This is a genomic window from Cellulomonas sp. HZM, from assembly GCF_000708885.1.
Lineage (GTDB): Bacteria > Actinomycetota > Actinomycetes > Actinomycetales > Cellulomonadaceae > Cellulomonas.
Genome location: NZ_JEOE01000003.1, coordinates 115,343 through 173,013 on the forward strand (window position 1 = coordinate 115,343; position 57,671 = coordinate 173,013).

Here is a 57,671-nt window from a genome sequence, read left to right on the forward strand (position 1 = left end):
GACCGCCTCGACCGCGACCGCCGCGGCCGGGTCGGTCGAGCCGGCGGCGGCGAGCACGACGGCGTCGTCGTCGGCCAGACCGACCTGGTGCAACCGGTCGACCAGGATCTCGACGAGCCGCTGGTCCGGTCCGAGGGGCGCCGCGGCGGTCGCACCGTCCCGGTCCACCGCCGCCGCGACGTCGACCCGGACGTGGAAGCCCACCGACAGGAGCAGCGGCACGACGACCGCCTGGGATCCCTCCTCGAGCACGCCGGTGACGACGTCGGCGACCTCGGGACCCTGCACGTCCACGAACGCCTCGCGGACGTCGAGGTCGGGGCGGGCTGCCCGGACGTCGTCGAGGATGGTGCGGATCGCGGCGCGTCCGACGAGGTCGTCGGTGCCGTGGGACGTGCCGACGAGGGCGACGGTCATGTGATCTCCCGATGAGGTGGCGATGCCGTGCGGTTCCGAGGGGCGCAGGTCCGAGGGGTGCCATTGTGGCGGGCGGACGGCGCCCGCACACGGGACGCCCACGGCGGCGGCACCCGGCGTACCGTCGGCGCATGGCCGTCGTCATCGCCCTCCTGCGCGCCGTCAACGTGTCCGGCCGGAAGGTCACCGCGGCGGGGATGCGGGCGGTCGCCGAGGGGCTCGGTTACGAGCAGGTCGCGAGTTACGTCAACAGCGGCAACCTGGTGCTCGTCACCGACGACGACGCACGAACGGTGGAGCGCCGGCTCTCGAGCGCGCTGAGCGCCGACGTGGGGTTCGACGTGCCCGTCGTCGCTCGGACGCTGGCCGAGTGGGAGTCGATCGTCGAGCGGCTGCCTTTCCCCCGGCACGCGGACTCCGACCCCGCGCACGTCGTGCTGCATGCCTGGGACGGACCCGTCGGCGGGACCGAGCTCGACACCACGCGCTACGGCCGCGAGGAGCTCGTCTGGGACGGGCACGAGACCTACGGCTGGTACCCCGACGGCATCGGGACGTCGAAGCTCACGGCCGCCGTGCTCACCCGCGCCAGCGGGCGCAGCGGCACCGCACGCAACTGGCGCACCGTCCTCGCGCTCGCCGAGCTCGCCCGGGAACGCGCCTGAGCGAGCGCCGTCGGTGCCCTTCGGCGGGCCGCTGCGAGGAATGGACGCGACCGTGTCGGACCCCTTTGGTTGAATCGTCGGGTGCCCACACTCGAGATCGACTCCCTCGACAAGTCGTACGGCCCCACCCGAGCGCTGCGTGGCATGTCGTTCGACGTGCGTGCCGGCGAGATCTTCGGGTTCGTGGGCTCCAACGGCGCCGGCAAGTCGACGACCATGCGCATCGTGCTCGGCGTCCTCGAGGCCGACGGCGGCGAGGTCCGCTGGGACGGCTCCCCGATCGACGCGGACACCCGCCGCCGCATCGGCTACATGCCCGAGGAGCGAGGCCTCTACCCGCGGATGAAGGTCGCGGACCAGCTCGTCTACCTCGCCCGCCTGCACGGCCTGTCGGCGTCCGACGCGCGCGCCTCGATGGAGCGCTGGACGCACACGCTGGGGATCGCCGAGCGCCGCGGTGACGAGGTGCTCAAGCTGTCGCTCGGCAACCAGCAGCGCGTGCAGCTCGCGGCGGCCCTGGTGCACGAGCCCGACATCCTGGTGCTCGACGAGCCGTTCTCCGGGCTCGACCCGGTGGCGGTCGACGTCATGAGCGGGGTGCTGCGCGAGGCTGCCGACGCCGGGCGCCCCGTGGTCTTCTCGTCGCACCAGCTCGAGCTCGTGGAACGCATCAGCGACCGCGTGGGGATCGTCAAGGCGGGCAGCATGGTCGCGGTCGGTGGCATCGACCTGCGCCGCACCGAGCACCGGCGGTGGTCGGTGGTCGGTCCGCCCGACGACGCGTGGGTGGGCGCCGTGCCCGGTGTGCGGGTCGCGACGCCTGTGTCCACGGCTACGTCCGCTCCGACGTCCACCCCGACGTCCATCCCGACGTCCACGGCCAGCGGGAGGCCCGCGCCCGTCGTGGTCGACGAGCTGCCGGGAGCCGCGCCCGACGTCGACCAGGCCCTGCTGCGCGCCGCCCTCGCCACCGGCCCCGTGCACGAGTTCTCGCTCGTCCGGCCCTCGCTCGCCGAGCTGTACCGCGACGTCGTCGCGTCGGACGACCCCGTGCAGGTCGACGACGCCGTGCAGGCAGACAAGGAGGCCCACGCATGAGCGCGCGCGCACTTCCCGCCGGGCAGGCCATCCGGCTCGTCGCCGGACGTGAGATCAGCACGCGGGTGAGGTCCAAGGGGTTCCTGTGGGTCACCGCGGCGTTCGTGGCGGTCATCGTGCTGGGCGGGCTCGTGCTCAAGCTCACGAGCTCGACGAGCAGCCCGTCGACGGTCGGCCTCACCGGCTCGGCCGCGGGCAGCGGTGCCCAGGTCGTCGCGGCCGCGAAGGCCGTCGGCGTCGACGTCACCACCAAGGACGTCGCCGACGAGGCGACCGGACGCGAGCAGCTCGAGCACGGCGACCTGGACGCGCTCGTGACCTCGACCGACCCCAGGCTCACGGTCGTCGTCCACTCCAAGGTCGACGACGACGTCAGCGCGGTCTTCGGCTCGCTCGCGCAGCAGCTCGAGCTGTCGAGAGCGATCACCGAGCTCGGCGGCGACCCCTCCGCGGTCGCGCAGCAGGTCGCCACGGCGAGCCCGGACATCGTGGTGATCTCGCCCGAGCCGAAGCGCGACGGCGGCCAGATCGTCGCCGGCATCGCGGTCGGGATCCTGCTGTTCATCTCGCTCATGAACGCCGGCCAGCTCGTGGCGCAGGGAGTCGTCGAGGAGAAGACCAGCCGTGTCGTCGAGCTCCTCCTCGCGACGCTGCGACCGTGGCAGCTCATGGCGGGCAAGGTGCTCGGGATCGGTGCGGTCGGGCTGCTGCAGCTCGTCGTCGTGGTCGGCGCAGCCGCGATCACCGCGCTGAGCATCGGTGTGCTCGACACGTCGTCCCTCGACATCGGTGCCGTCGCCGTGTGGGCGCTGGTGTGGTTCGTGCTCGGGTTCCTGACGTTCTCCCTGCTGCTCGCGGGCCTCGCCTCGCTGGTGTCCCGGCAGGAGGACATCGGCTCGGTGACCGGGCCTGTCATCACGGCGATGGTGGTGCCCTACGTCGTCGGGATCAGCATCGCGCCGTACGCGCCCGACAACCCCGTCGTGCGCGTGCTGTCGATCGTGCCGTTCGCGTCCCCGTTCGTCATGCCGATCCGGCAGGCCCTCGGCGCGGCCGAGCCGTGGGAGGTGGCGCTCTCGCTCGGCCTCGCGGTCGCGGTCATCCCGCTCCTCGTGTGGCTCGCGGGCCGGATCTACTCGAACGCCGTCATGCGCGTCGGAGGGCGCGTCAAGCTCTCGGACGCGCTGTCGCGGTCCTGACCACCACCGATCTCGCCGCTCGGCGGGGCGGGAACCCGCCTCGGACGGCGTCGCCGGGGACCAGGCTGCGGCCCGTCCGTCGCGGTCTAGGTTGAGTCCATGACGACCCTGTTCACGCGCATCATCGACGGCGAGATCCCCGGACGGTTCGTCTGGGCCGACGACACCGCCGTGGCGTTCACGACGATCGCGCCGATCACCTCCGGGCACACGCTCGTCGTGCCGCGCGCGGAGATCGACCAGCTGACCGATGCGCCCGACGACGTGCTCACGCACGTCACCCTCGTGGCCCGCACGATCGGACGCGCGCTCAAGTCCGCCTGGGACGCCCCGCGCGCCGCCCTTCTCGTCGCCGGCTTCGAGATCCCGCACCTGCACCTGCACGTCCTCGCGGCATGGGACGAGGCGAGCCTGACGTTCGCGAACGCGCGCACCGACGTCCCCGGCGCCGAGCTCGACGCCGCCGCCGAGAGGTTGCGCACGGAGCTCCGCGCCGCGGGGCACGGCGCGCACGTCCCGCGGGAGCTGACGTCGCCGGACCTGTGAGGGAGATGCGATGACGGCTCGACGCGTGCGCGCCGCGGCCGCGGGACTGGTCGCGGGCCTCGTCACGGTCGGCGTGGGCTCGGTCGTCGCGCTGTTCACCGGGGCGGGGTCCTCGCCGCTCGTCGCGGTCGGCGGGGCGTTCGTCGACGCGACCCCGGCGTGGCTCAAGGAGTTCGCCACCTCGACCTTCGGGACCGACGACAAGCTGGTGCTGCAGCTCGGCGAGGTCGCCGTCCTCGCGGGGCTCGCGGCACTCGCGGGGTTGCTCGCCGCGTGGCGCTGGGGTGCGGGGGCGACCCTCGTCGTCGCGCTCGCCGCCGTCGGGGGCCTCGCGGCCATGTCGCGACCCGACGCCGGGACGCTCGCGGCGGTTCCCAGCGTCGCCGGCGGTGTCGCCGGGCTGGTCGCGCTCCGGCTCCTCGTCGACCGGCTCCCGGGCGCGTCCCACGGTCCCGACGCGCGCGGCCCGGCGCTCGAGCGGCGCCGCTTCCTGCAGGCTGCGACCGTGGCCGCGGCGGCCGGCCTCGTGCTGCTCGTCGTCGGCCGGACCGTCGGCGCGGGAGCCCGCGCCGTGCGCACGGCACGCGACGCGCTGCGCCTCCCGCAGCCCTCCACGTCCGCGGCACCGGTCCCGGCCGGTGTGCAGGTGCAGGCGGCGGGCATGGAGCCGTGGGCGACGCCGCCCGCCGACTTCTACCGCATCGACACGGCGCTCGTCGTCCCGCAGGTGGACCCGGCGACGTGGTCGCTGCGTGTCCACGGCCTGGTCGACCACGAGGTCACCCTGACCTGGGACCAGCTGCTCGCCGAGGACCTCGTCGAGGCGTGGGTGACGCTCGCGTGCGTGTCCAACCCGGTAGGCGGCGACCTCGTGGGCAACCAGCGGTGGCTCGGCCTCCCGATCCGGACGTTGCTCGAGCGCGCCGGCCCGCACCGGGACGCCGACATGGTCCTGTCGCGCAGCGCCGACGGCTTCACGGCGTCCACCCCGCTGGACGTGCTGTCCGACGGCCGCGACGCGCTCCTCGCGATCGGCATGGACGGCGCACCGCTCCCGCTCGAGCACGGGTTCCCGGTGCGGATGGTCGTGCCCGGCCTGTACGGGTACGTCTCGGCGACCAAGTGGGTCGTCGACCTCGAGGTGACCCGGTTCGCCGACGCGAGCGCGTACTGGACCGACCGGGGCTGGTCGCCCCGAGGGCCGGTGAAGACCCAGTCGCGGATCTCCGTGCCGCGCGGCGGGGCCGACGTCCCCGCCGGCGACGTCGTCGTGGCCGGCACGGCGTGGGCGCAGCACCGCGGCGTGACGCGCGTGCAGGTGCGCGTCGACGACGGCGCGTGGGCCGACGCCACGCTCGCCGACTCCGGAGGGATCGACTCGTGGCGCCAGTGGAGGTGGACCTGGCCGGCCGCGAGCGCGGGCAAGCACCAGCTGTTCGTGCGGGCGTTCGACCCCGACGGGCCGCAGTCCGGCGCGCGGGTGGACGTGATCCCCGACGGCGCCGAGGGCTACGACACGGTCGACGTCCACGTGCACTGAGGCGTGCAGGCGACCGTTCAGTCCGAGCGACGGACCCGTGCGTCCTGCGGTCTCAGGCGGAGTCGCACCCGGTCGCCGACGAGCGGGCGAAGCACGGCCGCGCGCCCGGCGTCGAGATCGACGAGCACGTCCCCCGACGTCCGCAGCCGCGCGCCGCCCACGCCCGCCTCGACGTCCACGACATGGGCGAGCCAGGTGTGGTCGACGTCGTCGAGCGGCACGACCTCGACCGCCGCGGGCGGGAAGGTGAGCCGCACCCGGGCACCGGTCTCGACGTCCGCGGTGAGCGGGATCCGGGGCCCGTCGTCGACGACGAGCGTCCCGCCCGAGCCGGGTGGTCGCTCGAACGTCCCCACGACGAGGTTGGTGCCGGCGAGGGCCGCCGTGAACGCGTGCCGGGGGTCGGTGAGCACGTCGCGCGGCACCCCCTGCTCGACGACGGCACCGTCGTGCAGCACGACGACCCGGTCCCCCATGGTCAGGACGTCGACGACGTCGTGCGTCACGACGACCGCCGCCGTCCCGGTGGCGAGCACCTGCGCCCGCACGAGCTCGCGCACGGCCGAAGCGGTCCGGACGTCGACCTGGGCGAACGGCTCGTCGAGCAGCAGCACGTCCGGTTCCGCCGCGAGCGCGCGCGCGAGCGCGACCCGCTGCCGCTGCCCGCCGGACAGCTCGTGCGGACGGCGGCTCCCGAACCCGGTGAGCCCGACGCGTGCCAGCCACTCGTCGGCCGCGGCACGTGCCCGCGCGGCGTGCACCCCTGCAGCTCGAGGACCGAACGCCACGTTCTCCCTGACGTCGAGGTGCGGGAACACGAGCGGGTCCTGGCCGAGGAACCCGATGCGCCGCTGCGCGGGCGGGACCAGGACCCGGTCGCCGGTGAGGACCCGGTCGCCCACGCGCACGGTGCCCTCGTCCGGGCGCACGAGTCCCGCGACGGCGTGCAGCAGGGTCGACTTGCCCGCGCCGTTGGCGCCGACGACGACCACGATCTCCCCCGGGACGGCGCGTACCGTCGCGTCGAGCGTGAACCCGGCGCGTCGCACGACGACGCGGGCGTCGAGCGTCCGCCGCGCCACCTCGTCCGTGAGGTCCGGTCCCCGCCCGGACGGCGGTCCCTGCACCGCCCGTCCGCCGGGAGTCACGCGGCACGCCCCGGGCGCCAGGCGCGTGCGACGAGCAGCACGGCCGCCGCGGTCGCCACCAGGAGGAGCGACAGCGCGACGGCGGATCCCTGCGTGACGCCGGCGCCGTTGAAGGCCGAGTAGATCGCGAGCGGCATCGTCTGCGTGACGCCCGGGGTGTTGCCCGCGAACAGCGCGGTCGCGCCGAACTCTCCGAGCGCCCGGGCGAAGCACAGCACCGTGGCCGCGGTCAGCCCGGGGGCGACGATGGGCAGCGTGATGCGGCGCAGGACCGTCCACCGCCCGGCACCGAGGGTCGCGGCCACGGTCTCGTAGCGGTGCCCCGAGGTGCGCAGCGCACCCTCGACGCCGAGCACGAGGAACGGCATCGCGACGAACACCTGGGCGATCACGACCGCGGCGGTCGTGAACGGCAGCCGGATCCCGAACCAGGCGTCGAGAGACGCACCGACGAGCCCGCGGCGACCCAGCAGGTACAGCAGCGCGATGCCGCCGACGGTGGGAGGCAGCACGAGCGGCAGCGTGACCAGCGCGCGCAGCACGTCGGCGCCTCGCCCGCGGGCCCGCGCGAGCAGCACGGCGAGCGGCACGCCCAGCACCAGGCAGATCGCGGTCGCGGACAGGGACGTCGTCAACGAGAGCGTGAGCGCGCGGATCGCCGCGGGCGAGCTCACGTCCTGCGGGAGCGATGACCAGTCGGCGCGCACGACGAGCGCGACGACCGGCAGCACGAGCAGCCCGACCGCCAGCGCCGCAGGCAGCACGAGCAGCCGGGGCGCGCCCACGCCCCGGCTCGCTCCTGGGTCCGCGGTCATCCGCGTGGGGTCGTCACGGGGTGGTGAAGCCCTTGTCCGTGAGCACCTTCTGCCCCTCGTCGGACAGGACGAGGTCGACGAAAGCCTGCGCGGCCGCCTGCTCGTGCCCGTCGGCGCGCGCCTCGTCGGACAGGACGGCGATCGGGTACTTGTTGACGACGGTGGCCGCCTCGGCGAAGTCCACGCCCTCGACGTCGTCACCCGCGCGCAGCACGTCGGTGCGGTAGACGAGGCCCGCATCGGCCTCGCCCGCGGTGACCTTGGTCAGCACCGCTGTGACGTTCTGCTCCTCGCTCGCGGGGGTGAGGTCCACGTCCGCGGCGGCGAGCACCTGCTGGGAGGCGGACCCGCACGGGACCTCGGGAGCGCAGAGCACGACGATGCCGCCGTCGTCGGCCACCTTCGCCAGGTCGGCGAGCGACGTGATGTGCTTCGGGTTCCCCGGTGCGACGACGATCTGCAGGGTGTTCGTCGTGAAGATCGTCGGGGCGGCCGCCGTGAGGCCGGCGTCGACGACGGGCTTCATGTTCTTCTCGTCGGCCGAGGCGAACACGTCCGCGTTGCCGCCCTGGACGATCTGGGTCGCCAACGTCGACGACCCGTCGTAGGTGACGGGGTTGACGTGGACGCCCGGGTTGTCGGCGGCGAAGGTGGTGACGAGCTCGTCGAACGCCGGCTGCAACGACGCCGCCGCGAAGACCGTGAGGTCGCCGGTGAGCGCGTCGCCGGTGGCCGTGGGCGCCTGCGACGGCCCGGTCGACGCGTCGTCGGACGACGAGCAGGCGGCCAGTGCGAGCACCGCCGCGAGCGCGAGGGCTGCGGACGCGCGCGTCCTGGTCGTTCGGGTCATCGGGATCCTCCTGTTGTCTCGACGACGACGGTCGTCGCCTTCACCACGGCCACGGCACGCGACCCCACCTCCAGGCCCAGCTCGCGCACGGCCTCGCTCGACATGAGCGAGACCACGCGGAACGGGCCGCACTGCAGCTCGACCTGCGCCATCACCGTGTCGGTCGTGATGGCGGTGACGAGGCCGACGAACCGGTTGCGGGCGGACGTGCGGCCCGCGTCGGGGTCGTCGGGTGTGCGGGCTCGTTCGACCGCCAGCGCTGCCAGGTCCGGTCCGTCGACGACCGTGCGGCCGCCCTCGTCCGCGGTGCGCGCGGCGAGCGTGCCCGCGTCGATCCAGCGCCGCACGGTGTCGTCGCTCACGCCGAGCAGCGTGGCCGCCTCGTTGATCCGGAAGTGCGTCACGATCGGGAGCCTAGTACCGCAGATGCGGCGTGAAGGTTTCGCTCACTGCGCTTCTGCGTTTCTGTCCGCGCACGGGGACGGGGTCGACGCCGTGCGATCTCTCGCCCTGCGCGCTGCCGTCCGAGGCGGTCGCCAGCGCCCGCCGGGCACGTCGATGGCTCGCCAGGAGTAGGTTCCCCGTCATGGCGAAGAAGTCGCGCGGCAAGCACGGCAAGATCCCCAACGACGTCTACGAGGCGGAGCTCTTCCGGCTGCAGACCGAGCTGGTCAAGCTCCAGGAGTGGACCAAGGCCACCGGTGCGCGGATCGTCGTGATCTTCGAAGGTCGGGACGCGGCGGGCAAGGGCGGCACCATCAAGCGGCTCACCGAGTACCTGAGCCCCCGCACAGCACGGATCACGGCGCTGCCTGCGCCGACCGAGCGCGAGCGCTCCCAGTGGTACTACCAGCGCTACGTCGCGCACCTGCCGGCGGCAGGCGAGATCGTCATCTTCGACCGCTCCTGGTACAACCGCGCCGGGGTCGAGCGCGTCATGGGCTTCTGCACGCCGCAGGAGTACAGCCAGTTCATGCGGCAGACGCCGATCTTCGAGCAGATGCTCGTCGAGGACGGCATCCTGCTGCGCAAGTACTGGTTCTCGGTGTCGGACTCCGAACAGCTCAAGCGGTTCCGCTCGCGCCTCAGGGACCCGCTGCGGCAGTGGAAGCTGTCATCGATGGACCTCGAGTCGATCTCGCGCTGGGAGGACTACTCACGCGCCAAGGACGAGATGCTGGTGCACACGGACGTGCCCGCCGCGCCCTGGTACCTCGTCGAGTCCGACGTCAAGAAGCACGCCCGCCTGAACATGCTCGCGCACCTGCTCTCGACGATCCCGTACGAGGACGTGCCGCACGAGAAGATCGAGCTGCCCGAACGTCCGGCCGCGTCGAGCGGGTACGAGCGGCCGCCACGCGAGCTGTCGACCTGGGTCCCGGACCACGTCGCCGCCCTGCGGGGCGACCCGGAGAAGGACCTGTAGCGCACGTTGCACGCCGGGGCGCCACCTGCGACGTTGGACCACATGGCGATGCCCGGACCCCCGCTGCGCGTGCGGGTGCCCGTCGTGTCCCCCTCGGTGCGCGACTTCCTCGCGACCGAGGCCGGCTCGGCCGTCGTGCTGCTCGCCGCCACCGTCGTCGCGCTCGTGTGGGCGAACTCGCCGTGGTCGGACGCCTACGCGACGTTCTGGTCGACCGACGCGGGTGCGCACGTGGGCCGCTGGGCGCTCGAGCTCGACCTGCGGGACTGGGTCAACGACGCCGCGATGGCCGTGTTCTTCGCGGTCGTCGGCCTCGAGATCGCACGCGAGGTCAGCCACGGGGAGCTCCGCGAGCGCCGCACCGTCGCCGTGCCCGCGCTCGGCGCCCTCGGCGGCCTCCTCGTCCCGGTGCTCATCTACCTCGCGTTCACGCTCGGAACCGGCGACGAGCACGGGTGGGGCACCGTGATGTCGACCGACACCGCGTTCCTCGTCGGGATCCTCGCGCTGTTCGGGCCCGCATGCCCGGACCGCCTGCGGCTGTTCCTGCTCACGCTCGCGATCGTCGACGACATCGGCGCGATCACCGTCATGGCGGTCGTCTACTCGGACCACGTCTCCGCACCCGCGCTCGCCGTCGCGGCGGCACTCGTGCTCGCGATGCTCGTGCTGCGCTGGCTGCGCGTGTGGCAGGTGACGCCGTACGTCGTGTGCGGCGTCCTGCTGTGGCTGGCCGTGCACGCCTCGGGCGTGCACGCGACGCTCGCCGGCGTCCTCGTCGGGCTGCTCGTGCCCGCGAGCCTGCCGCGGCGCGAGCACGTCGAGGCCGTACCCGGGTACGCGGGCGACCTCGTGGACGACACGACCGCCGAGCGCGAGCACCTCGCCGAGCTCGCCGCGCGCGCCGCCGTCCCGACCGGCGACCGGCTCCAGCGCATGCTGCACCCGTGGAGCGCGTACGTCGTCGTGCCGCTGTTCGGTCTCGCGAACGCCGGGGTCGGGCTCTCGGGCGACGCGCTCACGGATGCCTTCGGCTCCCGCCTCACGATCGGCGTCGCGGTCGCGCTCGTCGTGGGCAACGCGGTGGGCATCACGGGGGCCGCGACGCTCGCGATCCGGCTCGGCCTCGGAGACCTGCCCGGCCGGGTGCGCTACGGCCACCTGCTCGGCGGGGCGGTGCTCGCCGGCATCGGGTTCACGATCTCGCTCTTCGTCGCGCAGCTGGCGTTCGACGACCCGGAACAGCTCGGCCGCGCGAAGATCGGCATCCTCACGGGCTCGCTCGTCGCCGCCGTGCTCGGGTCCGTGCTGCTGCGCTGGCTCGGCGACCGCCTGCCGCTGTGCTCGCCGGCGAGCGACGGCCCCCCGCCGGGCCTGCCGCCCCTCCCGTGGAGGGCGCCCGCGTAGCCGGGTCCGCGCACGGACCGACGGCCGGCACTCACCGGATCATCGGGTCGTCGTCTCCGTAGCCGACGACCCGCAGCCTCCTCGCGTCGCGGGACCGGATGACCTCCGCCGCCACGGTGAGCGACTCGACCGTGTCCGACCCGACGCGCACGAAGCGACCCGCGAGCGCGTCGAGCCGCCCCTCGCCGATCGCGACGACCATCGCGGCGACGTCCTCGACCGCGGTCCACGTCTCGCGGGCCGCGTGCATGGGCATGGCTCCCGTCATGTCCGTGGCGACGACACCCGGGGCGACGTCGATCGCCACGAGTCCCCGAGCGCCGTACTGCGCGTCGAGCGCGGTCGTCAGCCGTGCGAGAGCGCCCTTGCTGATGCCGTAGCCCGTGTACGTGGCCGACGCGGAGTACCCCGCACCCGAGTTGATCTGCACGATGCGGCCTCCCCCGTGCGCGAGCATCCCGGGGAGCACCGCACGGGACACGAGCAGCGGGCCGCGCACGTTCGTCTCGATCACGCGCCACACGTCCTCGACGTCTTCGGCGACGAGGTCCGTCTCGGCGTGCTCGATCACCCCCGCGTTGTTGACGACGAGCCCGAGCCCCCCGAGCTCGTCCTGCGCGCGCGAGACCGCATCGGCCACGGCCGCGGCGTCCACGAGGTCCGCCGGCACGACCACGACCCGCCCGCCGCTGCCGCGCACGACGTCGGCGACCTCCTCGAGGTGCCGGCGAGTGCGGCCGACGAGCGCCACTCCGAACCCCGCCTCGGCGAGCCCGAGCGCGATCCCCCGGCCGATGCCGCGCCCGGCGCCCGTGACGAGCGCGGTGCGTGGGACGTCGCGCGGCGTCATCGCGTCCCGTCCCCGGCGCTGCGAGCCGCGAGCGCCGCGTCGACCGCAGCCCGGAGCCGCACCGCGTCCGGCGGCCCGGAGAACCGCTCCCCGTCGACGAAGAGCGTCGGCGTCCCGTGCACGCCCGCCGCGACACCGGCGAGGTAGTCCGCCTCGACGGCCGGGGCGAACCGCTGCGCCGCGTCACCGGCGGCCGACGCGGGATCGACGCCCAGCTCGCGCGCGTACGCGCGCAGGTCCGGCTCCGTGAGGCGGTCCTGATGGGCGAGCAGCACGTCGTGCATCTGCCAGAACGACCCGCGCTCGGCCGCGGCCTCCGAGGCGAGGGCCGCCACGAGCGCGTGCGGGTGCACCTCGAACAGCGGGAAGTGCCGCCACACGAGCCGCACGCGACCGTCCGAGGTGTCGACGAGCTCACGCAGCACGGGTGCCGCCGCGCGGCAGTGCGGGCACTCCAGGTCACCGTGCTCGACGATCGTGACCGGCGCGGACGGTTCGCCGTACACGTGACGGTCGGGACGCACGTCGACGGCGCCGCCCTGCGCTTCGTCGCTGCGCGTCGGCCCGCTCGTCGGCCCGCTCATCGAGCTGCCTCGTCGAGCGCGTCGCCGGAGGGCGCCGCACCAGGCAGCGTCCCGAGCAGCGTCCCGAAGAGCGCCCCGCCCTGCTCGTGGTCGAGCAGCCACCGCTTGTTCTCGAGCCCGCCTGCGTATCCGGTGAGGCTCCCGTCGGCGCCGATCACCCGGTGACAGGGGACGACCACCGCGATCGGGTTGCTCCCGTTGGCGGCACCGACCGCACGCGACGACGTGCGGGGGTCGAGGCCGGCGTCCAGAGCGACCTCGCCGTACGTGCGGGTCTGCCCGTACGGGATCCGTGCGAGCGCCGCCCACACCCTCTGCTGGAACGCGGTGCCGCCGGGGTCGAGCACCAGGTCGAACTCGGTGCGCTCTCCGGCGAAATACTCACCGAGCTGGTCGGCGGCGGACCGCAGGGAGCGGTCGTCGCGCGGGATCCCCGCGGCGGCCTGACCCGGCGTGCCGGGGGCCGGACGCGTCGTCGGCAGGTGCAGCGCGGTGAGGACGTCGCCGTAGCCGATCAGCGTGACCGGCCCGACGGGCGAGCCCACGACGGTGTGCACGAGCTCACGCGAGGCCGGACCTGTCCGCAGGGGCGTCATGGCGCCAGCGTAGGCGTCGGCACCGACACGGGGCTGTCGTCGCGCCGGGCGTCGGTGCTCCGTGGTCCACTCGTCACGTGCACGTCCCGTTGGAGCCCACGCCCGCGATCCGATCGCTCGTCGCGCACGCCGTGCCCGGTGTCGAGGAGGTCACGGTGACGGAGACCGACGCGGCAGGGTCCCCGCTCGCCGCGACCGCCCGGCGCCTCGTGGCGGCCACCCCGGCACCGCACGACGCACGCGACGTGAGCACGACGGACGCACCGGTGCTCGTCGAGGTGGAGATCGCACGCGACCGCGTCGTCGTGCTGCCCGAGACCAGCAGCTCGACCGGCAGCTCGACCGGCAGCGCACCCGGTGTCCCGCGGGGACGGCAGGACCGCGTGCTCGACGACGTGGTCCGCCGCTGGTTCGGCCTCGACGACGACCTCGACGCCGTCGTCGCCCACCTGCGGCGCGACCCGCTCCTCGCGCCGCTCGTCGCACGCCGGCCGCACCTGCGGGTCCTCGGCCACCCGGACGGCTTCGAGGCCGCGGTGCAGACCGTGCTCGGGCAGCAGGTCTCGCTCGCGGCGGCGCGCACCCTCACGGGCCGCGTGGCGCAGGCCTACGCGAGCGTGCGCGTCGGCGGCCTCGCACTGTTCCCCGACCCGCCGACCCTCGCCGCGGTCGACCCCGCCGAGCTGCGCGACGTCACGCGCGCGACCAACGCCCGCGCCCGCACGGTGGTCGCGCTCGCCCAGGCGTGCGCCGACGGCCTGGTCCTGGCCCCCGGTGTCGACCGCGGCGACGCACGTCGGCGGCTGCTCGCGGTGCCCGGCATCGGCCCCTGGACCGCCGACTACCTCGCTCTGCGCGCACTCGGGGACCGCGACGCCTTCCCGGCGGGCGACCTCGTGCTGCGCCGCGCTCTCGGTGTCGAGCACGAGCGGGACGTCGCGGCCGCCGCCCCGCTCTGGTCACCGTGGCGCGCGTACGCCGCGCAGCACCTGTGGACGGCTCGGCTGTTCGACGCGTGAGGGGTCCGGGACCGGCGGGACCGGGCCCCTGACGTGCGAGGGAGCCCCGAGGTTGACGCGGTCCCGGTACCGAAGCGGTGACGGCACGGTCACCGTTGCACGACGATCCACAGGGGCGCCTGCCGCGGCACCACCGCTCCCCCTACGTTCGGCGCATGACCACGATGCGACGCACCCCCGGGCGGACCCGCCGCCGTGTCCTGCTGGCAGCGTGCGCGGCCCTGGTCGCCGCCGTCGCGCTCGCGGGCTGCTCGAGCTCCGACGACGCCTCGATGTCGTCGGCAGGCGACGGCGCCCCGGTCGCGGCGCCGGAGGCCGGCGGTGCGGCCGACGGCGGGACGGGGGCCGACACGGACACGGCCGCAGCGGGTGACGCCGCCCAGCGGCAGGTCGTGCAGACCGGCAAGGTCAACCTCCAGACGAAGGACGCGCTCGTCGCGACCGAGAAGATCGTGACGCTGGTCGAGCAGTCGGGCGGGCGGGTCGACGACCGCGCCGAGCAGGCGTCGACCTCCGACCGGTCCGCGAGCGCCGACCTCACGCTGCGCGTCCCCGCGACGAAGGTCAGCTCGACGATCGACGCGCTGCGCGGGCTCGGCACGGTGCAGTCCGTCGACCTCAGCGCGACCGACGTCACGGGCGCGGCGCAGGACCTCGACGCGCGGATCGACGCGCTGCGGATGTCGATCGCGCGCATGGAGAAGCTGCTCGCCGGGGCGACGTCGAACAAGGACCTCATCGCCGCCGAGGACGCGCTGACCGAGCGGCAGGGAGACCTGGAGAAGCTCGTCTCGGAGCGCGCTCGGCTCGCGGACCAGGTGTCGCTCTCGACGATCTCGGTCCACGTCTACGGGCCCGACGTCTCGCCGGTCGCCGACCCCGGGCCGCGCAGCTTCCTCGACGGGCTCGCGGTCGGATGGGACGCGTTCGTCTCGATGGTCAAGGGCCTCATGGTGGTCACCGGGGTGCTGCTGCCCTGGCTGCTGTTCGGCGGCGCGGTCGTCGCGCTCGCGGTCGCCGCGCAGCGCGCGTACCGCCGTCGTCGGCCGCGCAAGCCGGCGCCCCAGCACCCTGTCTACTACCCGCACCTGGCACCCGCGGGCGCGACCGCCGGCGGCCCGACCGGCGGCCGGCCGCCCGCGACGAACCCCGGGGCGGCCACAGCACCGACCTCAGCACCCACCTCAGCACCGACCGACGGGCCGACGAGCGCGCCCGGCGACGGCACCCCGCCTCAGCCGAACGTGAACGAGTAGGCCTGCACCCCGGCACCGGCCGACAGCTCGACCGTGCCGCCCACGGTGGACCCGCCCGCGACCGCCCCCGCGTCGACCAGCGGGTACGCCCGCGGCGCACCGTGCACGTCGACGGTCCGGCGCCGCACCTCGGAACCTGCGGCGTCGCGCACGACGACCTCGACCCGTCCGCTGCCCCCGAGCACCGCCTGCACGACCGACGCGTGGTACCGCAGGCGCAACCGTGCGTCGTCGCCGGCCGTGGCGCCCTGGAAGTCGGTGGTCCAGGTGCCGGCGAACGCGACGGTGTCGGCTGCCTGGTCGGTGGGGAGCGTCGCGGTGAACGTGCCCTCGCGGTACTCGCCGGCCACGTTCCGGTGCTTGCCGACCGAGAGGAACGTCTCGGGCGTCGTGGCCTCGCGCGGCGTGCCGTCGTCGACCTGCGTGCGCGCGGGTAGACGCACCGACGGGTCGGCGCGGACGAGGAGCTCGCGGATCAACGTCTCGGTCTGCGCGTACCCGCCCTCGCCCTGAGCGACCTGGCGCACGTCCCCGGCGGCGTCGACGAGGTAGTGCGCGGGCCAGTACCGGTTCCGGTAGGCGGTCCACGTCGCGTACGAGTTGTCCTGCGCGACCGGGTAGGTGATGCCCAGGCGGCGGACGCCGTCCTCGACGTTGCGCGTCTCCCTCTCGAACGCGTACTCGGGCGTGTGCACGCCGATGACCACCAGCCCGTCGTCGGCGTAGGCCTTCTGCCAGGCCTCGACGTGCGGCACGGAGCGCTGGCAGTTGATGCAGCTGTACGCCCAGAAGTCGACGAGCACCACCTTGCCGCGGAGCGAGGCGAGGTCCACGGCGCTGCCGCCGGGGGTGTTCAGCCAGTGGTCGATGCCGCGCAGGGCCGGAGCCGGGCCGCAGTCCTGCAGCGTCGCGGAGGCGTTGGTGCACCGCGACAGCCCCTCGTTCTCGGACGTCGTGAGCCCGCCGAGGTCGAGCCGGCGCTGCACGGCGTCGTCGGCCGCGATCTTCGACTGCAGCGCATCGGTGTACCCGGGCAGCGCGCGCTGCACGGCGTCCGTGAGGTTGAGCGCGAGGGCGAGGGCGAGCGCGATCATCAGCGCTCCCCCGACCTTGCGGACCGCACCCTGGTGCGCGCGGAACGCCGCGACGCGTTCGGCCACCCTGCGCCCCGCGAGCGCGAGCACCAGGAGCGGGATCGCCGCCCCGAGCGCGAACGCCACGGTGAGCACCACGGTGCCGACGCCCACGGACCCGGTCGCCCCGGCGACCGTGATCGCGGCGAGCACCGGTCCGGCGCACGGGACGTAGACGGCGCCGAGCCCGAGCCCGAGCACGAACCCGCCGCGACCGGCACCGGGAGCCCGCCGCGGTGCGAGACGTCGGAACGGTCGCTCGATCAGCGCCTCGAACCGCGGCACGAGCAAGCCGGTGCCGAGCACCACGAGGACGACGATCCCCGCCCAGCGCAGCAGGTCCTGCGGCAGCCCCAGCGTCGACAGCACGAGGCTCCCGACGAGCGTGACCACCGTGAAGCTCGTGACGAGGCCGGCGATCACGAGGTACGGGCGCGCCGAACCGCGGCGTGGTCCGGGTCGGCCTCCCAGCTCGTCTCCCGCGCCGGCACCCGGACCGCTCGGCGCGGGTGGGGCGAGGGTCGCGGCGCCGCCACCGTGGTCCGTCCCGCGCGCCAGGAACGCGGGCTGCGCCATCGCACCCACCCGCGCGGCGGCGCCCGAGCCCGAGCCAGGTGTGCGTGCGACGCGCGTGGGGCGCGCGTTCTCGACACCCCCGGCGAAGAACACCACGGGCAGCACGGGCAGGATGCACGGCGAGATGCCCGTCACGAGTCCGCCGACGAGGCCGATGAGCAGGAGCGGCACGAGGTCCATGCCACGAGTTCGGTGCGCACGACGGCACGGATGGGCCGCGCGACGTCGGGACGGCGCTGGAGCGGGAGCAGGGCGGGTGCAGCAGCCGCGTCGAAGAAAAGTCGTCCGGGACTCATCCGAACGCGCCGCGGCCGCGAACCACTCCCGACAGCGGTGCCGGGCACGTCCGGCACCCGCCCGAACGAGGGAGACACGACCATGCGCATCACTGCTCGTACCCGCATCGCCACCGTCCTGCTCACCGGCGTGACGGGGCTCGCGCTCACGGCGTGCAGCTCGGACAGCGACAGCACCGGCTCGTCGGACCCGACGTCGGGCGCGATGTCCACCCCGTCGGACGCGATGACCCCCGACGACACCGCCTCGGGGATGTCGGACGTCACGGCCGACCTCGTCGGCCCGGGCTGTGCCGCCTACGCCGAGGCGGTCCCGACGGGAGCCGGCTCGGTCCAGGGGATGTCGACCGACCCGGTCGCCGTCGCCGCGTCGAACAACCCGATGCTCACGACGCTCACGGCGGCCGTCTCGGGCAAGCTCAACCCGGACGTGAACCTCGTCGACACGCTCGACGGCGACCAGTTCACGGTGTTCGCCCCGGTCGACGACGCGTTCAAGAAGATCGACTCGTCGACGATCGACGGTCTCAAGACCGACTCCGCGACGCTCAAGAAGATCCTCACGTACCACGTCGTGGCCGGTCAGATCTCGCCGACCGACCTGCCGGGCGACCACAAGACCGTCGAGGGCGGCACGGTGAAGGTCACGGGGTCGGGCGACGACCTCATGGTCGACGGGGCGAAGGTGATCTGCGGGGGCGTGCACACCGCCAACGCGACCGTGTACCTCATCGACTCGGTGCTGATGCCGAAGTGACGGGCCGCACGCGTCGCAGCCCCGGCGCGTGCACTGCTCGCGAGAACGGACGGCCCCGTCACCCTCGGGTGGCGGGGCTGTCCGGCGTTCGACGAGGGGCTCAGGCCTTGAGGACGACGACCGGGTCGCTCGTCGGCTGCTCCGAACCCCCGCGAGGCTCGACCGTGACGGCGAGCGCGTCGCCGGCGACGTACCCCTGCGCGAGGGACCGGACCGCGCCGGCGTCGTCGTCCATGACACCGGCCGACGACGCCTGGCCGTCCCGCACCACCCACAGCTGGTAGACCTTGCCCTCGCTCAGCGCGGGCAGCCCCGTCGCGCTGAACAGCGCGTCGTCGGCCGTGAGCACCGCGGTCGCGTTCCCGCCGCCCGCGACCTCGCCGTGCACGAGCACCGCGGTCGGGTCCCGCAGGATGTCGGCGATCGCCTGCTGCTGCGCTGCGACCTGGTCCGCATGCTGGTGCTGCTGCACGAGCAGCGTCGTCGGCACCGCGGCGCCGACGACCACCGCGGCCGCGAGCGACCACCACCGAGCACTCGCCCGGTGGCGCGGCGTCGGCACGAGCTCGGGCGTCGGGACGGGTGCGGCGGCGGACGACGAGCCCGCCCCGCCGGCCCGCGCACGCTCGGCCGCGACCGCCGCCAGCACGGAGGCCCGCAGCGTCGCGGGCGGATCGGCCCGGACCGCCGTGCCGAGGCGGGCCGCGACGTCGCGCAGCTGCGCGAGCTCACGTGCCGCATCGGCATCGGCCGCGACGAGACGCTCGACGGCGAGGCGCTCGTCGGCGTCGACCGCGTCGAGCGCGTACGCGCCGAGCAGGGCGCGCACGTCCTCGGGTCCGGAACCGGTGCCCGGGAGCTCGTCGCTCATGCCGTCACCCCCAGGCAGTCCCGCAGGCGGATGAGGCCGTCACGGATCCGCGACTTCACGGTCGGCAGGGCCGCACCGAGCTGCTCCGCGACCTCCCGATAGGTGCGTCCACCGTAGTAGGCCAGCACCACGGCGCTGTGCTGCGTCTCGGTCAGCGTCCCCAGGCAGTCGCGCACCCTGACCTGCTCGAGCAGGTGCTCGACCTCGTCGGCGACGACGTCGAAGGGCCGCTCCGCGGACTCGTCGAGCACGCGCTGGTCGCGGTCACGCTGCGCCTGCACGGAGCGGACCCGGTCGACGGCCCGGCGGTGCGCGAGCGTCACGACCCACGTCCTGGCGGAGCCGCGCGCCGGGTCGAACCGGTCCGCCGTGCGCCAGGCCTCGACCCACACCTCCTGCGCGACCTCGGCCGCGTGGTCCGGGTCGCGCAGGACACCGAGGCACGTGCCCAGCACCGGGCGCTCGAGCACGTCGTAGAGGCGAGCGAACGCGTCGTCGTCGCCGGCGGCGACCGCGACCAGCAGCGCGCCGGTGGGGTCGGCGTCGGCCGTCCGGTCGGGGGCGTCCACCACGCGGGCAAGTGTGCCCCACGGATCGCCCGGGCGCGCGAGGGTGGCGGTCGGCACGTCGCGCTCCTTCCTGTGCTGCGGGCCACGACGCGGACCCGCGGGGGCACGCTCAGGGGAGGTTCGGAGTCGCGGAGCCGGCGGATGGTCCCGCGGGCGCGTGATCCGCGCCACCGCAGGCGCGGATCAGGCCGACGACCGCGCGCGAGCCCACCGCCCGCGACGTACCGTGCACGGATGGCTGACGCGTCGTCCTGCTCCGCCGGTCTCATCGGCTCGATCCGTGCTCGACCGGTCGCTCGCTCAGTCGTCCGGTCGCTCGGCCGCCACGGTCCTGCGCTCTCCCTCGCCGCGCTGCTCGCGACGAGCGGCGTGGTCCACCTGGTGCGCCCGCGGGTGTTCACGGGGCTCATCCCTCGCGCGCTGGGCGCTCCGGGCCCGTGGGTGCTGGGCAGCGGGGTCGCCGAGCTCGGGTGCGCAGCCGCGCTCGTCGTGCCGAGCACCCGGCGTGCCGGTGGGCTCGCGTCGGCCGCGCTGCTCGTGGGCGTCTTCCCGGGCAACGTGACGATGGCCGTGCGGTCGCACCCGGGCGCGCGGCACTGGGCGCGCCGACCGGCGGTCGCGTGGGCGCGTCTGCCGCTTCAGGTCCCGCTCGTCGCATGGGCGGTGCTCGTGGCCCGGCGCGCGGGCGGCCCGACCCTCTAGCCGGACGAGCTCGCCGACCGCGCCGCCCCCTGGTGGGCTGCGCCGCCACCGATGCGTGCCGCCACGGCGGCCTCGACCTCGGGGCGAAGGGTGCGCGCGAACGTGCTGGTCAGGTGCCCCCGGTCGAAGTACACGATCACCCCGCCGACCACGTCGTGGCACCGGGTCGCGTCGCACAGCAGGTCGTTGACGTCCAGCACGTCGACGAGGCCCGAGCGGTCGGCGTGCGCGGCGTCGGCGAGAGGGTCCGGCTCGATCGCGTCCTCGGCGGGCGTGGTGCACGACGCCCACCCGCCGCGCTCACGTGCGACGCAGTCGGGGGCGCTCTCGGACGGCGCGGGCGTGTCGCGCAGGACGAGCACCGGGATCCCGGCATCCGTGAACCGCTCGAGCACGCGTGCGTACGCCGCGCGTGCGGTCGCGACCTTGTCCTCGTCGTCGACGCCGACGAGCGGGCGGTACGTGCGCTCGGACATCACGACGAGGTCCGGCCGCTCGCCGACCACGGTGTCGACGACCCAGGAGTTCCACCCCGCGCAGCCCGTGATCGCGCGCGGGATCGTGACGTCCACGGGCACGTCGACCGTGTAGCACTCGGACACGAGGTACGTGGACAGCTGCCAGCCCTCGCGGTCCAGCTGGTCCTGCATCGCGGGCAGCCAGTGCCCGGCGTGCGAGTTCCCGACGAGCGCGATCCTGCGCGAGGGCGCGTCGGACCCGTAGGTGCACACGCGTCGACTCGTGAACGGCGTGTTGTTCCAGCACCCGTCGGCGTACACGTCGGGCTTGTCCTGGGCCGCGACGGTCGGGCTCAGGTACAGCGTGCGGCTCGTCGTGCACCGCTGCTCGCGTGCGGCCTGCGCGCCGAAGCAGTCGGGTGCCGACGCGCGGACGGCCGCGGAGGTCGCCTCCTCGCGGTCGAGCTCGCGCTGGCCCCAGGCGTGCGCACCGGTCGCGAGGGCCGCCGACAACGCCATGCACAGCGCACCCACGGCGAACGTCCTGGGCAGCGACGACGTCACCCGTCGGTCGGTGCGGAACCGGTCCTCGACCCACCGCTTGGTCGCGACCGCGAGGAGCACCGACGCCCCCGCGACGCCGAGCCGGGTGGACCACGTCAGGGGGTCGCCGATCAGGAACGGGACGAGCACCACGAGCGGCCAGTGCCACAGGTAGACCGAGTAGGACACGTCGCCGAGCCCGACGACCGCCCGCCCGCCGAGGACGACCGTGGGCGACGCACGCTCGTCGTCGGCGTCGGCCCACACGACGGCGGCCGCGCCGAGCGTCGGGACGAGCGCGGCCCATCCGGGGAACGGCGTGGCCGCGGAGAACCGCACGACGGCGAAGGCCACCGCCACGAGCCCCGCCCACGCGACGACCGACCGCCACACGCCGCGCGGCACCAGCCGCGTCCCCACCACCGCGACGAGGCCCCCGAGCGCGAGCTCCCAGACGCGGGTCGTGGTCACGAAGTACGCGCGTGGCGCGTCGTTCGTCGTGACGTGCACCCCGTACGTCAGGCCGACGACGACGACGGACGCGATCCCGGCGCCCACGACCCACCGCCCCCGCCGGACGCGCGATCCGAGCAGCACGAGCACACCGACGAGCACCGGCCAGCCGAGGTAGAACTGCTCCTCGACGCCGAGCGACCAGAAGTGCTGCACGGGCGTCGCCGCGCCGTCCGCCGCGAGGTAGTCGGTGGCCTGCCGCGCGAGCGACCAGTTCTCGACGTAGAAGGTCGACGCGAGCGCCTCGTGCGCCGCGCTCATGAGCAGCCCGCTCGGCAGCAGGAGCACGCTCGCGACCGTCGTCGCGGCCAGGACGAGCGTCGCGGCCGGCAGCAGCCTGCGCACGCGCCGCGCCCAGAACGCGCCGAGCTCCCGCGGGCTCGTCGGGGGTCGCCGCAGGAGGTGGGACGTGATGAGGAACCCCGAGATGACGAAGAACACGTCGACCCCGACGTAGCCGCCCGTGAGCCCGTGCGGCCACAGGTGGTACGCGACGACCACGGCGACCGCCACGGCGCGCAGGACCTGGATGTCGCGGCGGGCGCCCGAGCGGCGCGGCACGGCGCGCACGGCGGGCGCGAGCTCCGCCGGGATCGTCGTCATGGTCTCGTCAGTCCGTCGTGGTCGGGTCCGGTGGCTGCAGGGATGCTAGCCGCGGCACCTGGGCACAGCACCTGGGCACAGCACCTGGGCACGGCAGGCGGACGGCACGAGCACGACGACGGCGGTGCGGGGGGCCGTCCCCCGCACCGCCGCCGTCGCGTGGCTGCGCCAGATCAGACCGTCATCGTGCCCGGGTCTTGATCGTGACCTTCTTGGAGGTCGTGGTCGTGATCACCGACGACTTCTTCGGCACGAACTTCGCCTGCACCTTCACGGACTTGCCGTACTTCTTGGCCAGCTTCACCGTCACCGACGACTTCGACGAGGACAGCTTCACCGAGGTGACCTTCTTGCCGTTCACGAACACCTGCACCGTGCCCGCAGCCCGCTTGCCGTTGTCCAGCTTGCCGACGCTGACCTTCACCACCGGACGGGTGCCCTTCACGAACGACTTGCCCGACACCTTCACCGACGTCACCTTCGCCTTGGCCACCTTCACCGTGACCCACGCCGACGTCGACGACGCGTGCGTCCCCGAACCCGCGAACACCGCACGCACCTTGTGCGTACCGACCTTCAGCTTCGAGCTCGAGACCCGCACCACACCACCAGACAGCTTCACCTTGCCGCCCAGCTTCTTGGCACCGTCGTAGAACTGCACCGAACCCGCCGGCACACCAGCAGCCTTCGCAGCCGAGACCGTCACCTTGACCGTGACCTTCTTGCCGTACGGCACCTTCACCGCCGACACCTTCACGACCGACCGCGTCGAGGCCTTGGCGACCACCAGCGACCGCGAGACCGTCACCTTCGAGACAGCCCCACGAGCCGAGACCGACTGCGAACCCACAGCCTTCGCCGTCAACGACGCCGAGACCGCACCCGAGGACGACGCCGTCACCGTCACGCTCGACGAACCCAACGCGACCGCGACCTTCTCACCCTTGGCGAACCCGGCACCCGACACCTTCACCACCGAACCGAACTGCACCGAACCCGGCACCACCAACGACGGGTGATACACCACCGGGTCAGTCCCAGGGTCAGTGCCCGGGTCCGTACCCGGGTCGGTCCCAGGGTCCGTACCCGGGTCCGTGCCCGGGTCAGTGCCCGGAACCGTGCTCGGGTCGGTGACCGGGTCGTCCGCCTGCTGCTGCGGCGCGGTGCCCTGCTCGTCGGTGCCCGGGATCGGGTACTCGGCGATGAACGACGGCACCGTGTCGGACGAGAACTGCTTGTCGCCCAGGCCGTTGATGACGTGGTCGAAGATGCCCTGGCCACCCAGCGACACGGTCGCCATGTGATGCATCTTCACGCCCGGCGTGATCGGGACCTCGAAGCCGTTGCTCACGGCGATCTCGTCCTGGCCGTTCTCGTCGTCCGAGGTGAAGTTCGAGTAGGTGCCCAGACCCCAGGCCTCGTGCTTCGTCACGGAGTTCGCGACCTTGTAGGCGACCCAGCCCTTGGTGTCGCCGTTCTGCCACGCGGCCTGGCTCGGCACGTCGTACGGGAGCTCGTTCTGGTAGAAGATCGTGCGCCCGTTCTCGCCCTTCCAGAAGGTGTTGTACTTCTGGTAGTGCTCGACGAACAGCCCGTAGGCGGAGACGTCGTCACCGTTCACGACGAAGCCGTAGTCGGACGTGTTCTGCGTCCAGCCCACACCCTCGCCGTGGTCGGCACGCCACGACCACACGTGGTCGACGATCGTGTCGTCCGCGTTGATGACCATCGCGGTCTTCACCTTGCCGGCGACGGCGCCGCCGACGCGCATGAACACGTCGTTGAGGACAACCGGGTCGGCCGAGTGGTCGACGTGCACGCCCTTGTCGCCGACGACGAACAGCGCCGGCGACTCCGTCACCGCGGCGTCGAACAACAGGCCCGCGACGCGGATGCCCGAGGCGTCCGCGACGTGCATGCCGATGCCGCCACCCGTGGGGATCATCGTCGCGAGGCCGAGGCCCAGCACGACCGTGTCGGGGTTGGAGACCTGGATCGTCTTGTTCATCCGGTACACGCCCGGCGTGAGCAGCAGGTTCTTGCCCGCGGCGAGCTGCGTGTTGATCTCGTCTGCCGTGACGCCCGGCTTCGCGACGAAGAAGTCGGTCAGCGGGACGGCGTGGCCCGGCGTGTGGCCGTCGGCCCACGTGGTGCCCGTCGTGCCGTTGCGCAGCGACGGCACGAAGACCGACCACGACGCGGCGTCGTTCACGTCACCCGACGCGTTCGACATGTACAGGTACGGCTTCTCCGCGATCGCGCCGGTCGTCTCGACCGACGTCATCGGGACGGCCGGGTACTCCCCCGGGGTCGCCGGCAGCGTCGAGACCGGCAGGCTGTCCGAGGCGAACAGGTTGCCCTGGACGCCCGAGAACACCATGTTCCACAGGCTGCCGTCCCAGCGGCCGACCGAGCTGTCGCGGGTGTACCACTGCTGCTGCGTCCACGAGACGACGTGGCCGGTGATGTTCGAGTCGGCGATGTAGCCGCCCGACGCCCAGCCCCACGCGGACGAGTTGAGGTGCAGGTCGCCGTTCACCTGGATGCGGCGGAACGGAGCGGCCTGCGCGACGGCCCAGCGGGCACCGTCCGCGGCGTTCGTCGGCGTGATCGACAGGTTCTCCGCCGAGCGCCAGAAGTTCTGCGTCGCGTTGCCGCCGAACCACTTCGCGTCGACCCAGTCGCCGCCCGTGATCTGCACGTCCGTCGGGTCCTGGCCCGCACCCGAGAGCGAGGTGTAGAAGCCGACCTTGGCGTCGACCTTGTACTGACCGGGGCGGAAGAGGAGCTGGAAGCGGTCCTCGCCGAACTGGTTGGTCTCCTGCTGGTCGTAGACCGCGTCGATCTTCTCCTGGATCTTCGCGTCCGGCATCGACGGGTCGAAGACGAGGACGTTCTGCCCGAACAGCGTGGTGGTCGGGTTGATCCCCGGGACCGCGTCGGCCAGGCCCATCGCGCGCAGCTCGTAGAAGCTGTAGCCCCACTGCGTGCCGCGGTGGATGCCGACCCACTTGATGTAGCGAGCCTCGTAGACCTTGCCGAACCCGTCGTTCGCCGTGCCGGCCTTGGCACGGTCACGCACCTGCGCGGCGGTCGTCCAGGTCTGGGCGTCGTTCGAGACGAGGATGTCGTAGTCCTTGCCGAACGCGCCCTCCCACAGGATCTGCACGCCGCACAGCGCCTTCGACGACTTCAGGTCCACCTGGAACCACTCGTCGTCGTAGCCGTTCCACGGGTCCGTGGTGGCCTGCTTGCTGCCCCAGCGGGTCGACGTGTTGCCGTCGACCGAGGCGCCCGGGTTGGCCCCCGAGGAAGCGGTCGCCGTCACTCCCGTGCCGGTCACGTCCTGCGTGCACTCCTTGCCCGCGGGGATGTCCGTGCCGGTCGGGGCACCCACGCCGGGGTCGGTACCCGGGTCGGTCCCGGGGTCAGTACCCGGGTCGGTCCCGGGGTCAGTACCCGGGTCGGTCCCGGGGTCGGTACCCGGGTCGGTGCCCGGGTCCGTGCCCTGCCCGTCCTGGCCGTAGACCTCGAGCTCCCACAGCGAGTAGCCGTAGCCGATCGCGCGCTGGGTGCCGTCCATGCGCACGTAGCGCGCGTCGAGGGCCGACGGCAGGTCGATGACGCGGCGCGCGTGCGTGCCGCCCTCGGAGCTCGTGACCGGGTCGGCCTCGGTGGTCGCGTACACCTGGGTCCAGTGGTCGTCGTCGGTCGAGACCGAGACGGTGTACGCCTTCGCGCGAGCGGCCTCCCAGTCGAGCACGACCCGGCTGACCTGCTGCGTGGAGCCGAGGTCGACCTCGAACCACTGCGGGTCGACGTCGTGGATGCTCTCCCAGCGCGTGCCGAGGTTGCCGTCGACGGCCTCCTTCGCGAGGTACGCGTCGGGCGCGACCGTGCTGGACGCGCTGGCGGTCGCGCCCTGCGAGAGCAGGACGTACGTCGGCTCGGCGCTGGCACCGCTCGCGCCGACGACCAGGCCTGCGGCCGCGATCGACATCGCTCCGACGGCGGCTGTCACCGTGCGCCAGCGTGACGCGTCACGCCGAGCGGTTGTGGGTGTGGGGGACATCGAACCTCCTCATGGCCCGGTCGTCCTCGACCGGGGTCACTCGTCATTGAGCTGGGGTACGCAGAGATCTGTCAGAGAGCGCTCTCTCTGCCGCGAGTATGCGGATCGTGAAAGTGCTTGCGCAAGAGAGCGCTCTACGTCGATGCAGAACCGACACCTTGCGATCGGACATGACCGGCAAATCGTGCGTCCTTGCAGTTCAGCACGGTGTCGGGTGCTTGCAGGTGCACGTCCGGCGTGGACGAGGCACCCGGCCGGCGGCGCGGAGCCGGAGCCCCGCGCCGCCGCTGGTGTCATCCCGCCCGGGTCATCGTGCCCGGGTCTTGATCGTGACCTTCTTGGAGGTCGTGGTCGTGATCACCGACGACTTCTTCGGCACGAACTTCGCCTGCACCTTCACGGACTTGCCGTACTTCTTGGCCAGCTTCACCGTCACCGACGACTTCGACGAGGACAGCTTCACCGAGGTGACCTTCTTGCCGTTCACGAACACCTGCACCGTGCCCGCAGCCCGCTTGCCGTTGTCCAGCTTGCCGACGCTGACCTTCACCACCGGACGGGTGCCCTTCACGAACGACTTGCCCGACACCTTCACCGACGTCACCTTCGCCTTGGCCACCTTCACCGTGACCCACGCCGACGTCGACGACGCGTGCGTCCCCGAACCCGCGAACACCGCACGCACCTTGTGCGTACCGACCTTCAGCTTCGAGCTCGAGACCCGCACCACACCACCAGACAGCTTCACCTTGCCGCCCAGCTTCTTGGCACCGTCGTAGAACTGCACCGAACCCGCCGGCACACCAGCAGCCTTCGCAGCCGAGACCGTCACCTTGACCGTGACCTTCTTGCCGTACGGCACCTTCACCGCCGACACCTTCACGACCGACCGCGTCGAGGCCTTGGCGACCACCAGCGACCGCGAGACCGTCACCTTCGAGACAGCCCCACGAGCCGAGACCGACTGCGAACCCACAGCCTTCGCCGTCAACGACGCCGAGACCGCACCCGAGGACGACGCCGTCACCGTCACGCTCGACGAACCCAACGCGACCGCGACCTTCTCACCCTTGGCGAACCCGGCACCCGACACCTTCACCACCGAACCGAACTGCACCGAACCCGGCACCACCAACGACGGGTGATACACCACCGGGTCAGTCCCAGGGTCAGTGCCCGGGTCCGTACCCGGGTCCGTCCCAGGATCCGTACCCGGGTCGGTCCCAGGGTCCGTACCCGGGTCCGTGCCCGGGTCCGTGCCCGGGTCAGTCCCAGGGTCAGTGCCCGGGCCGGTCGAACCCGTCGCCAGGACGCGCATCTCGAAGATCGACCACCCGTACGCGGTGCCGCGGGCGATCCCCTTCATCCGCACGAACTTCCCGGTGACGGGCGCGAACGAGTGCGTCACGGTCGCGGGGAACTGCGACAGCACCTGGTCACGCACCTGTGTGGCCGTCGTCCAGTGCTCGCCGTCGGACGACACCTCGATGTCGTACGACTTGCCGTACGCGCCCTCCCACTGGATGGTCACCGCGCACACCTGCTGCTCGTGCGTCAGCTCGACCTGCAGCCACTCGTCGTCCTTGCCCGCGTAGGCGTGCGAGGCGTCGAGCGCCGAGCCCCAGCGCGGGGTGTTCTCGTCCTGCGCGTACACGCCGTCCACGGCGAACAGTGCCTGACGGTCGTGGTTGACCGTGTCCTGCTCGCTCGACGCCGTCGCGGTCGCGCCGGCCGTGACGTCGGTCGAGCAGCCCTCGGGCAGGGTCGTCGGCTGGTCGCCGTCGCCCGTCTCGAAGACCTGCAGCTCGTAGAGCGAGTACCCCCACTGCGTACCGCGGGCGATGCCCTGCAGCTTGACGTAGCGCGCGTCCACGGGCGCGAACGTGTGCTGCACCCACGCCGGGAAGGACGTCAGGGTCTGCGCCCGGACCTGCGACGCCGTGGTCCAGTGCTCACCGTCCGTCGAGACGAGGATGTCGTACGACTTGCCGTACGCGCCCTCCCACGCGAGCTTCACGCGGTCGATCGAGTACGTCTGGCCGAGGTCGACCTGGAGCCACTCGTCGTCACGGCCGGCCCAGTTGTTGGCGGCGTCGACGAACGAGCCCCACTTGGTGCCCATGTTGCCGTCGACCGCGTTGGAGGCCGCGAACTGCGCGTTCGCCGACGACGTCGCAGTCTTGTGCAGCGCGAGGTTGGTCGACGAGTCGGCGACGAGCACGGAGCGCGTCTCGATGCCGACGTTGCCGTGGCCGTCGCGAGCCTCGACGTAGACCTTCCACACGCCCGGCGTCTGGGGCGCGGTGACCTTGAAGGTTCCCGGACCCGTCGCGGTGGCGTTCGCGGCCGACAGCGCCGAGACGCCGTTCGCGTAGTTGCCCGACAGCTCGACGGAGTACGTGATGGGATCGCCGTCGGGGTCCGTCGCGGCCGACGAGACCGTGAACGTCCCGCCGGGCTCGACGTTGCCGCTCGGCACCGTCATCGAGGAGATCACCGGCGGCTGGTTGGCCGTGGCCGCAGGACCGCCGTACGCCTTCGCGATCGCGTAGTACCCGAGCCGCTTCTCGCCGCCCGTCAGGACGTTGAGCCAGACGCCGCCCATGTCCTTCTCGATGCCGAAGTGGAACAGCGTCGCGCCGAGCGCCTGTCCCGGGTGCGCCGTGACCTGGGCCCACGCGTGCGTGTAGCCGTCGGCCTTCTCGACGTCGGTCGGCTCGGTGGGGATGCCGTTGGCGTCGTCGGGGACCTCCCACTCGCCGTCGGGCCCGCCCTCGGTCACGACGTACGGCTTGCCGTAGTCGCCCGCGACCCAGGCGTCGTGCACGCCACCGATCGCACCGTAGGAGTTGACCGCCAGCAGGTCGAGCGAGGGCGTGCTCGCCTTGTAGTACTTCCACGCGCCGACGTACGCGTCGGTCGAGGTGACCGGGTGCGTCGTGTCGACCGACTTGGCCGCCTGGACGGCCTTCTCGATGAACGACGCGTACGCGTACCGCTCGGCCTCGAGCTTGGTCTCCGAGCCGCCGGCCACGCCCGGGCCGTAGCAGCTGTTCAGGCCGTTGATGGACTCGTTGCCGATGTCCCACATGAGCACGCCCGCGTTGTCCTTGTACTTCCCGACGTACTTCTTGACGTCGCTGATCACGGCGTCGAGGTACGTCTGGTCGGACGCGCTCGGCGTCACGAAGTCGGGGCACCCGCCGCTGCCGGGGCCACCACCGGGCTGCACCCAGAAGCCTGCGATGACCTTGATGCCCTTGATCGCGGCGTGCGTGAGCAGCTTCTCGGAGGAGTCGTCGGTGCCCCACGTGCGGATCGTGTTGACGCCCGCGGCGAGCAGCGTGTCGAGGTAGGAGTCGAGCTGCGCGTCGCTGATCGACGACGACGGTCCCCACGTGAGGCCCTTGACGAGGTACGGCGCCCCGCCGACCTGCAGCTGCCACGTGTCGTCGCCCGTCTTCACGACCGCGACCGGCTGCGCGTCGGGCACGTCGGCACCACGACCGTAGACCTCGACCTCGTAGAGCGAGTAGTTCCACGCGGTCGCGCGCGACGTCGCGGTCATCCGCACGTAGCGGGCCGCGGTCGTGTCGATGTCGATCGTGCGTCGGTAGTGGCCGGAGCTGGTCTGCTCGTCGGCCGCGGTCGAGGTGTAGACGTTCGTCCACGCCGTGCCGTCCGTCGAGAGCTCGACCACGTAGTCCTTGGCGCGCGCTGTCTCCCAGTCGAGCACGACGCGACTCACCTGCTGCACCGAGCCGAGGTCGACCGAGAGCCACTGCGGGTCGCCCGTGCTGCTCTGCCAGCGCGACGACAGGTTGCCGTCGACCGCCTCGCGTGCGAGGTAGGAGTTCTCGCCCGCTGTGCTCGACGCGGTCGCGCTCGCGCCCTGCGAGAGCAGGACGTACGACGGCGCGGCGCTCGCCGCGCTGCCGGTGGCGACGAGGCCTGCGGCGACGAGCGGGAGCGCCGCGATCGCGGCCGCGGCCCTGCGCCATCGTGGAGCCGTACGACCCCGGACGTGCGGGACGGTGGACATGGGTGCCTCCTTCGTCCGGTCGTCGTCGACCGGCGCAGTACTCGTCGTCGAGCTGTGACGGAGCGGTCTCCGTCGACCCAGAGAGCGCTCTCTGGCTGCCGGGAGTATGCCGACGGCCGCCTGGCCGGGGCAAGCACCGCGCCCGACCGTCCTCCGATCGGGTGCACGCAGATGCGGACGACCCGGGCAAACCTGCGCGCCGGGCCCCGCGGCGAGCCACCACGGCGATACCGTGCGCGGATGCAGGACCAGCCCCCCGCACCCCGCGTGAGCACGCTCGAGGACGTCGCGCTCGTCGCAGGGGTCTCGCGTGCCTCCGTGAGCCGCGTCGTCAACGGCAAGCCGGGCGTCGCCGAGCACATCGTCGACGCCGTCAATGCGGCCATCGCCCGCACCGGGTACGTGCCCAACCGCGCCGCACGCGCCCTCGTGACCCGACGGTCCGGGACCGTGCTCGTCGTCGTGTCCGGCACCGACACGTCGCGATCCGGGCCGTGGGGACCGGGCGAGGTGCTCGCGGACCCGTTCTTCGGACGCCTCGCGGGCGGGCTCATGAGCTCGCTCGCACCACGCGACGTGCACCCGGTGCTCATGCTCGCCGTGACCGACGACGACCACGCGCGCGTGGTGTCGTACGTGCGCGAGGGCTCGGCCGACGGCGTGCTGCTCGTCTCCGCACAGGCCGGCGACCCGCTGCCCCAGCTCCTGACGGACGCGGCGCTCCCGGTCGTGCTGTTCTCGCGCCCGGACCACCCGCTGGCGCTGTCGTACGTGGACGTGAACAACCGGGCGGGCGGCGCGATGGCGGCGCGGCGGCTCGTGGAGCGCGGGTGCCGCTCGGTCGGGATCATCACCGGCCCGCTCGACATCCCCGGCGCCGAGGACCGGCTCGTGGGGTTCCGCGAGGCCATGGCGGACCACGGGGTCGCGTTCGTCCCGACCGCCGCCGGCACCTTCTCGGTCGAGAGCGGGAGCGCGGCGATGGGCGAGCTCCTCGACCAGGGCGTCGACGGCGTGTTCGCCTCGAACGACAACATGGCCGTGGGCGCGATCCTCGCGGCGCAGGACCGCGGGCTGACGGTGCCCGACGACGTCGCTGTGGTCGGTTTCGACGACAGCACCTCGGCGCTCATGTGCCGGCCCGCGCTGACGACCGTGCGCCAGCCGATCGAGACCATGGCCGCCGAGATGGCCGGGCTGCTGCTCGAACGGCTCGAGGACCCCGACATGCGGCCCAGGGCTGCCATCTTCGACCCGACGCTGGTCGAGCGCGGGTCGGCCTGACGTCCGGGGCGGACCTGCCGTGCGGATCGCTTATTGCGAACTGCTATCGTTATCGCCATGCGAACGCGCCTCCTTGCCCCCGTCCTCGTCGTGACCGCCGTCCTCGCGGCCGGAGCGTGCTCGTCCTCCGGCTCGCCGGCCTCGTCCGGCTCGTCGGGAGCCACGGGGAGCGACCGCCTGCGGGTCGTCGCCTCGACCAACGTGTACGGCGACGTCGTCGAGCAGGTCGGCAAGGACCTCGTGGACGTGACGTCGATCGTCGACGACCCGTCGGCCGACCCGCACTCGTACGAGGCGAGCGCGCGCACGCAGCTCGCGTTGTCGAAGGCGGACCTCGTCGTGGAGAACGGCGGCGGCTACGACGACTTCGTCGACACCATGCTCTCGGCCCTCGACGACCGGCCGCCGGTCGTGAACGCGGTGGACGTCTCTGGCAAGCAGGCCGCTGCCGGCGAGGAGCTCAACGAGCACGTCTGGTACGACGTCCCGACGGTGCGCAAGGTCGCGGCACGGATCGGTGACGAGCTGGCCGAGCTGGTCCCCGAGCACGCCGACGAGGTGCGGGCGAACGTCACCGCGTTCGACCAGCGGCTGCAGGGCGTCGAGGACGCGACGGCGGACCTGAAGGCCGCGCACGAGGGCGCCCCCGTCGCGATCACCGAGCCCGTGCCGCTGTACCTGCTCGCGAACGCCGGGCTCGTCGACCGCACGCCCGAGGAGTTCTCCGAGGCCATCGAGGAGGAGACCGACGTGCCGCCGGCCGTGCTGCGCGAGACGCTCGCACTGTTCTCCTCGCGCCAGGTCGACGCGCTCGTCTACAACGAGCAGACGACCGGCGCGCAGACCGAGGCGGTGCTCGCGGCGGCGAAGGCCGCGCACGTGCCGGTGGTCCCTGTCACCGAGACGCTGCCGAAGGGCACAGACTACGTGTCGTGGATGACCGCGAACGTGGAGGCGCTCAGCACGGCGCTGAGCACGGCGCCGACCCGGTGAGTGCCGCACCCGAGAGCGCCCCGCTCGACCTGCGCAGCGCCACGCTGTCCTACGGCGAGCGCACCGTCTGGTCCGGACTCGACCTGCGGCTCGCACGCGGCGAGTTCCTCACGGTGCTCGGGCCCAACGGCTCCGGCAAGACGAGCCTGCTGCGCACGATCCTGGGCCTGCAGCCGCTGACGTCGGGCGCGCTGTCGATCATGGGGCGGCCCGCCCGGCGCGGCAGCCGGGACGTCGGCTACATCCCGCAGCAGCGACTCATCGACCCCGCGACGCCCGTGCGTGCGCGCGACCTGGTGCGCATGGGCATCGACGGTGACCGCTGGGGACCCGGGCGCAGGTCGCACCGAGCCCGGGTCGACGAGCTGCTCGCGTCGGTCGGCGCGTCGGCGTACGCGGACGCACCCCTCGGGCTGCTGTCCGGCGGCGAGCAGCAGCGCGTGCGCATCGCGCAGGCGCTCGCGACGCAGCCCGCCATCCTGCTGTGCGACGAGCCCCTGCTCTCGCTCGACCTGCGTCACCAGCACGAGGTCACCGCGCTGATCGACCAGACGCGCCGCGCGACCGGCACCGCGGTGGTGTTCGTGACGCACGAGATCAACCCCGTGCTCCCTTACACCGACCGCGTGCTGTACCTGGCCCCGGCAGGCCACGCCGTGGGCTCCCCCGACGACGTGCTGACCTCGACGCACCTGTCCACGCTGTACGGCACGCCCGTCGAGGTCCTGCGGTCGCAGGGCCGCGTCATCATCGTCGGCGGCGACGACGACCATCACCACCACCCCGACGAGGCCGACTCATGAGCACCGCGCTGACCCTCGTGGCGGCCACCACCGGGACGTCGACCGGCGACGACTGGTGGCACCGCCTGTTCTCCTTCGAGGACTACGGCGAGCTGCTCGGGCTCGTGCACAACTCGCTGGTGGCCGGCGCCGTGCTCGGCCTGGTCGGCGGGCTCGTGGGCGTGTTCGTCATGCAGCGCGACCTCGCGTTCGCGGTGCACGGGATCAGCGAGCTCTCGTTCGCGGGCGCGGCCGCCGCGCTGCTGTTCTCGGTCGACGTCGTCCTCGGCTCGGTGCTGGGATCGGTGCTCGCCGCGGTGGTGATCGGGCTGCTGGGAACTCGCGCGCGCGACCGGAACTCGATCATCGGCGTGCTCATGCCGTTCGGCCTGGGCCTCGGCGTGCTGTGCCTGTCGCTGTACCCGGGACGCGCTGCGAACAAGTTCGGGCTGCTCACGGGCCAGATCGTCGCGGTCGACGACACCCGGCTCGGGCTGCTGGTCGCGATCTCCGCGGTCGTCGTCGCCGGGCTGCTGGTGATCTGGCGTCCCCTGACGTTCGCGAGCGTCGACCCCGACGTCGCGGCGGCCCGCGGGGTACCGACGCGAGCGCTGTCGTTCGCGTTCATGCTCCTGCTCGGGCTCGCGGTCGCGCTCGCCGTGCAGGTCGTCGGTGCGTTGCTCGTGCTCTCGCTGCTCATCACCCCGGCGGCGGCCGCGACGCGGATCAGCGCGTCGCCCGTGTGGGTCCCGGTGCTGAGCGTGGTGTTCGCGGTGGGCAGCGCGGTCGGCGGCATCCTGCTCGCGCTGGGCGGCAACGTCCCGATCAGCCCGTACGTCACCACGATCTCGTTCGCGATCTACGTGGTGTGCCGGCTCGTCGGGAACCGCCGCACACGGCGCGGCTGGTCGCGGCGGACGGTCACCGCGGCCTGAGCGCCCGCTGCCGCGCGTGCCAGTCAGACGCGACCATCTCGTCGAGGTCGTGCCGCATCTGCCAGCCCAGGTCGCGCGCCGCCGCCGCGCCGGACGCGACGATGCGCGCCGGGTCGCCGGGTCGCCGCGGGGCGACCTCCGGCTCGAACGGCACACCCGTGACGCGGGCGACCGCGCCCATGATCTGCCGCACCGACTGACCGTCGCCGCTGCCCAGGTTGTACGCCGGCTCGAGCGCCCGCCCCTCCTCGAGCGCCCGAGCCGCGGCGACGTGTGCCAAGGCGACGTCGCCGACGTGCACGTAGTCGCGCACGCACGTGCCGTCCGGGGTCGGGTAGTCGTCCCCGAAGATCGTGGGGGTCCGTCCGTCCGCGACCGCTCCCAGCGCGAGCGGGAACAGGTTGTGCGGGCTGGTGTCGACGACGGTCTCGTCGCCCGAGCCGACGACGTTGAAGTAGCGCAGCGCGGTGTGGCGCAGCGGGCGGTCGTCGTCGGCCGTCGCGGTGGCCTGGTCGCGCAGCAGCCACTCGCCCACCAGCTTGCTCTCGCCGTAGGGCGACTCGGGCGTCGTCGCCGTCGCCTCCGTCACCTGCTCGACGTCGGGCGTGCCGTAGACCGCGGCGGACGACGAGAAGACGACGGACCCCACGCCCGCGGCGGCCATCGCGGCGAGCACGCTCGCGGTGCCCGCGACGTTCTGCTCGTACGTGTGCAGCGGGCGCTGCACGCTCACGCCGGCGTACTTGAACGCCGCGAGGTGCACGACGCCCTCGACGCCGTGCGTGCGCATCACGTCGGTGAGCGCGCCGGTCCCGAGCACGCTCGCACGCACGAGGGGCACGCCCCTCGGCACGAACGACGCGTGGCCGCTCGACAGGTCGTCGACGACGACCGCGTCGATCCCCTGCCCGACGAACGCCCGCACCACGTGCGCACCGATGTACCCGGCTCCCCCGGTCACGAGCCACGTGCTCACGGCGCGACCCGCTCACCGGCGCCGCCGCCGACCACCGTCAGCAGGCCCGGTTCGCGCCAGCCGTGCCCGCCGAACGCGGCGACCACGGCAGCGGCGACCTCGTCCAGGCGTTCGCGGTCGACGAGCGCGATCGCCGAGCCGCCGAACCCGCCGCCCGTCATGCGTGCACCGATCGCCCCCGCGCCCACGGCCGCCTCCACGGCCACGTCCAGCTCCGGGCAGCTCACCTCGTAGTCGTCGCGCAGCGACGCGTGCGACGCGGCCATGAGCGGGCCGACCTCGCGCACCCGTCCTGCCTCGAGGAGACCGACGAAGTCCTGCACGCGCTCGATCTCGGTCACCACGTGCCGCACGCGGGCACGCACGACGTCGGCGGGGACCACCTCGCCGTCCGGCAGCGTCGCGTCGTCCAGGCACGCGAGCGCGTCGTCGAGCCCCGCCGGGTCGACCTCCCGCAGCGATGCGACGCCCAGCGCGGCCGCGGCCGCCTCGCACGTCGCGCGGCGGCGGCCGTACTGGCCGTCGACCAGCCGGTGCGGTGCGCGCGTGTCGACGACGAGCAGCACCAGACCGTGCCCGGCGAGGTCGAACGGGATGCCGCGGCGAGTGCCGTCGCGCGTGTCGAGCAGCAGGGCCGTGCCCGCGTGCGCCAGCAACGCCGCCGACTGGTCCATGCCGCCCGTGCTGGCACCCGCGACCTCGTTCTCGGCACGGATGCACGCGTCCACGAGCACCAGCCGACCCTCGTCGGACGAGCTCAGCCCGAGGTCGAACGTGTCCGCGAGCGCGAGGCCGAACGCGGACTCGATCGCCGCCGACGAGGAGAGCCCTGCGCCGTACGGCACGCACGAGTCGACCGCGGCGCGGAACCCGCCGACCCGGTGGCCGGCCTCGCCGAGCGCCCACGCGACACCCGCCGCGTACGCTGGCCAGCCGTCGACCGCGCCGGGCCGGACCGACGCGAGCGGCGCGGACCAGGTTCCGTCCTCCTGCCGCGAGGCGAGCGCCACCTGCCCGTCGTCGTGCTCGTCGTCCTGATCGTCGCCCCATGGCGCGAACGCCACGTAGGTGCGGTGCTCGAGCGCGACCGGCAGGCACAGCCCGCCGTTGTAGTCGGTGTGCTCGCCGATGAGGTTGACGCGTCCGGGCGCTGCCCAGACCCCGGCCGGCTCGGTACCGAACGCGTCGCGGAACGCGTCGGTCGCGCGCGTCGCGCCCTCGTCGGTCGACCACGCCTCGATGGGCGCGCTCACGGTGCGAGCTCCTGCAGCCGGCGCGCGATCCGCTCGGGCGTGGTGTCGCTGATCCACGACGCGACGCCCGACTCGACACCCGCGAGGTACTTGAGCTTGCCCGGCGCGCGCAGCACCGAGAACACCTGCAGGTGCAGCCGCCCCAGCTCGCGCCCCGCGCCCGGCACGGCCTGGTGCCAGCCCGCGATGTACGGCAGCGCGATGGGCTCGCCCGTGCCGGGCTCGACGAAGAAGCGGTCGAGCCGACGCAGCACCTCGAGGTACGCGACCGCGAGGTCGTCGCGCTCGGCGTCGTCGAGCGCCGGCAGGTCCGGCACGTCGCGGCGCGGCGCGAGGTGCACCTCGACCGGCCAGCGCGCGGCGGCGGGCACGTACGCGACCCAGTGCTCGGTCTCGAGCACCACGCGCACGCCCGCGCGCAGCTCGGCCTCCATCACGTCGCGCAGCAGCGACCGGCCCGTGCGCTCGCGGTGCTCCGCGGCCTGCCGCAGGATCGCCCGCGTGCGCGGGGTCGTGTACGGCAGCGCGTAGATCTGCCCGTGCGGGTGCGGCAGGGTCACGCCGATCTCGCGCCCGCGGTTCTCGAAGCAGAACACCTCCTCGATGCCCGGCATCGCGCCGAGCGCCGCCGTGCGTGCCGCCCAGGTGTCGACGATCGTGCGCACGCGGTACGGCGTGAGGTCCGCGAACGAGGTGTCGTGGTCGCTCGAGAAGCACACGACCTCGCAGCGCCCCGCCGCCGGACGGACCGCCCACAGCGGGTCGCCGTCGAGGTACGTCGTCTCGTCGACCTCGCCGGGCACCTGCAGCAGCGCGGGGAACCGGTTCTCGAACACCACCACGTCGTAGTCGGTGTCGGGGACCTCGCCGTCGCTGTACCGCGCGCCGGGCCGGGCCGGGCACAGGGGGCAGCTGTCCGCCGCCGGCAGGAACGTCCGGTTCATGCGGTGGGTCGCCATGGGGATCCACTCGCCGGTCAGCGGGTCGAGCCGCATCTGCGGGCCGACGAACGGACGCTGCGAGCCGTCCTTGCGGGTGGTGGGTGCGAACCGGTCCCCCAGCGGTCGCGGGTCGTCGAGCCGTCGTGTGGCGGCGCCCGAGACGTACGGCTCGGAGTCGTCCACGTAGACCAGCTCGCGACCGTCGGCCAGCCGGGTGGCTGTGAACCGGGTGTGGTGCGACGTCACGTCTTCCTCCCGCCTACCGGCGCCGGTAGTTCAGCACGCGCTGCAGCACGACGACCACGACCAGGAACCCGCCGGAGACGACGTTGTTCCAGGTGGAGTCGAGCTGGAGCTGCACGATGTAGTCGTTGATGACACCGAGCAGGAGCACGCCAGCCGCGGTGCCGACCACCGAACCGGAGCCGCCCGTGAGCAGCGTCCCGCCGATGACGACCGCCGCGATGGCCTGCAGCTCGTAGCCCGACGCGATGATCGGGCTGGCCGAGACCAGCTGGGCCGCCTGCAGCATCCCGGCGAAGCCCGCGAGCGCGGCCGAGACCACGTACAGGCTGATCGTCGTGCGACGCACCGGCAGGCCCATGAGCACGGCCGCCGACTCGCCGCCGCCGATCGACTGGACCGTGAGGCCGTACGGCGTGCGCTCGAGCAGGACGTGGAACGCGCCGTACAGGGCGATCGCGATGAACACGGGGATGCCGATCGTCATCCACGTGCCCGTGCCGAGGTGCGCCATGAACGAGTCGGGGGCCAGCGAGTAGGTCGTCGCGCCCGCGTCGGTGAGCTGGTACACGAGCCCCCGGACCCCGAACAGGGTCGCGAGCGTGACGATGAACGGCGGGAGCTCCGCGACGCCGACGAGCAGGCCGTTGACGAGCCCGACCAGTCCGCACGCGAGGATCGTCGCGACGATCCCGACCGCGGGGCCGTACTGGTTGTTCATGTACACGCCGACGACGCCGCCGAGTGCGAACACCGAGCCGACCGACAGGTCGATCCCGCCCGTGAAGATCACGAGCGTCATGCCGATCGCGACGATGCCGATGTAGGAGTTCCCGAGCAGCGTGTAGCGCAGGTTGTCCATCGTGTGGAAGGACGGCCAGAGGGCCGACCCCAGGATCACGAGGACGAGCAGTGCCGCGAGCGCCGCGACCCCGCCCCGCTGCAGCAGAGCGGCCGCGCGAGCCGCCGGCCCTGCCGCGCTCGTGCCCGGTGCGCCGACGACCACCTCGGGTGCCGGCTGCTGGTCGAGTGGCGTGGTCATGCGCGCTTCCTCACTCGCTGGATGTAGACCGCGACCACGATGACGACGGCGGTGATCATCTGGGAGATCGCGTCGGTGGCCGAGTGGAAGATCAGGGTGCTGCGCAGCAGCTGCATGAGGATCGCGCCGGCGACGGTCGCCAGCACCCGCACGCGCCCGCCGGTGAGCGGCGTGCCCCCGACGACCACCGCGGTGATGGCGAACAGCTCGTAGTTCAGCCCGCTGGACAGCGCGTTGGCCGAGGTGATCGACGAGGTGTCCATGACGCCCGCCCACGCCGCCAGGACGCCGGAGGCGACGTAGACGAGCACGAGGGTCGGCGCGACGGGGACGCCCGAGAGGAACGACGCCCGGGAGTTGTCGCCGATCGCGAGCAGCCGACGACCGTAGGTGCTGCGCCGCATGAGGAACGCGACGATCGCGATCGCCGCGAGCGCGGCCCAGATCAAGCCGTCGATGCCGAGCGGCTTGTTCCCGGCGACGCCCAGAACCACCGGGTCGCTCACGCTCGGGTTCTTGCCCGCGAGGAGCAGCTGCGCGATCGACCGCCCGGCGAACAGGAACGCCAACGTCGCGACGATCGGTTGGACCCCGATGTATCCCACGAGAACGCCGTTGAGCGCACCGACGAGAGCGCCGCCGACGAGCACCAGCGCTATGGCGACGTACCCGTTCACGCCGGAGAACTGCACGAGCAGGCCGCCGGCGAGCGCCATCACGGCGCCGACCGACAGGTCGATGCCACCGGTGCCGATGACCATCGCCATGCCGAGCGCGACGACGATGACGCGCGTCGACAGGGTCAGCTGGACCTCGAGGTTGCTCCACGTCATGAAGCGGGGTGTGAAGAACAGGTTGTACAGGAGCAGCAGGACCAGGGCGGCGTAGACGCCGTTGTCCCGGGTCCAGCGCAGGACGCGAGCGCGGTCCCACGTGGGGGCGCTCGTCGCGACGGCCTCACTCATCGTCGGCACCACCCTCGTGCTGCTCGTCGGGGGCGGGCGTCTGCTCGTCGGGGGTGGGCGTCTGCTCGTCGGCAGCGGGCGTCTGCTCGGCCTCGTCGGTCTCGCCCGCGATCGCCTGCATGAGATGACGCTCGGTCACGTGGTCGTCGGTCAGCTCGTCGATGACCCGTCCCTCCTTCAGGACGACGATGCGGTCGGACTCGTCGACGAGCTCCTCGGCCTCCGAGGAGACGAGGACCACGGCGAGCCCCTGCGCGGCCAGCTCGTCGATCGTGGCGCGCACCTCCGCCTTCGCGCCGACGTCGATGCCTCGCGTCGGCTCGTCGAGGATGAGGACCTTGGGGTTGAGGCACAGCCAGCGCGCGAGCATGACCTTCTGCTGGTTGCCGCCCGAGAGCGTCCCGACCTTCTGGGCCGGACCGGTGGCTCGGATGCTGAGCTGCTTCATGAACTGGGCGACGATCTCGTCGATCCGCTTGTCGGACACCAAGCCGAGCCGGGACAGGCGCGGCAGGGCCGCGAGCGCGATGTTGTCCCGGATCGACATGCTCGGCAGGATCCCGGCCAGCTTGCGGTCCTCGGGGAGCATCGCGACGCCGGCCTCGATGGCCGCGGCGGGCGAGTTGCGCCGCACCGGGCGGCCGGCGACGACGACCTCGCCCGAGTCGATCTCCTGCGCGCCGAGCACGGCCATGCCGGTCTCGGAGCGACCCGCGCCGAGCAGGCCGCCGAGCCCGACGACCTCGCCCGGGCGGACCTGGAAGCTCACGTCGTGCAGCAGGTTGCGACGGCTGATGCCGCGCACGTCGAGCACGGGCTCGGCGTCAGGGTCGGGGCCTTCGCCCTCGGCGCGCTCGCGCCGGGTCTGCTCGAGCAGCTCGCGCCCGAGCATGGTCGCGACGAGCTGCAGGCGTGGAAGGTCGGCCATGAGGCCCGTGTGCACCATCTTCCCGTCGCGCAGCACGGTGACGTCCTCGCACACGCGGTAGAGCTCGTCGAGGCGGTGGCTCACGTAGACGATCGCGACCCCCGCGGCCTTGAGCCGCTCGATGATCGCGAACAGCGTCTCGACCTCACGGGCCTCGAGCGACGAGGTCGGCTCGTCCATGATGACGACGTTCGCGTCGAGCGCCACGGCCCGTGCGACCGAGATCATCTGCTGCGTGCCGAGGCCGAGGGACGCGAGCGGTGCGTCCACGTCCGCGTCGATGCCGTAGTCGGCGAGCAGGGCCCTCGCGTCGCGGCGCATCTTCTTGAAGTCGACCAGGCCGATGCGCGTGCGCGGCTCGCGGCCCAGGTAGAGGTTACGCGCCGCGCTCTGCAGCGGCACGAGGTCGAGCTCCTGGTAGATCGTGCTGATCCCGGCGCTCTGCGCGGCACGCGGCTCCGTGAAGGCGACCTGCTCGCCGCGGTGCAGCAGCGTGCCCTCGTCGAGCTGGTAGACGCCGGTGAGGATCTTGATGAGGGTCGACTTCCCCGCGCCGTTCTCGCCGATGAGGGCGTGCGCGCGGCCGGGCAGGACGGTCAGGCTGACGCCGTCCAGGGCCCTGACGCCGGGGAAGGACTTGCTGATGGACCGGGCCTCGAGCACCGGTGCGGTGGGCGGCATCGTCGTCGTCTCGCAGTCTGTCGAACGTGCTGGGGTGACCTGACGGGTCCCCGCGCCGCGGGCCGCGACGCGGGGACCCGAGGGCCGATCAGAACGCCTTGTCCAGGTTGTCCTTCGCGTTCTCAGGCGTGTACTCGTTGTCCTGGATCACGATCTTCGGGGCGACACCGGTGCCGTCCGCGAAGTCCTTGAGCGCCTGGAAGGCGAGCGGGCCGAAACGCGGGTTCGACTCGATCACGCCGTTGTACTGGCCGTCGGCGAGCAGCTGGACCGCGTCCTTGGTGCCGTCGATCGAGAAGATCTTGATGTCGGTGCCCGGCTTCTTGCCGGCCGCCTTGATGGCGGACACGGCACCGATGCCCATCTCGTCGTTCTCGGCGTAGATCGCCGTGATCTCCGGGTGCGCCTGCAGGAGCGAGGCCGTGACCGTCTGGCCGTCGGTCCGCGCAAAGTTCGCCGTCTGCTGCGCGACGATCTCCAGGCCGGGCGCCGTCTTGAGCTGGTCGACGAAGCCGCTCGTGCGGTCGGTCGTGACGTTGTTGCCCGACGAGCCGAGCAGGATCGCGACCTTGCCCGTGCCACCGGTCTGCTTGATCATCGCGTCCGCGGCGCGCTTGCCCTGGGAGACGAAGTCCGAGCCGATGAACGTCAGGTAGTCGTCGCAGACCTTCGCGTTGACCAGGCGGTCGACCGTGACGACGGGGACCTTCTTGGCCTTCGCCGCGTCGAACGCCGGCTGGAGGCCGTCCGAGTTCAGCGGGGCGACGATCAGCAGCTGCACGCCCTGGTTGAGCATGCCCTGGATGTCGGTGACCTGCTTGGCGATCTGGCTGTTCGCGTTGGTGTGGATCAGCGTCGCGCCCTGCGCCTTGGCCTCGTCCTCCATGGACTGGGTCTCGGCGATGCGGAACGCGGCGGTCTCCGGCTCCGACTGCGAGAAGCCGACCTTCGCGCCCTTGATGTCGATCTTGGGGTAGCCGAGCTTCTCGGCCGTGCAGTCCCCGCCCGAGCCGGAGCCGGTCGAGGTGGCCACGGGGGCGTTCGAGTTGCCGTCCGAGGCGTTGTCGTCGTTGCTGCTGGAGCAGGCGGACGCGAGCAGGGCCACGGCCGCGACGGCCGTCGCGACCCGCACCGGCGTGCTGGTGATTCTCATCTGACTGATCAGCTCCTTTGCCAAGGTCATCTGTGCCGGACGGCTCCCGCGCCTCCCGGCCGCTGCTCCCGCCGCGTCGGTGCGGGACGGAGCATTGCAATCGGTAGTGAACTCGGATCGAACAACTTCGTCAATCTTCGATCAGGTTTCGTCATCCATTCGTGACCTGAAGCCCCACGATCGCACGTCCCGACGCCCGGTCCAGACCGGTTTGCCCGGCATCTGACCCGTCGCTCGCGCCCGAACGACCCTCGCGACCCCGGTCGACGATCGTATTCGCTCACGTACGAACGGTCCGGAACTGCGCGGCTGACCTGGTCCAACACTGCGGCACGCTCGCGCCCGATCACGTTCGGCGGACTCGGACGTTGCCTACCGATCACTTTCGTGCACTACTCTGCGATCCATGTTCGCCGCTGAACGTCGCCACGCGATCCTCGAGCTCGTGCGCACCAACGGGACGATCGCGCTGCGCGACATCGCGGCGCAGGTCGGCACGTCCGAGGTCACGGTCCGCCGCGACCTGCGGCTGCTCGAGGAGCAGGGGCTGCTCGACCGCCGTCGGGGCGGCGCCGCGGTGCTCGGGGCGCTGTCCCACGAGCCGACGTACTCGCAGAAGAGCCACACCGCGTCGCTCGAGAAGCGCGCGATCGCCGACCTCGCAGCGTCGCTGGTGTCCGACGGCGACGCCGTCGTCCTGGGCGCCGGCACGACCACCGAGGAGCTCGCACGCAGGCTGCTCGGGCGTCGCGACCTCACGGTCGTGACGAACTCGATGCTGGTCGGCGCGACCCTGGCGCGCGCCGCCCACGTCGAGGTCGTGATGACCGGTGGCGCGCTGCGGGGCTCCACGTTCGCGCTCGTCGGGAGCGCCGCCGAGCAGTCGCTCGCGGGGCTGCGCGTGAGCAAGGCGTTCCTCTCGGGCAACGGGCTCACCGCGGAGCGCGGGCTCTCGACGCCCAACATGGCGGCGGCGAGCATGGACCGCGCGATCGCGGCCGCGGCGCAGGAGGTCGTCGTCCTCGCGGACCACACGAAGCTGGGGACCGACACGATGTTCCAGACCGTGCCGGCCGACGAGATCTCGGTGCTGGTCACCGACGACCGCGCGGACCCCGACCTGCGCGACGAGCTGCGCGCCGAGGGCGTCGACGTGCGCGTGGCCCCGGTGCTCGACGAGGGCTGAGCCGACTGCTCAGGCCAGCAGCACCGCGACCGCCGCCCACGGCGCGAGCACGAGGCGGTCGTCGAACGCCGCGTCCACGCCGTTGGTCGACACCACCTCGCCCGCCGCCCACGCGGCGTCGACCTCGACGGCTTGCGTCTCGCCCGAGAGGTTCGCCGCGACGAGCAGCCGCGTGCCGTCGAGCGTGCGCTCGTACGCGTACACGTGCGGGTGCTCGGCGAGCAGCATCCGAAAGTCGCCGTCGGCGACCACGGGCAGCGTGTGCCGGAGCTCGATCAGCCGGCGGTAGTGGTGCAGCACCGAGCCCGGGTCGTCGCGCTGCGCCGCGGCGTTGAGCCACGAGTGGTTCGGGTTGACCGCGAGCCAGGGCTCGCCCGTCGTGAACCCCGCCTGCGCGGAGCCGTCCCACTGCACCGGGGTGCGTGCGTTGTCGCGACCCATCGCACGGATGCCGTGCATCACCTCGTCGGGCTCGCGGCCCTGCGCGAGCGCGTGCGCGTAGTGGTTGAGCGCCTCGACGTCACGCAGGTCCTCGACCCCGGCGAACGGGGCGTTCGTCATGCCGAGCTCCTCCCCCTGGAAGACGTACGGCGTGCCGCGGTGCAGGTGCAGCACCGTCGCGAGCGCCGTCGCGGACTCACGCCAGAAGCGCTCGTCGTCACCGAACCGCGACACCACGCGGGGCTGGTCGTGGTTGTCCCAGTACAGGCTGTTCCAGCCGCGCTCCCCGAGCTCGGTCTGCCACCTGCCGAGCGACGCCTTGAGCGTGCGCAGGTCGAGCGGCACCGGGTCGAACTTGCCGCCCGCGCCGTGGTCGAGCCCGACGTGCTCGAACTGGAACACCATGTCCACCTCGGCGCGCGCGGGGTCGGTGAACAGCACCGCGTCCGCCCAGGTGACGCCCGGCATCTCCCCCACCGTGAGGTACTCGCCCGTGCGGCCCGCGAAGACCTCACGATGCATCTCGGCGAGGAACTCGTGGATGCGCGGGCCGTTGGCGTAGTGCGGGAAGCCGTCCCCGAGGCCCGAGTGCGTCGGCGCGCCGTCGGGCAGCGCCGGGTCCTTGGAGACCACGTTGATGACGTCCATCCGGAAGCCGTCGACGCCGCGGTCCAGCCACCAGCGCATCATGTCGTAGACGGCCTGCCTGACCTGCGGGTTCTCCCAGTTCAGGTCGGGCTGCTTGGTGTGGAACAGGTGCAGGTAGTACTCGCCGCTCGCCTCGTCCAGCGTCCACGTCGGTCCCGAGAAGAACGACTCCCAGTTCGTCGGCTCCGCGCCGGGCTCCCCCGGCGCGTAGCCCTCGCGGGCCGGCCGCCACCAGTACCAGTCGCGCTTCGCGGACGTCGGCGACGAGCGCGACTCGACGAACCACGGGTGCTCGTCGGACGTGTGGTTCACCACGAGGTCCATCACGAGCTTCATGCCGCGCGCGTGCAGGTCAGCAGTGAGCTCGTCGAGGTCGTCGAGCGTCCCGAACACGGGGTCGACGTCGCGGTAGTCGCTGATGTCGTACCCGTTGTCGGCCTGCGGCGAGCGGTACACGGGCGAGAGCCACACGACGTCGACGCCGAGCCGCTCGAGGTGGTCCAGCCGTGAGCGGATGCCCTGCAGGTCGCCGATGCCGTCGCCGTCCGAGTCCTGGAAGCTGCGCGGGTACACCTGGTAGACGACGGCTGACTTCCACCACGGGTCGGTGCGCATGGCCTCATCGTGCCTCGCAGCCCTGCGAGGCGCAGCGAGAGGCGGCGCCGCCCGCCCTGGCAGGGGGTCGGGCGGGCGGCGCCAGGGGGCGCACCGGTCGGGTCGGGAATCAGGCGACCCGACCGGTGCAGGCGGGTCAGCGGACCCGCAGCCTCACCGTCGACGACATGCTCGACGCCGTCGTCGACGTGCTCGTCGGCGTGAACTTCGCCGACACCTTGATGCTCGACGAGTACGCCTTCGGCAGCCGCACCTTGACCGAGGTGGCCGACGACGCGATCTTCACGGTCGTCACCTTCGTGCCGTTGACGCTGATCGCGATCTTGCCGCCGGCGCGCTTGCCGTTGTCGAGCTTGCCGAGCTTGACGGTCACCACCGGGCGCGAGCCCTTCGCGAACGTCGAGCCCGACACGGTCACCTTCGCCGTGGCCTTCGCGACCGTCACCTTCGACCAGGCCGAGGTGGACGTGCCGTGCGTCGACGCGCCCAGGTACACCACGCGCAGCTTGTGCGTGCCGACCTTGAGCGAGCTCGTGCTGCGGGTCGCCTTGCCGCCCGAGAGCTTGACCGCACCGCCGAGCCTGGTCGAGCCGTCGTAGAACTGCACCGAGCCCGACGGGGTCCCGGCCGTCGACGCGGTGGCCCCCGAGGCGGAGACCGTCGCGGTGAGCGTGACCTTCTTGCCGTACGGCGACGTCGACGCGGAGACCTTGACCTTGCTGCCGGTCGCGGCCTTCGCGACGACGACCTTCGCGGTACGCGTCGTCGCCGAGACGGCGCCACGCACCTGGACCGTCTGCGTCCCAGCGGCCACGCGGACCGGCAGCGACGCCGTGAGGGCACCGGTCGACGACGCGGTCACGGTGACCCGCACCGAGCCGAGCGCGACGGTCACGGCCTCACCCTTGGCGAACCCGGCGCCCGTCACCTTCACGGTCGACCCGTACACGGCGCTCGACGGCACCGAGATGCGCGGGTCGTAGACCACCGGCGCGCCCGTGACCGTCACGGTCGCGGTGGCCTGCACCCGGGACACCTGCCCGGTCGCGGTGACGACGTACGTGCCGTTGGCCGCCGGCACGGGCAGCCGCACCGAGATCTCGCCGCTCGCCGACGCCGTCGTCCCCGTCACCGTCGAGCCGAGCACGATCGTGACCTGCTCGCCCGGGGTGAACCCGGCGCCCGTGAGCGCCAGGGTCGTCCCGGCCTTGGCGGACGACGGCGTGTGGATCGTCGGGCTCTGCACGGGCCGGGCCGTGACGACCACCTCGGCGGTCGCCGCCGTGGCCGACACCGAGCCGAGCGCCGTCACGACGTAGGTCCCGGCGGACGCCGGCGCGGTGACGTCGACCGACAGGTCTCCCGCCGACGTGGCCGTCGCGGACGTCGTCGACCCGCCGAACGTGACGCTCACGGCCTCGCCGGGCACGAAGCCCGTGCCCGAGACGGTCGTCGTCTCGCCTGCCTCGACCGAGTGCGACACGGTGATCGCGGGCGTCCACGTGACGGGCCGCGCCGTGACCTCGACCGTGACGGTCGCAGGCACCGTCGAGACCGCACCCACCGCGCGCAGCTCGTACGAGCCCGCGGTCGCGGGGGCGACGAGCGACGCGGACAGCGTGCCGCCCGACGTCGACGTCACGGTGCGGGACGACGAGCCGAGCGAGAGCTCGACACGCTCGCCGGGGGCGAACCCGGAGCCCGTCACGGCGACCAGGTCGCCCGTCTCGACGCTGGAGGGCGCGGAGACCGACGGCGTCCACACGACCGGCGCCTTGGTGACCACCACCGAGGTGATCGCGGGCGTGGCCGACACCGCGCCCGTGGCGCTGAGCGTGTACGTGCCCGCACCGGTCGGGGCCGTGACGGTCGCCGTCAGGTCGCCGTCCTGGGTCGCGGTCGCCGAGACCGACGACGACCCGATCCGCACCGTGACCTGCTCACCGGGCGCGAACCCGGAGCCGGTCACGGGCAGGTCGTCGCCCGCCTGCACGGTCGCCGGCGCGGCGACCGACGTGTGCCACACGACCGGCGGGGTGGTGACCGTGAGCTGCGTGCTCACCGGGATCGCGGACTGCGCGCCCACCGCGGTGAGCGTCCAGGTGCCCGCGGTCGTGCCCGCCGGCACGTCGATCGTCGTGCTCAGCGCTCCCGTGCCGGACGCCGTCGCCACGACGGTCGCGGCCGTCTCGCTGCCCCGCGTGAGGGTCAGCGTGACCTGCTCGTCGGCCGTGAACCCGGCGCCCGTCACCGTGGCCGACGAGCCCGCGTCGACCGATCCGGGGACGATCGTGACCTCCGGCGCGACGAGCGCGTCGGTGCCGATCGAGAAGATGTGCATGACACCGCTCGAGACGACGGTCGGCAGGACGACCTCGTCGATCGTCTTCGTGCGGTCCAGGCCCGTCACCGCGGTCGCGAACACGCGCGCCGTGGTCGAGTCCTTCCCGCCCGACGACGTGTTGCGTCCGACGACGGTCAGCAGCGCCGTGTTGCCGAACGAGTACGTGGTGCCCGAGGGCGTCCAGTCGGTGAACTCGACCGGGACCGCCGCCGTGGTGCCGTCGTGGTAGACGACGGTCGCCGAACCCGTGGACGGCCCGTTCGTCGCGAGGCCGAGGAACGAGATCTTGCTCGCCCTCACCCCGTGCATGTCGACGTGCTGGCCGCGCGGGATCCAGTGGTCGGGCGTGCCGGCCGCCGACGACGGCCACGTGAAGGTCACGCCGCCGGAGGTCAGCTGGCCGCCCGGCGTCGCACCCTGCGCAGCGAGCGACGTGCGCGACAGCGAGTTGCCGGAGAACTCGAGCGACGCGGCGTTCTTGGCGCCGTCGACGCTCGTGCCCGTGGCGTTGTAGCCGTCGGCGCCCGCACCGAACGACGGCGGCAGGTCGTCCTTGCCGGTGCCCCACGCGGTCGCGGCGGAGGACAGCCCGAGCTCGAGCGTGCCGCCATCGCGTGCGAACGACTCCGGGAGCCAGCTCTTGGTCGACGCCGTGCCGTTCACCTTCATCGTCGCGATGTTCCGCTTGGTGCCGGCGTCGGGCGCCGTGACGGTGATCTTGCGGTCGGAGCCCAGCGAGTCGATCGTCACCGAGTCGAACGCCGGCGTGGACACGAGCAGCTCCGAGCGCCCGAAGATCTCCGGGTACAGGCCGATGCTCGACCACACGAGCCAGGACGACAGCGAGCCCAGGTCGTCGTTGCCGGGCAGACCGCCCGGACCCGTGGTGAACAGCTGCGCGCGCGCCCGGTCCAGCGTCGCGGTGGTCTTCGCGGGCTCGCCGAGCCACGAGTAGACCCACGGTGCGTGCATGCTCGGCTGGTTGCTCATGTACGCCTTGTCCGTGCCGTACACGCCCTGGTCGAGGACCGACAGGAAGTTGTCGAGCTCCGACTCGACGGCGTCGTGCCCGCCGAGCGCGGTGACGAGGCCGCCCACGTCGAACGGCACCGACCACTGGTACTGCCAGCCGGTCGACTGGTCGAACTGCTGGTTGTTCGCGCCCGAGTCGGGCTTGTTCGCGCTCGAGTCGCGCACCGTCAGGTCGAAGTTCCAGAAGCCCTTGCGGTCGCGCGGGCTGATCGTGCCCGTCGCCGGGTTCACGAGGTTGCGCCACGCGTTGGCACGCTGCTGGAACGCCGTCGCCGACGCGGTGTCGCCGAGGCGGGCCGCGAGCTGCGAGATGCCGAAGTCGGCCATCGCGTAGTCGAGCGTCGTCGACGTGCCGTTGCTCGTGCGGTCCTCGATCCAGCCGACGGCCACGTCGGACAGCAGGCTGGTGCGCTTGGAGCCCGTGAACGGCGCCGACTGCGTCGTGACCATCGAGGTCAGCGCCGCCTGGCGGTCGTAGCCCGTGCTGCCGAACGCGTCGAGCGACGCCACGATCGACTGCAGCGCGTCACCGTTCATCTTGTTCTGACCGCTGCCGAGGTGCGGCCAGTTGTACCAGCTGCCCGTCTGCGTGGCGAGGTCGGTGATCGACTGCGCCATGTCGGAGCCGACCTGCGGGAAGAGCAGCGCGATGAGCTGCATCTGGCCGCGGAACGAGTCCCATCCGGAGTACGTGACGTACTCGTGCGTCTGTCCGGCGCGCAGGGTCTTGACCGCACCCGTCAGCGTCGAGCCGTCGCCGTAGCCGCGGTACTGGCCGTTGACGTCGTCGTAGACGTTCGGGTGCAGCAGCGAGTGGTACAGCGCGGTGTAGAACGTCGTCCGCTCGTCGGCCGTGCCGCCCGTGGTCGCGACGGTGCCGAGCGCCTCCTGCCACGCGGCCTTCGCGGCGTCATGCACCTGGGCGAACGTCTTGCCGTCCGCCTCGGTCTGCCGGTTGAGCTCGGCGTTCGCGACGCTCACGTACGAGACACCCGTGCGGACCGTGACCGTCGTGCCCGGAGCGAAGCCGAGGTACACGCCGACCTGGTCCTTGCCGGCCGACGAGGTCACGTCGGTGCCGTTCGCGGCGACGGTCGCACCGCTCCACGTGCCGTACGACGAGAACGCCGCGTCGAACGTCGTCGAGAAGTAGATCCGGTAGGTGCCGCCCGAGCAGACCGTCTTCGAGGTCGTGTATCCGGACACCGTGCGGTTCGCCGCGTCGACGTGCACGCTCGTCTCGCCGCTGTCGTTGTTCGACCCGCTCGCGTTGAGCAGCAGCGTGGAGGACGACGTGCCCGAAGACGGGTAGGCGAACGAGCCGACCGTCGTGCGCAGCGTCGCGGTGAGCTGGGCGTTCACGCCGTTGTCGAGGCCCACCGAGTAGTACCCGGGCGCACCCGACTCGTTCGCGTGCTGGAAGCCGAGGTAGTACGACTTGATGTTCGATCCGGGCGAGGTCGCGAGCGAGCCGTTCGCGTTCACGGTCCCCGTGTACGGCAGCAGCGGCAGGTCGAACGCCGAGTTGTTGCTCTCGCAGCCGGTGCCTGACAGGCGCGTCATGCCGAAGCCGCGCAGCTGGTCGGCCGAGTACTCGTAGCCACCCTTCGCGTCGCCGTTCGAGCTCTTGTAGGTGGTCGGCGTGAACTGGGTCATGCCGAACGGCAGAGCGGCACCGGGCCACGTGTTGCCGTACGCGCTGTTGCCCTTGTTCTGCGTGGTGTCGTAGAGCGTGCCGATCCACGGGTCGACCGAGCCGTACGCGTCGTTCGTCGTGCTCGCGCCGTCCACGCGCACGCCGTTGACGAGCATGCCGCCGTCGGTCGCGAACGTGACCTTCGCCGCCATCGCCGCGGCGAGGTCGATGCGCTGCCAGCTCGCGAGGCCCTCGTGGGTCTTGTCGAGCGCGTAGCCGGAGCCGATCGCGGTCGCGGCGAGCACGGCCGTGCGCTGCGCCGCGCTCAGCCCGGGGAACGTCGAGCGGAGCAGGTCGGCCGCGCCGTCCGGCACGATCTCGTCCTGACCCGTCGCGTACGTCGTCGGGAAGCCGTACGTGAGGCGCTGGGTGTAGGTGCTCACCGCCTGCGCGTCGGACGGGAGGGTCGCGTCGTCCTTCGCGCAGTCCTCGACGTCGGCCGCGTGGCCGGCCGCGACGCACGCCTCGCTCAGCACCTGCTCGAGCTCGGCCTGCGCCTGCTCGAGCAGGTCGCGGAACGCGGGGTCCGACCAGCGCTGCTGCGCGGTGTTCTGGCCCGCGATGCGGCCGCCCATGACGTCGAGCGGGTAGTGGAAGCCGAGCACGAGCCGGTTGTTCGAGTACTCCGAGGTACGCAGCAGGATCTGCGGCGCGAGCTCGGGCAGCAGCGTCGCGAGCGTCGTGCCTTGGACGTACCCGTGGTTGGTGTGGCCGCTCGGGAACGAGCCGTTGGTGCACAGCCCGTCGTACGAGCCGTTCGACGACTTCACGATGCGACCGGTGCCCGTGAACGTGCTGCCGTTGCAGCTGCCGCCCGTCGTGTAGCCGAGCCGGTTGTACGGGCGCTTGTAGTTGTACGCCGCCTTGGCGGGCTCGTGGTCGCGGCCGACCTCGGCCATGCTGCCCAGGATCGCCGTCGTCTTGGGCAGGTCTCCCGCGTCGAGCGCCTTCGTGTACAGCGGGCCGAGCACCGTGCCCAGGCCGTCGGCCATGGTCTTGTACGGCGAGCCGTCCGCGTCGGTGAGCGCCTGCGCGAGCTTCGCCGAGTCGTTCGCCGCGGCGTTGTTCACCGCGACGACGCCCTTGTCGTTGGCCGCGGTCGGGGTGGTGCCGGCGGTCAGGGGCTCGTTCGCCGCGAGGATCTCGGGGTGGTTGTCGCGCAGGTCGGCGAAGCCGTTCAGCAGGTACGTGAAGTAGTCGCCGCCACCGGGTGCGGTGCCCACCGAGTTCGAGGCGTAGCTCGCGGAGAGCTCGCTCGAGGTGAACGGGAGCGACAGGTAGTCGGACGTGGCCGTCAGGAACGGCATGTCGAAGTAGACGTCGCTGCTGGTCGAGTTGCAGTTGTGGATCTCGACGGCGATCGTGTTGGTCCCCGCGCGGAGCAGGTCGCCCGGCACGAAGAACAGCTGGCGCGCGGGGTCGGTCGCACCGTTGAACGAGAGCTGCGCGATGTTGCTCGTCACCGAGGAGTCGAGCCACCCCGTGACCCGCGTGCCGTTGACGTACACGGTCGCCGTGTCGTCGAACACGATCCCGCCGAGCAGGCCGCGCGTGCTCGCGACGTCGGCCGCGCTCAGCGTGACGTCGGTGCGGAAGAAGTACGACGGCACGACCGGTACCGCGCTGCCGCTCAGGTAGTGCTTGAGGAGGGTCGTCGCCACGTAGCCGCCGTCGAGCGGGCCGGTCGTGCCGGACTTCGCGCCGAAGCTGCCGGTCGCCTGCTTCCAGCCCGCGGCGAGCGCCGCGCCGGGAAGCGTCCACGACGTGCGGTCCGACGAGCCCGCGGCGGGGTCGCTGCCCGCGTCCGCGGGGTTCGCGTTCTCCCAGTACGTCCACGTCGCGCTCGGTCCGACGAGCTGCGTCGCGTCCGCGGTGCCGAGCAGCGTCCAGTCGGCGACCTGCAGCTTCTTGTTGTTGTCGGCGGTGCTGCTGTTCGCGCGGTTGCCCGTGATCCGCAGCTGGTAGTAGCGGTAGGAGCCCGCGGTCTTCACCGCGTAGGTGTTGCGCTGGAACCGGCCGGCGAACTGCTCGCCGCTGCGCGTGTCGAGCGCGACCCAGGCCGAGCTGGAGTAGCTCGACGCCGCTGCGGGGTCGTTGGTGCCGAGCACCGTCCACGCCGCGGGGTCGCGCTCCTGCGAGTCGTTGGCCGACGTGATCGTGTAGCCCGTGACCTTGGTGGCCGCCGAGAGCGTGTAGATGGCGTACACGGGGTTGGCCGTGCTCGGCTGCCCGCTGTCACGCGCGTACCACTTGGTGGAGCTCGTGCGGTCGAACAGCTTGTCGATCGCCTCGTCGGGCTTGCCCGAGTTGGCGAAGTTCGTGCTCGCACCCGTGACGAGGTCGTGGGCCGCGTCCACGCGCGCCGTCGTGACGGCGGGAGCCGGATCCGGGTCCGCAGCCTGGGCGGGCACGGCGCCGGCGGCGACGACCGCGGCGGCGGCGACCGTCGCTGCGAGGCTGGCGAACACGTTCGACAGTCGTGCGCGGCGGCGCACGGACGTCTGGGGGCGGGGGCGCACGGGCTGCTCCAGGGCTGGTGTGGTCGTCGGTACGGCGCGGTCGGCATCGACCTTGCTATGACAACGCTGTCATGCGGTGAACGGGACGCTAACGGGGCCCGAACACGTGCGTCAAGGCATGCGCGCGGTTCGTCACCCGTTCGAGACGTTCGGGCGACACCACCATCCGACAACGCTGTCATATGCAGGTTCTTCGAGCCCGCCGGGCACCCGCGCCGACCGGCGGACCTAGGCTGGGTGCACCGACCCCACGTCCCGGAGGACCCAGTGCTGACCTTCACCCTGCCCGGAACCGACATCGTCGTCCCCAACGTCGTCCTGGGCCTCATGCGGATCACCGACAAGTCCGACGACGAGATCCGCGAGCTCGTGCGCACCGCGCGCGACGCAGGCATCGACTTCGTCGACCACGCCGACATCTACGGCGGCGAGCTGCACCTGTGCGAGCGCCGCTACGCCGAGGCGGTGCAGCTCACGCCGTCCGAGCGCGCCGCGACCACCATCCAGACCAAGTGCGGCATCCGCCCCGGCCTCGGGTTCGACTTCTCCTACGAGCACATCGTCGAGTCCGTGAACGGCTCGCTCGAGGCGCTGCAGACCGACTACGTCGACATCCTCCTGCTGCACCGCCCCGACGCGCTCGTCGAGCCCGAGGAGGTCGCGCGCGCGTTCGACGAGCTCGAGGCCGCGGGCAAGGTGCGCGCGTTCGGCGTCTCCAACCACACCCCCGGGCAGATCGAGCTGCTGCGCAAGCACGTGCGCCAGCCGATCGTCGCGAACCAGCTCCAGCTGTCGATCACGCACGCGCCGATCGTCGCGCAGGGCGTCGCGACCAACATGCAGGCCCTCGACCAGTCGGGCTCGCGCGACCTCGGCATCGTCGACTACTGCCGGCTCAACGACATCACGATCCAGGCGTGGTCGCCGTTCCAGGCCGGGTTCTTCACGGGCGTCTTCCTCGGCAACGAGGAGTACCCCGAGCTCAACGAGGTGATCGACCGGCTCGCCGAGAAGTACGACGTGCCGCCCATCGCGATCGCCACTGCCTGGATCACGCGGCACCCGGCGCGCATGCAGGTGGTGCTCGGGACCACCAGCCCCGACCGCGTCGCGGGCGCGGCACAGGGGTCGCAGGTGCCGCTCACGCGCGGTGAGTGGTACGAGCTCTTCCAGGCGGCGGGCTACACGCTGCCCTGACGCGCGACGAACGACGGCCGGCCCCGCGCGCCCGGGGCCGGCCGTCACTCGTACGTCGCACTCCCCCGGATGCCGAAGACCTCCTCCAGCGTGGTCACGTGCTCGTCGTGCATCCAGCCCGCCAGCTCCCGCCCGACGTACCTCAGGTGCCACCCCTCCGGCGCGTATCCCGTGACCGGCCGGTTCTCCTTCGTGTACCGCACCACGAAGCCGTAGCGCCACGCGTCCCGGGCCACCCAGCGACCCTCGTCGGTCGACGCGAAGCACGGGTCGAAGTCGCACGACGAGCGCGACGCGCTGCCCACGTCCACCGCGAGCCCCGTCTGGTGCTCGCTGAACCCCGGTCGGGCGGACAGGGACTCCGCGTACTCGCGACCGTGCAGCGCGAGCATGTTCGAGAAGATCGTGCGCTGGTAGGCGTAGTCACGAAAGCCGCTCTGGATCGTCAGCGTGACCCCGTCGCGCTTCGCGCCCGCGAGCATCGCGTCGAGGTCGTGCGCGACGACCGCGCGGACCTTCTCGGGGCCCGCCTGCACGAGGTCGTCCGGCGCGTACCGGACGGGGTCGAGAGGGTGGATCTTGTTCACCACGACCCAGAGGCTGGCCGGGTCGGTCGTCGACCGGGAGTGCAGGTCGATCGCGGGCGGGGCGGACGTCGGCGCGCCGGCGGTCGCGGCCGTCGCTGCGGGTGTGGCTGCGGGCGCCGTGCCCGCGGGATCGCTCCTGCCCGCCTCGGAGCGCCCCGCCGGGTCGGAGCGGGGAGCGACCACTCCGGGGACGTCGAGCGCGGCACCCGTGGTCGGCGCGTCGCGCGGGAGCACGACGGCCGCCGCGACGCCGCCCGCGACGAACGCGACGGCGACCACGGCCACCGACCGCCCCCACGCCCCGCGTCGCTGCACGGCGCCACCCTACGTCGGCGCGTCTCGCGAACCTCCGCCCCGGGCGTCACCGGCGTCGTCGCGCTGCGACCGGCGGCCGGCAGCCGTCACCCCAGCCAGGGCTCGAGCACGTCGGGACGGCCGAGCCACGACGTGAGCCCGTCCCGGAGCTCGTGCTCCGTCATCAGGATGTCGTCGAAGGCGCGTCGCACCTCGGCCTGACCGGCACCCACACCCGTGACCACCAGGCAGGTGTCCGGCTCCCTGCGGCCCCACTCACCGCTGACACCGATGCTGAGCTGGCCGCCGGCACCGTCCCACGCGCACACCGAGCCCGGGCGCGACGGCACCCAGAACCGCCCACGGCTGCGCAGGCGCCCCTCCCCGAGGCGGCGGACGTGCTCGACGAGCCGGTCGGGGTGCAGCGGGCGTTCCGAGCGCAGCTCGATGGTCCACACGTCCCCGTCGGTGCGCACCGCGCCCCGACGGCGCTCGGCGTGCAGCGGGTCGAGCCGACGCTCGGCGCAGCGCGCATCGTGCGCCCCGGTGAGGAAGCGCGTCGGAGGATGCTCGTACAGCCCGTCGACACGGTGCCCGTCGACCGCGCGCAGGTGGTCGAGGAGGTCGGAGGCGACGCCGTGTGCGTCGGCGTCGCCCGTCACGAGCACGGTGTCGGCGTGCGCGACCTGGGCGACGACGGCCTCTCCGACCGAGCGCCGGTCGTCCGACGTGAGCGCGAGGCCGCGCTCGTCGAGCAGGTCGTCACCGAGCACGTCGTCCTCGAACGTGTCGACGTCCACCGCCGCGAGGACGTGCGCGAGACGCAGGTCCCGCAGCAGACCCGAGCGACCCGTCTCCCACCCGAGCGCGCGCGTCACCGGCAGCGACTCGGCGGACACCGGAAGGGCGAGCATCACCGCACCCCACCGTCCGTGGCTCGCGAGCGCACGCAGCACGGGCAGTGCGTCCTCACGCACCGCACAGCTCAGGCATGCGTGCTCGAGCGGGACGACGCAGTCCTCGACGACACCCGTCGCGTCGAGCACGACGCGACGGATCGCGCCGCCCTGCTCGTCCTCGAGGATGTCGTGCCGCAGCACCACGAGGGACGGGTCGTCGGTCGCCATCGCAAAGGTCGCCGCGTCGCGGACCACGGGATCGGTGGTCGCGAGGACCATCAGCGGGACGCGGCCGGGGCGCGGGGGTCGTGGGGTCATGTCGTCTCCTCGTCGGGGGATCGCGGGCATCGCGGGCCGTCGCGGGTCTTCGCCGGTCCGCCGTGCTCGGCTCGAGCACCGGCAGCACCGTACACGTTGACGCGAACGATTCTCATTATCTATGTTCGTGCCATGTCAGCTCGCTGCCAGCTGCTCGGGACCTCACCCGGGTTCGGCCACCACGTGTCCCACTCCCACGTCCGCACCCCGCGGCGCTTCGACCCCAACGTCCAGCGGAGGCGCTACCACGTGCCCTCGCTCGGCCGGACCGTCACGCTCACGCTCTCGGCCCGGGCCATCAAGACGATCGACAAGATCGGCATCGAGGCAGCCGTGGCCCGCATGCGCGAGCGCGGGGAGAAGCTCTGATGGCGCGCATCGACCTGCGTCCGGTCGTCCGCATGCGGTCGACGGCGGGCACCGGGACCACCTACGTCACCCGCAAGAACCGGCGCAACGACCCGGACCGGCTCGTCCTGCGCAAGTACGACCCGAAGGTGCGCCGGCACGTCGACTTCCGGGAGGAGCGCTGATGGCGAAGACGAGCGCGGTCGCGCGCGACCAGCGACGCCGGCTCCTCGTCGCACGGTTCGCGACCAGACGAGCCGAGCTGCGGCGTCTGGCGGTGGACCCGGCGGCGAGCCCCGACGCGCGTCGTGAGGCCCGCGCCGCGCTGCAGCGCCTGCCGCGCGACGCGAGCCCGGTCCGGGTGCGCAACCGGGACGCGACCGACGGCCGCCCACGCGGCCACCTGCGCGTGTTCGGCGTCTCGCGCATCACGATGCGCCGGCTCGCGCACCGCGGCGAGCTGCCCGGCGTCACGAAGGCGAGCTGGTGAGGACCAGATGAAGAGGCACATCCACCGTCCCACCGAGGAGGAACGATGAAGGTCCGCGCGTCGCTCGCGTCCCTGAAGAAGAAGGAGGGGTCGATCGTCGTGCGCCGGCACGGCAAGACCTACGTCATCAACAAGCGCAACCCGCGCTGGAAGGCCAGGCAGGGCTGATGGCGGCCCCGAAGGGTCGCACGTCGCGCTCACGGACACGGCACCGTCGCTCACGCTGGACCGCGACGTGCGTCCCGCTCGCGACCGTGCGCGTCGACGGGCGGGACGTCCAGGTGCCGCACCGGCTCGTGAACGCGGTCCGGCGGGGGCTCGTGACGACCG

At 72.6% G+C, this 57,671-nt stretch carries 47 protein-coding genes (2 of these 47 running past the window's edge); 22 read left to right on the plus strand and 25 right to left on the minus strand.

The window, feature by feature from the left end:
• Positions 1 to 417: the 5' portion of a sirohydrochlorin chelatase gene (locus AW16_RS0103265; RefSeq protein ID WP_029288177.1), read on the minus strand. The gene continues 279 nt to the left of window position 1, outside the view; only the first 417 of its 696 coding nucleotides appear in the window; the start codon lies at positions 415 to 417; its stop codon lies off the left edge, out of view.
• Between the two features lie 131 nt (positions 418 to 548).
• Here AW16_RS0103265 and AW16_RS0103270 point away from each other — a divergent pair, with 131 nt between their 5' ends.
• The 5 genes from AW16_RS0103270 to AW16_RS0103290 all read left to right on the plus strand — a co-directional run bounded on the left by AW16_RS0103270 (position 549) and on the right by AW16_RS0103290 (position 5,465).
• Positions 549 to 1,082 carry a DUF1697 domain-containing protein gene (locus AW16_RS0103270; RefSeq protein WP_029288179.1) on the plus strand — a complete coding sequence of 178 codons (534 nt, stop codon included), beginning with the start codon at positions 549 to 551 and terminating at the stop codon, positions 1,080 to 1,082.
• An 81-nt stretch (positions 1,083 to 1,163) separates the two neighbouring features.
• Positions 1,164 to 2,180: an ABC transporter ATP-binding protein gene (locus AW16_RS0103275; RefSeq protein WP_034648066.1), complete on the plus strand. Its 1,017-nt coding sequence runs from the start codon at positions 1,164 to 1,166 to the stop codon at positions 2,178 to 2,180.
• Positions 2,177 to 3,379, plus strand: coding sequence for an ABC transporter permease (locus AW16_RS0103280; protein WP_029288183.1), 1,203 nt, complete (start codon positions 2,177 to 2,179; stop codon positions 3,377 to 3,379). Before AW16_RS0103275 ends, AW16_RS0103280 begins: the two co-directional genes overlap by 4 nt.
• Before the next feature lie 99 nt (positions 3,380 to 3,478).
• Positions 3,479 to 3,925, plus strand: a complete 447-nt coding sequence (locus AW16_RS0103285; RefSeq protein WP_029288185.1) for an HIT family protein — start codon at positions 3,479 to 3,481, stop codon at positions 3,923 to 3,925.
• Positions 3,926 to 3,935: 10 nt separating this feature from the next.
• The gene (locus AW16_RS0103290) at positions 3,936 to 5,465 is read left to right on the plus strand and encodes a molybdopterin-dependent oxidoreductase (RefSeq protein WP_029288187.1); all 1,530 of its coding nucleotides are present in this window, start codon (positions 3,936 to 3,938) and stop codon (positions 5,463 to 5,465) included.
• A gap of 17 nt (positions 5,466 to 5,482) precedes the next feature.
• On the opposite strand, the gene AW16_RS0103295 is transcribed toward AW16_RS0103290, so the two are convergent.
• Genes AW16_RS0103295 through AW16_RS0103310 form a run of 4 tightly spaced genes read right to left on the minus strand, consistent with a single transcriptional unit; the run spans position 5,483 to position 8,682 of the window.
• Positions 5,483 to 6,592 (minus strand): ABC transporter ATP-binding protein, encoded by a 1,110-nt coding sequence (locus AW16_RS0103295; protein WP_231495936.1) that lies wholly within the window; start codon positions 6,590 to 6,592, stop codon positions 5,483 to 5,485.
• Positions 6,593 to 6,609: 17 nt separating this feature from the next.
• Positions 6,610 to 7,428, minus strand: coding sequence for an ABC transporter permease (locus tag AW16_RS0103300; RefSeq protein ID WP_029288190.1), 819 nt, complete (start codon positions 7,426 to 7,428; stop codon positions 6,610 to 6,612).
• A gap of 13 nt (positions 7,429 to 7,441) precedes the next feature.
• Entirely contained in the window at positions 7,442 to 8,278 is an 837-nt protein-coding gene (gene modA / locus AW16_RS0103305) for a molybdate ABC transporter substrate-binding protein (RefSeq protein ID WP_029288192.1), read from the minus strand.
• Positions 8,275 to 8,682 carry a molybdopterin-binding protein gene (locus AW16_RS0103310; RefSeq protein ID WP_029288193.1) on the minus strand — a complete coding sequence of 136 codons (408 nt, stop codon included), beginning with the start codon at positions 8,680 to 8,682 and terminating at the stop codon, positions 8,275 to 8,277. The genes modA and AW16_RS0103310 overlap by 4 nt, the downstream gene beginning before the upstream one ends.
• Positions 8,683 to 8,864: 182 nt before the next feature.
• Between AW16_RS0103310 and ppk2 the strand changes: the two genes are divergently transcribed.
• Both ppk2 and nhaA read left to right on the plus strand, forming a co-directional pair.
• Positions 8,865 to 9,704: a polyphosphate kinase 2 gene (gene ppk2 / locus AW16_RS0103315; protein WP_029288195.1), complete on the plus strand. Its 840-nt coding sequence runs from the start codon at positions 8,865 to 8,867 to the stop codon at positions 9,702 to 9,704.
• Positions 9,705 to 9,746: 42 nt separating this feature from the next.
• Positions 9,747 to 11,111, plus strand: coding sequence for a Na+/H+ antiporter NhaA (gene nhaA, locus AW16_RS0103320; RefSeq protein ID WP_029288197.1), 1,365 nt, complete (start codon positions 9,747 to 9,749; stop codon positions 11,109 to 11,111).
• A 31-nt stretch (positions 11,112 to 11,142) separates the two neighbouring features.
• Here nhaA and AW16_RS0103325 read toward each other — a convergent pair whose 3' ends face one another.
• Genes AW16_RS0103325 through AW16_RS0103340 form a run of 3 tightly spaced genes read right to left on the minus strand, consistent with a single transcriptional unit; the run spans position 11,143 to position 13,141 of the window.
• Positions 11,143 to 11,961 carry an SDR family oxidoreductase gene (locus AW16_RS0103325; protein WP_029288199.1) on the minus strand — a complete coding sequence of 273 codons (819 nt, stop codon included), beginning with the start codon at positions 11,959 to 11,961 and terminating at the stop codon, positions 11,143 to 11,145.
• A complete protein-coding gene (locus AW16_RS0103330) occupies positions 11,958 to 12,545 on the minus strand; it encodes a thioredoxin domain-containing protein (protein WP_051681625.1) in 588 nt (195 codons plus the stop codon). Before AW16_RS0103330 ends, AW16_RS0103325 begins: the two co-directional genes overlap by 4 nt.
• Positions 12,542 to 13,141, minus strand: coding sequence for a methylated-DNA--[protein]-cysteine S-methyltransferase (locus AW16_RS0103340; protein WP_081861434.1), 600 nt, complete (start codon positions 13,139 to 13,141; stop codon positions 12,542 to 12,544). The genes AW16_RS0103330 and AW16_RS0103340 overlap by 4 nt, the downstream gene beginning before the upstream one ends.
• Positions 13,142 to 13,218: 77 nt before the next feature.
• Here AW16_RS0103340 and AW16_RS0103345 point away from each other — a divergent pair, with 77 nt between their 5' ends.
• Both AW16_RS0103345 and AW16_RS0103350 read left to right on the plus strand, forming a co-directional pair.
• Positions 13,219 to 14,160, plus strand: coding sequence for a DNA-3-methyladenine glycosylase (locus AW16_RS0103345; RefSeq protein ID WP_029288204.1), 942 nt, complete (start codon positions 13,219 to 13,221; stop codon positions 14,158 to 14,160).
• Positions 14,161 to 14,315: 155 nt separating this feature from the next.
• Complete coding sequence (locus AW16_RS0103350) at positions 14,316 to 15,416, plus strand: DUF4349 domain-containing protein (protein ID WP_051681626.1); 1,101 nt, start codon at positions 14,316 to 14,318, stop codon at positions 15,414 to 15,416.
• Here the strand turns inward: AW16_RS0103350 and AW16_RS0103355 are convergent.
• Positions 15,395 to 17,305: a cytochrome c biogenesis protein DipZ gene (locus AW16_RS0103355; protein ID WP_029288207.1), complete on the minus strand. Its 1,911-nt coding sequence runs from the start codon at positions 17,303 to 17,305 to the stop codon at positions 15,395 to 15,397. The genes AW16_RS0103350 and AW16_RS0103355 overlap by 22 nt on opposite strands.
• Positions 17,306 to 17,503: 198 nt before the next feature.
• On the opposite strand from AW16_RS0103355, the gene AW16_RS0103360 reads away from it, so the two are divergent.
• Complete coding sequence (locus AW16_RS0103360; RefSeq protein WP_051681639.1) at positions 17,504 to 18,178, plus strand: fasciclin domain-containing protein; 675 nt, start codon at positions 17,504 to 17,506, stop codon at positions 18,176 to 18,178.
• A gap of 100 nt (positions 18,179 to 18,278) precedes the next feature.
• On the opposite strand, the gene AW16_RS0103365 is transcribed toward AW16_RS0103360, so the two are convergent.
• Entirely contained in the window at positions 18,279 to 19,049 is a 771-nt protein-coding gene (locus tag AW16_RS0103365) for an anti-sigma factor (protein WP_051681627.1), read from the minus strand.
• Positions 19,046 to 19,675, minus strand: a complete 630-nt coding sequence (sigK, locus tag AW16_RS0103370; protein WP_231495937.1) for an ECF RNA polymerase sigma factor SigK — start codon at positions 19,673 to 19,675, stop codon at positions 19,046 to 19,048. Before sigK ends, AW16_RS0103365 begins: the two co-directional genes overlap by 4 nt.
• A 177-nt stretch (positions 19,676 to 19,852) precedes the next feature.
• Here sigK and AW16_RS0103375 point away from each other — a divergent pair, with 177 nt between their 5' ends.
• On the plus strand, positions 19,853 to 20,320 hold the full coding sequence (locus AW16_RS0103375) for a hypothetical protein (protein ID WP_231495938.1): 468 nt from the start codon (positions 19,853 to 19,855) through the stop codon (positions 20,318 to 20,320).
• Here AW16_RS0103375 and AW16_RS0103380 read toward each other — a convergent pair.
• The 3 genes from AW16_RS0103380 to AW16_RS17485 form a co-directional block, all read right to left on the minus strand.
• Entirely contained in the window at positions 20,317 to 22,437 is a 2,121-nt protein-coding gene (locus tag AW16_RS0103380) for an acyltransferase family protein (protein WP_051681628.1), read from the minus strand. The two genes, AW16_RS0103375 and AW16_RS0103380, sit on opposite strands and share 4 nt — an antisense overlap.
• 181 nt (positions 22,438 to 22,618) lie before the next feature.
• Positions 22,619 to 26,458 carry a discoidin domain-containing protein gene (locus AW16_RS0103385; protein ID WP_231495939.1) on the minus strand — a complete coding sequence of 1,280 codons (3,840 nt, stop codon included), beginning with the start codon at positions 26,456 to 26,458 and terminating at the stop codon, positions 22,619 to 22,621.
• Between the two features lie 358 nt (positions 26,459 to 26,816).
• Positions 26,817 to 30,551 (minus strand): discoidin domain-containing protein, encoded by a 3,735-nt coding sequence (locus tag AW16_RS17485; RefSeq protein WP_051681630.1) that lies wholly within the window; start codon positions 30,549 to 30,551, stop codon positions 26,817 to 26,819.
• Between the two features lie 240 nt (positions 30,552 to 30,791).
• Here AW16_RS17485 and AW16_RS0103395 point away from each other — a divergent pair, with 240 nt between their 5' ends.
• Genes AW16_RS0103395 through AW16_RS0103410 form a run of 4 tightly spaced genes read left to right on the plus strand, consistent with a single transcriptional unit; the run spans position 30,792 to position 34,545 of the window.
• Positions 30,792 to 31,835 carry a LacI family DNA-binding transcriptional regulator gene (locus tag AW16_RS0103395; protein ID WP_029288220.1) on the plus strand — a complete coding sequence of 348 codons (1,044 nt, stop codon included), beginning with the start codon at positions 30,792 to 30,794 and terminating at the stop codon, positions 31,833 to 31,835.
• 57 nt (positions 31,836 to 31,892) lie between these two features.
• Complete coding sequence (locus AW16_RS0103400) at positions 31,893 to 32,828, plus strand: metal ABC transporter solute-binding protein, Zn/Mn family (RefSeq protein WP_029288222.1); 936 nt, start codon at positions 31,893 to 31,895, stop codon at positions 32,826 to 32,828.
• Positions 32,825 to 33,631, plus strand: a complete 807-nt coding sequence (locus AW16_RS0103405) for a metal ABC transporter ATP-binding protein (protein ID WP_029288224.1) — start codon at positions 32,825 to 32,827, stop codon at positions 33,629 to 33,631. Before AW16_RS0103400 ends, AW16_RS0103405 begins: the two co-directional genes overlap by 4 nt.
• Positions 33,628 to 34,545 carry a metal ABC transporter permease gene (locus AW16_RS0103410; protein ID WP_051681631.1) on the plus strand — a complete coding sequence of 306 codons (918 nt, stop codon included), beginning with the start codon at positions 33,628 to 33,630 and terminating at the stop codon, positions 34,543 to 34,545. The genes AW16_RS0103405 and AW16_RS0103410 overlap by 4 nt, the downstream gene beginning before the upstream one ends.
• Here AW16_RS0103410 and galE read toward each other — a convergent pair.
• From galE to AW16_RS0103445, 7 genes are all read right to left on the minus strand, one after another.
• Positions 34,532 to 35,521 carry a UDP-glucose 4-epimerase GalE gene (gene galE / locus AW16_RS0103415; protein ID WP_029288228.1) on the minus strand — a complete coding sequence of 330 codons (990 nt, stop codon included), beginning with the start codon at positions 35,519 to 35,521 and terminating at the stop codon, positions 34,532 to 34,534. The genes AW16_RS0103410 and galE overlap by 14 nt on opposite strands.
• On the minus strand, positions 35,518 to 36,774 hold the full coding sequence (gene galK, locus AW16_RS0103420) for a galactokinase (protein WP_034648071.1): 1,257 nt from the start codon (positions 36,772 to 36,774) through the stop codon (positions 35,518 to 35,520). Before galK ends, galE begins: the two co-directional genes overlap by 4 nt.
• Positions 36,771 to 37,961, minus strand: coding sequence for a galactose-1-phosphate uridylyltransferase (gene galT, locus AW16_RS0103425; RefSeq protein WP_029288231.1), 1,191 nt, complete (start codon positions 37,959 to 37,961; stop codon positions 36,771 to 36,773). The genes galK and galT overlap by 4 nt, the downstream gene beginning before the upstream one ends.
• Before the next feature lie 13 nt (positions 37,962 to 37,974).
• Positions 37,975 to 39,000 carry an ABC transporter permease gene (locus AW16_RS0103430; RefSeq protein WP_034648074.1) on the minus strand — a complete coding sequence of 342 codons (1,026 nt, stop codon included), beginning with the start codon at positions 38,998 to 39,000 and terminating at the stop codon, positions 37,975 to 37,977.
• Entirely contained in the window at positions 38,997 to 39,965 is a 969-nt protein-coding gene (locus tag AW16_RS0103435; protein WP_029288234.1) for an ABC transporter permease, read from the minus strand. The genes AW16_RS0103430 and AW16_RS0103435 overlap by 4 nt, the downstream gene beginning before the upstream one ends.
• The gene (locus AW16_RS0103440; protein ID WP_081861436.1) at positions 39,958 to 41,574 is read right to left on the minus strand and encodes a sugar ABC transporter ATP-binding protein; all 1,617 of its coding nucleotides are present in this window, start codon (positions 41,572 to 41,574) and stop codon (positions 39,958 to 39,960) included. The genes AW16_RS0103435 and AW16_RS0103440 overlap by 8 nt, the downstream gene beginning before the upstream one ends.
• Before the next feature lie 88 nt (positions 41,575 to 41,662).
• Positions 41,663 to 42,727 (minus strand): ABC transporter substrate-binding protein, encoded by a 1,065-nt coding sequence (locus tag AW16_RS0103445; protein ID WP_029288238.1) that lies wholly within the window; start codon positions 42,725 to 42,727, stop codon positions 41,663 to 41,665.
• 406 nt (positions 42,728 to 43,133) lie between these two features.
• On the opposite strand from AW16_RS0103445, the gene AW16_RS0103450 reads away from it, so the two are divergent.
• Complete coding sequence (locus AW16_RS0103450) at positions 43,134 to 43,913, plus strand: DeoR/GlpR family DNA-binding transcription regulator (RefSeq protein WP_034648076.1); 780 nt, start codon at positions 43,134 to 43,136, stop codon at positions 43,911 to 43,913.
• A gap of 9 nt (positions 43,914 to 43,922) precedes the next feature.
• Here the strand turns inward: AW16_RS0103450 and AW16_RS0103455 are convergent, their stop codons facing one another.
• Entirely contained in the window at positions 43,923 to 45,617 is a 1,695-nt protein-coding gene (locus AW16_RS0103455) for an alpha-glucosidase (RefSeq protein WP_029288241.1), read from the minus strand.
• A gap of 136 nt (positions 45,618 to 45,753) precedes the next feature.
• Complete coding sequence (locus AW16_RS17490) at positions 45,754 to 53,208, minus strand: GH92 family glycosyl hydrolase (protein WP_051681632.1); 7,455 nt, start codon at positions 53,206 to 53,208, stop codon at positions 45,754 to 45,756.
• Positions 53,209 to 53,475: 267 nt separating this feature from the next.
• Between AW16_RS17490 and AW16_RS0103465 the strand changes: the two genes are divergently transcribed.
• On the plus strand, positions 53,476 to 54,405 hold the full coding sequence (locus AW16_RS0103465) for an aldo/keto reductase family oxidoreductase (RefSeq protein WP_029288244.1): 930 nt from the start codon (positions 53,476 to 53,478) through the stop codon (positions 54,403 to 54,405).
• A gap of 44 nt (positions 54,406 to 54,449) precedes the next feature.
• Here the strand turns inward: AW16_RS0103465 and AW16_RS0103470 are convergent, their stop codons facing one another.
• Both AW16_RS0103470 and AW16_RS0103475 read right to left on the minus strand, forming a co-directional pair.
• Positions 54,450 to 55,307 carry a D-alanyl-D-alanine carboxypeptidase family protein gene (locus AW16_RS0103470; RefSeq protein WP_156044037.1) on the minus strand — a complete coding sequence of 286 codons (858 nt, stop codon included), beginning with the start codon at positions 55,305 to 55,307 and terminating at the stop codon, positions 54,450 to 54,452.
• A gap of 86 nt (positions 55,308 to 55,393) precedes the next feature.
• Positions 55,394 to 56,503, minus strand: a complete 1,110-nt coding sequence (locus AW16_RS0103475) for a GTP-binding protein (protein ID WP_029288248.1) — start codon at positions 56,501 to 56,503, stop codon at positions 55,394 to 55,396.
• 132 nt (positions 56,504 to 56,635) lie between these two features.
• Between AW16_RS0103475 and rpmB the strand changes: the two genes are divergently transcribed.
• The 5 genes in view from rpmB to rpmF are tightly spaced (at most 45 nt apart) and all read left to right on the plus strand, a layout consistent with a single transcriptional unit that may run on beyond the window.
• On the plus strand, positions 56,636 to 56,872 hold the full coding sequence (rpmB, locus tag AW16_RS0103480; RefSeq protein ID WP_029288250.1) for a 50S ribosomal protein L28: 237 nt from the start codon (positions 56,636 to 56,638) through the stop codon (positions 56,870 to 56,872).
• On the plus strand, positions 56,872 to 57,036 hold the full coding sequence (gene rpmG / locus AW16_RS0103485) for a 50S ribosomal protein L33 (protein WP_029288252.1): 165 nt from the start codon (positions 56,872 to 56,874) through the stop codon (positions 57,034 to 57,036). The genes rpmB and rpmG overlap by 1 nt, the downstream gene beginning before the upstream one ends.
• Positions 57,036 to 57,341, plus strand: a complete 306-nt coding sequence (gene rpsN, locus AW16_RS0103490) for a 30S ribosomal protein S14 (protein ID WP_029288254.1) — start codon at positions 57,036 to 57,038, stop codon at positions 57,339 to 57,341. The genes rpmG and rpsN overlap by 1 nt, the downstream gene beginning before the upstream one ends.
• A gap of 45 nt (positions 57,342 to 57,386) precedes the next feature.
• Positions 57,387 to 57,509 carry a type B 50S ribosomal protein L36 gene (gene ykgO / locus AW16_RS0103495; protein WP_029288256.1) on the plus strand — a complete coding sequence of 41 codons (123 nt, stop codon included), beginning with the start codon at positions 57,387 to 57,389 and terminating at the stop codon, positions 57,507 to 57,509.
• Positions 57,509 to 57,671: the 5' portion of a 50S ribosomal protein L32 gene (rpmF, locus tag AW16_RS0103500; RefSeq protein ID WP_029288257.1), read on the plus strand. It continues 8 nt past the right edge of the window; only the first 163 of its 171 coding nucleotides appear in the window; it begins with the start codon at positions 57,509 to 57,511; its stop codon lies off the right edge, out of view. Before ykgO ends, rpmF begins: the two co-directional genes overlap by 1 nt.

Coding starts and splice junctions, on each gene's coding strand:
- AW16_RS17485 (WP_051681630.1), bottom strand. CDS start 30,551: ATGTCCACCGTCCCGCACGTCCGGGGTCGTACGGCTCCACGATGGCGC.
- ykgO (WP_029288256.1), top strand. CDS start 57,387: ATGAAGGTCCGCGCGTCGCTCGCGTCCCTGAAGAAGAAGGAGGGGTCG.
- AW16_RS0103360 (WP_051681639.1), top strand. CDS start 17,504: ATGCGCATCACTGCTCGTACCCGCATCGCCACCGTCCTGCTCACCGGC.
- ppk2 (WP_029288195.1), top strand. CDS start 8,865: ATGGCGAAGAAGTCGCGCGGCAAGCACGGCAAGATCCCCAACGACGTC.
- rpmG (WP_029288252.1), top strand. CDS start 56,872: ATGGCGCGCATCGACCTGCGTCCGGTCGTCCGCATGCGGTCGACGGCG.
- AW16_RS0103450 (WP_034648076.1), top strand. CDS start 43,134: ATGTTCGCCGCTGAACGTCGCCACGCGATCCTCGAGCTCGTGCGCACC.
- AW16_RS0103375 (WP_231495938.1), top strand. CDS start 19,853: ATGGCTGACGCGTCGTCCTGCTCCGCCGGTCTCATCGGCTCGATCCGT.
- AW16_RS0103475 (WP_029288248.1), bottom strand. CDS start 56,503: ATGACCCCACGACCCCCGCGCCCCGGCCGCGTCCCGCTGATGGTCCTC.
- AW16_RS0103300 (WP_029288190.1), bottom strand. CDS start 7,428: ATGACCGCGGACCCAGGAGCGAGCCGGGGCGTGGGCGCGCCCCGGCTG.
- AW16_RS0103355 (WP_029288207.1), bottom strand. CDS start 17,305: ATGGACCTCGTGCCGCTCCTGCTCATCGGCCTCGTCGGCGGACTCGTG.
- AW16_RS0103285 (WP_029288185.1), top strand. CDS start 3,479: ATGACGACCCTGTTCACGCGCATCATCGACGGCGAGATCCCCGGACGG.
- AW16_RS0103395 (WP_029288220.1), top strand. CDS start 30,792: ATGCAGGACCAGCCCCCCGCACCCCGCGTGAGCACGCTCGAGGACGTC.
- AW16_RS0103410 (WP_051681631.1), top strand. CDS start 33,628: ATGAGCACCGCGCTGACCCTCGTGGCGGCCACCACCGGGACGTCGACC.
- AW16_RS0103340 (WP_081861434.1), bottom strand. CDS start 13,141: ATGACGCCCCTGCGGACAGGTCCGGCCTCGCGTGAGCTCGTGCACACC.
- AW16_RS0103430 (WP_034648074.1), bottom strand. CDS start 39,000: ATGACCACGCCACTCGACCAGCAGCCGGCACCCGAGGTGGTCGTCGGC.
- AW16_RS0103455 (WP_029288241.1), bottom strand. CDS start 45,617: ATGCGCACCGACCCGTGGTGGAAGTCAGCCGTCGTCTACCAGGTGTAC.
- modA (WP_029288192.1), bottom strand. CDS start 8,278: ATGACCCGAACGACCAGGACGCGCGCGTCCGCAGCCCTCGCGCTCGCG.
- AW16_RS0103440 (WP_081861436.1), bottom strand. CDS start 41,574: ATGCCGCCCACCGCACCGGTGCTCGAGGCCCGGTCCATCAGCAAGTCC.
- AW16_RS0103325 (WP_029288199.1), bottom strand. CDS start 11,961: ATGACGCCGCGCGACGTCCCACGCACCGCGCTCGTCACGGGCGCCGGG.
- rpmB (WP_029288250.1), top strand. CDS start 56,636: ATGTCAGCTCGCTGCCAGCTGCTCGGGACCTCACCCGGGTTCGGCCAC.
- AW16_RS0103400 (WP_029288222.1), top strand. CDS start 31,893: ATGCGAACGCGCCTCCTTGCCCCCGTCCTCGTCGTGACCGCCGTCCTC.
- AW16_RS0103350 (WP_051681626.1), top strand. CDS start 14,316: ATGACCACGATGCGACGCACCCCCGGGCGGACCCGCCGCCGTGTCCTG.
- AW16_RS0103270 (WP_029288179.1), top strand. CDS start 549: ATGGCCGTCGTCATCGCCCTCCTGCGCGCCGTCAACGTGTCCGGCCGG.
- AW16_RS0103435 (WP_029288234.1), bottom strand. CDS start 39,965: ATGAGTGAGGCCGTCGCGACGAGCGCCCCCACGTGGGACCGCGCTCGC.
- AW16_RS0103380 (WP_051681628.1), bottom strand. CDS start 22,437: ATGACGACGATCCCGGCGGAGCTCGCGCCCGCCGTGCGCGCCGTGCCG.
- AW16_RS0103280 (WP_029288183.1), top strand. CDS start 2,177: ATGAGCGCGCGCGCACTTCCCGCCGGGCAGGCCATCCGGCTCGTCGCC.
- AW16_RS0103290 (WP_029288187.1), top strand. CDS start 3,936: ATGACGGCTCGACGCGTGCGCGCCGCGGCCGCGGGACTGGTCGCGGGC.
- AW16_RS0103445 (WP_029288238.1), bottom strand. CDS start 42,727: ATGAGAATCACCAGCACGCCGGTGCGGGTCGCGACGGCCGTCGCGGCC.
- AW16_RS0103330 (WP_051681625.1), bottom strand. CDS start 12,545: ATGAGCGGGCCGACGAGCGGGCCGACGCGCAGCGACGAAGCGCAGGGC.
- nhaA (WP_029288197.1), top strand. CDS start 9,747: ATGGCGATGCCCGGACCCCCGCTGCGCGTGCGGGTGCCCGTCGTGTCC.
- rpsN (WP_029288254.1), top strand. CDS start 57,036: ATGGCGAAGACGAGCGCGGTCGCGCGCGACCAGCGACGCCGGCTCCTC.
- AW16_RS0103365 (WP_051681627.1), bottom strand. CDS start 19,049: ATGAGCGACGAGCTCCCGGGCACCGGTTCCGGACCCGAGGACGTGCGC.